Consider the following 57,671-nt stretch of genomic DNA (forward strand, 5'->3'; position numbering starts at 1 on the left):
ATCCGCTGCTGGGCGAGAGAGAGAGGAATTCGTTCGGGGCGTTCCTGCGGCACCAGAGGCGCGGAGACTCCGTGGCCGACGTGGCTTTCCAACGCAGCAGCCAAGGCTGCCACCGTGCCTGCCTCGAACATCGTTCGGACGGGCACCGTCGTGCCCAGCTCGGCACCGAGCCGTGCGGCGACCTGAGTGGCGACGAGCGAATTGCCGCCGAGCGCGAAGAAGTCGTCGTCCACACCGACTCGGTCGAGTCCGAGGACCGCGCCGAACACGTTCGCGACGATCTCTTCGACCGGATCGGACGGTGCTCGGTAGGGCGTTGCCTCGAATTCCGGATCGGGCAGCGCTTTTCGATCGAGCTTGCCACTTCCGCCGAGAGGGAACTCGGCCAATTCCACGACGGTGGTCGGCACCATGTACTCGGCCAGACGTCCACGTAGCGCGGTGCGTACCCGGTCCAGATCGACCGGGCCTTCGGTGGGGACGACGTAGGCAACCAGTTGTTCTCGTCGCACGAGCACCACGGCCTGAGCGATCTCGGGAAGATCCAACAGAGCCGATTCGATTTCGCCGAGTTCGATACGGAGACCACGCAACTTCACCTGGAAGTCGGACCGGCCCACGTACTCCAACTCACCGACGGGCAGCCACCGCACCACGTCGCCGGTTCGGTACATCCGAGCACCGTCGACCGCGAACGGATCGGCAACGAAGCGATCCGCGGTCAGATCGGGTCGGCTCACGTATCCCCTGGCGAGCTGGACACCCGAGAGATAGAGCTCTCCCGACACCCCGACCGGAACCGGCCGCAACGACGAATCCAGAACGCGCACATCGGTGTTCCACACCGGTGAACCGATCGGCACCACGGCTGTGTCCGCGTCGGAGACCGCGTGATAGGTCACGTCGACAGCAGCTTCGGTCGGGCCGTACAGGTTGTGCACCGACACCTGTGGGAGTGCGCGGCGCAGCGACTGTGCAGTAGCAGGCGCAAGCGCCTCCCCCGAGGCGAACACCGTACGCAGCGACGCTCCCGCGTCGGGCCTACGCAGCGCCTCCGGTGTGAACACCGACATCATCGACGGCACGAAGTGCACTACCGAGACATGTTCGCGTGCAATGACATCGAGCAGGTACGACGGATCCCGATGACCCTCGGGAACCGCGACGACCACCGATGCGCCGACCTGGAAGGCCCAGAAGAACTCCCACACCGACACGTCGAACGTAGCCGGTGTCTTCTGCAACACCACGTCCTGCGGACCGAGGGGGTACTCGTGCTGCATCCACGACAACCGGTTGACGATCGCCGCGTGCGGTACGCCGACGCCCTTCGGCCGACCCGTCGACCCCGAGGTGAAGATGACGTATGCGAGGTTCTCTGCCCGCAGCGGTGCCGTCCGCTCCGCGTCGGTGACCGGCGCCGACGAGAATTCCGACACGTCCACGGTATCGATGTCGACCGTCTCCACGCCGGGGAACTCGACGTGATCTCGGGTGCTCGAGAGCACCCGTACCGGCGAGGCCGTGCTCACGATGTACTCGTTGCGCTCCGACGGCTGAGCCGGATCGATGGGTACGTACGCAGCACAGGCCTTGACGATCGCGTACATACCGACGAACAACTCGATACTGCGGCCGACTGCGAGACCGACCGTCGAATCGGTCCCGACACCCACCGACAACAGGTACCGCGCCAGGCGGTTCGCGCGCGCATCGAGCTCGGCGTACGTCAGCCGAACGTCCTCGAACACCAGTGCCTGCGCGTCGGGGGTCTGCTCGACGCGACCATCGAACTGCCCCACCAACGTTGTTCCGCTGGTGATCTCGTGCGCCGGTCCCGAACCGAACGTCAGCACCGACTCCCGCTCGACCGAGTCGAGCAGGTCGATTTCTCCGACGGCTGCAGCGGGCGCTGCGGTGATCGCACGAAGAACACGAACGAACCGCTCTCCGAATCGAGCCATCGTCGATTTGTCGAACAGGTCCGCGGCATAGGTCAGGGCGACGGTCAGGCCCGCGGGCTCGGAGCCGGCCGGTGCCGAATCCCACAGCGTCACCTGCAGATCGAACTTGGCCAGGTCTGCCTCGTAGTCGACCGCTGCGATGGTCAGGCCGGGGAGCTCGACCGAGGTTCGATCCAGGTTCTGGAACGTCAACATGACCTGGAACAGCGGGTGGCGTGCCTGCGAGCGCGCCGGGGCCAACACGTCCACCAGACGCTCGAAGGGCACGTCGGCGTGCGAGAACGCAGCGAGGTCCACCTCCCGGATCTCGCGCAGCAGATCGTCGAACGACGTCCGTGGATCGACTTCGGTGCGCAGCACCAGTGTGTTGACGAACATGCCGACGACGTCGTCGAGGGCCGCGTCTCCACGGCCGGCGACCGGCGTACCGATACTGATGTCGTCGGCGGCCGCGAGCTTGGCCAACAGCACGGCCAGCGCGGCGTGCACGACCATGAATGTCGTTGCGTTGTGGTCTCTTCCGAGCTTCTCCAGCGCGCGGACCAGTTCGGCGTCGATCTCGAACGTGTGCGTGCCGCCGTTGGTCGTGGCGACCGCCGGGCGGGGACGGTCGGTGGGTAGCTCCAACTGGTCGGGTGCGCCGCCGAGTCGGTGCCGCCAGTAGTTCTCCTGCGCCGAGATCAGAGATTCCGGATCGTCCTCGCTGCCGAGGACGGCCCTCTGCCACAGCGTGAAGTCGGCGTACTGCACCTCCAGCGGAGTCCACTGTGGTTGCTGCCCGTTGGTGCGCGCCACGTATGCGGCCACCACGTCTCGGGTCAGCGGGCCCATCGAGAATCCGTCGGCCGCGATGTGGTGCACCACGAACGCGAGCACGTGCTCGGTCTCGGCCGTCTCGAGAAGCACCGCCCGGAAGGGCAGCTGTACCGCCAGATCGAAGGGCCTGAGCGCGAACTCGAGCAGCACGGCGGGAACGTCGGCATCGGTTGCCGTCGCGCGCTCCAATTCCACTGCCACCGAATCGGATTCGAGTACTTGTTGGAAGCCGATGCCGTCGTGATCGGGGTAGACCGTCCGCAGCGACTCGTGCCGGTCCAACACGTCGATCAAGGCCGCCTGCAGGGCGGTGAAATCGAGTTCGCCGCTCAACGCGATGGCGACCGGGATGTTGTTGACAGCCGAGTCCGGCTCGAATCGGTTGAGGAACCACATCCGTTGCTGGGCCAGCGACAGTGGCACACGTTCGGGCCGCTGCTGCGCCACCAACGGAGGTCGCGCGTGCGTCGAGCCTGCGGCATCGACGGCCGCGGCGAGTTCGGCGACGGTCGGTGCGTCGAAGAACGACCGCACATCCACTGCTGTGCCCAGTTCCGCGTTGACTCGCGCGATCACGCGGGTCGCGTTGAGCGAGTTTCCGCCGAGGACGAAGAAGTCGTCGTCCACGCCGATACGGTCCATCCCGAGCACCGTCTCGAAAATTGCCACCATGGCCGTCTCGGTGTCGGTGCCCGGGGCTCGGTATTCGCGTACGAGCGAGGCGAAATCGGGCGCAGGCAAGGCTTTTCGGTCCAGCTTGCCGCTGGCGTTCAGCGGGAATTCGTCCAGCACGACGAACACCGACGGCACCATGTACTCGGGCATGCGCCGGCGCACCGCATCGGCCAGGCCGTCGTGATCGATATCGGGCTCGGTGCTCACGACATAGCCGACGAGCTGCTCGCCCAACTGCGCCTGCGAGTGGTCGGCGTGAACGAGTACTGCAGCCTGGGTCACCTGCGGCTCGGCGAGCAGCGCCTGCTCGATCTCGCCGAGTTCGATACGGAGGCCACGCAGTTTGACCTGGAAGTCGGTGCGGCCGATGTACTCGATCTGGCCGTCGGCGCGTCGGCGCACCAGGTCGCCGGTGCGGTACATCCGGTCCCCCGGCTCACCGAACGGGTCGGCGACGAATCGATCGGACGTCAGGTCCGTGCGTCCGAGGTATCCGCGAGCGAGCTGCACGCCCGCGAGATAGAGCTCTCCCTCGACTCCCCGGGGTGAGCGCCGCAGACCCTCGTCGAGCACGTAGAGGTCGGTGTCGTCGACGGCAGCGCCGATCGGTACCGAGCCGTCCTCCACCTGCTGGGTTCGGTAGTACGTGACGTCGACGGCTGCTTCGGTGGGACCGTACAGGTTGTGCAACTCGGCACCGGAGATCGCGTGGAACGCGTTGACGGTTCGCGCCGGCAGCGCCTCACCGGAGGCGAACACCATGCGAAGCGAATCGGCCTGTGCTGCGGTGGGTTCGGCAACGTAGACCGACAGCATCGACGGTACGAAGTGGGTCACCGTCACGCCGTGTTCAGCGATGACGCGGGCGAGATAGGCGGGGTCGCGGTGCCCGTCGGGCTCGGCGATCACCAGTGTCGCGCCGATCTGCAACGGCCAGAAGAACTCCCAGACCGACACGTCGAACGTGAACGGCGTCTTCTGCAAGACGACGTCGGCCGGGGTCATCGTGTATTCCCGCTGCCGCCAGGAAATATTGGCGACGATCGCGCGGTGGCCCACCGCCACGCCCTTCGGCCGCCCGGTCGAACCGGACGTGAAGATGACGTACGCGAGGTCGTCTTCGCCGAGGGTGCCGAGCCGGTCCGCATCGGTGATGCGCCCTGCAGTCACGCCGGAGACGTCGACGGCATCGACGAGCAGAGTCTGCGTGCCGTCCGGCAACTGCGGCAGGTCCTCCGATGTCGTGAGCACCAGAACCGGTCGCGCGGTATCGAGGACGTAGGCGAGTCGATCCACCGGGTGCTCGGGGTCCAACGGAACGTAGGCACCACCGGCTGCCGAGATGGCGTACATACCCACCAGCAGATCGAACGAGCGGCGGATCGACAGCCCCACCGTCGAATCCGGGCCGACTCCCCGCTGGATCAGAACCCGGGCGAGGCGTTCGACCGACTCTGCGAACTCGGAATAGGACCGACTCTCGCCGCCGAACACGAGCGCGGGTGCGTCCGGTGTGCGCTCGGCCTGATCGGCGAACAGGGTGTAGAGGGTGGTTGCCTCGGGTTCGGCCGGGCTCGACGCCGAGTCGTCGTCACCGAGAACCGTCGCGGCATCGGAGACCACCGACGAGACCACGGCGTCGAGACCACCGTCGGTGGCCTCGATAAGGCCGGGAACGGTGTTGGACAGCACGACCGGGACCAGCGCGTCCGGGCCGAGAACCCCACCCATGGCCGTGTCGAGGGTGGTGATCTCCTCGTCCAACCGGGCGTAGGTCAACTCCGTGCCGAGGTGCGCGAGCGCCACGCGGTCCGGTTCGACCGCAGCGACGCTCCGAACCAAGCGCGGAAGGTCCTCGACCGTCAATGCTGCCTCGCGTCGACGTCCAACCGCCATCTAACTTTTCCTCCTGATCGATCCACGTGCACAACCGGCGAGCTCGGCTTTCGTCACGACGACGCGATCACCGACTCCGCCCGTTGGATCAACGATGCCAGAGCGGTCGACAACCCCTCTGCACCGAGGGCGGGCAAGATGCCCGGAATCAGTGCGGACAGCGTGACCGTCACCAGAGCCTGCGGCTTCATCGCCGCGCCCATCGTCGCCGACATCTGCGTCAATTTGGCGTTCAGGGCCGCAAAATCGACACTCGTCGATTCGTGCTCGAGCGCCACCGCATCGGGCGCGGTCGCCGCTGCGTCGGCAATCAACTGCGGTAGGTCGTCGACCGTCTTCGGCTTGGCGCGCGGCGCGAACTCGGCCTTCTCCTCGTCCGTGAGGATGTCGATGGATCGCAGCACCACCTCGGGATCGGAGACGACCGTCCGCAGAATCTTCGACAGCCGCTCGGCGAACGTCGCTATCGTCGATTCGTCGAAGATCGACGTCGCGTAGGTGAACGTCGCCTCGATGTCCTGCAGCGCTCCGGTCTCGTCGAAGTTCTCGACGGCGGTCAGCTGAAGGTCGAACTTCGCCTGATCGTCGCCTGCCGGCAGCGCCTGCACCTGCAGGCCCGGCAACTCGAACGTGCCCGTCGCATGGTTCTGGAACGTCAACATCGCCTGGAACAGCGGTGTGTAGGCACTCGACCGAGCGCGGCCGAGCGCATCGACCAGCCGCTCGAACGGAACGTCCGCGTGGCCGAACGCCGCGAGGTCCTTGTCCTTCGCCTGACGTACCAGGTCCAGGAACGTGCCGTTCGGATCGATCTGCGTGCGCAGCACCAACGTGTTGACGAACATGCCCACCAGGTCGTCCAGTTGCTCCTCGCCGCGTCCTGCGGTCGGGGTGCCGATGCTGATGTCCGACGAGTTGCTCAACCGGCCCAGCAGAACCGCGAACGCGCTGTGCACCACCATGAACGTCGTCGCCGCATGCTCGCGGGCGATCTTCTCTATGGCCGACGCCACGTCGGAACCGAACGTGAAGCCGTACGACGCGCCTTCCATGGTCGGTCGAGGTGGCCGTGGGCGATCGAGCGGCAGTGCCAGTTGTTCCGGCGCTCCCGCCAGCTCGGCGGTCCAGTAGGCCAGCTGCTTCGCCAGCGGACTGTCCGGGTCGTCCTCGCGGCCGAGTACATCACGCTGCCACAGCGCGAAATCGGCGTACTGCACCGGCAGCGGTGCCCACGACGGCATCTCCCCCGCCACCCGAGCGGTGTAGGCGACCATGACATCGCGGATCAACGGCCCCATCGAGAACCCGTCGGCGGCGATGTGGTGAGCCACCACGGCGAGGACGTGTTCGTCGTCGCCGACCTGCAGCAGCGCAGCCCGGACCGGGACGGTCTTCGTCACGTCGAATCCCGCACCGAGGACGTCTGTCAGGCGGGACACCACGGCGTCCGGTGCCACCTGTTCGGGTTCGAGATCCACCCCGACGTCGGCGACGCCACCGATCTGCTGCACCGGGCCGTCGACCGAATCGGGGTAGGCCGTCCGCAGAATCTCGTGGCGACCGAGCACATCGTCGAACGCGCCGCGGAGCGAGGCAATGTCGAGGGCACCGGTCAACCGCACCGCAACGGGGATGTTGTACGCGGACGAGCCCGGGTCGATGCGGTTGATCGTCCACATCCGTTCCTGGGCGATCGACAGGGGTAGTCGATCGGGACGCTCGCGCACCGTCAGTTCCCGGCGGGCACCGCCGCCGACGAGCGGCGCGATGTGTGCAGCGAGGCCCGCCACCGTGGACGCCGCGAACACCGATCGCACGGGAATCTGCGCGTCGAGAGCCTGGCCGAGGCGCGAGACCAGTTGAGTTGCGATCAACGAGTTTCCGCCGAGGGCGAAGAAGTCGTCGTCCAGCCCCGCGCGGTCCAGCCCGAGCAGTTCGGCAACGGTCGTCGCGACGATCTCCTCGATCGGGGTGACCGGTGCGCGGAACTCGGTGGCCTCGAAGTGCGGCGCGGGCAGCGCCTTTCGGTCCAGCTTTCCGTTGGCATTGAGCGGTAGCGCTTCGAGCACCACGAATGCCGCAGGCACCATGTACGACGGAACGAGATGCGAGAGTTCGGATTCGACGTGCGCGACATCGACGACCTCCCCGGCCCGGCCGACGACGTAGGCCACCAACTGGTCACCCATGGACTCGCCGCTGTGCACCACGACGGCCGAATCTGCCACTGCCGGCTGCGACCGCAGGGCCGCTTCGATCTCACCGAGCTCGATGCGGAATCCGCGAATCTTCACCTGGAAGTCGGCCCGATCGATGTACTCGAGGTGCGCCGGGGCCGGCGTTCCGTCGACGACGGGCACACGCCAGCGCACCAGGTCGCCGGTGCGGTACATCCGAGAACCGTTCGCGTCGAACGGATTGGCGACGAATCGCTCCGACGTCAGGTCCGCGCGCCCGAAGTAGCCGCGCGCCAGCTGCGCGCCGGCCAGGTAGAGCTCGCCGCTGACACCCGCAGGCACCGGATGCAACCGCGAGTCCAACACGAACACCGTCGTGTTCGCCTCGGGAACACCGATCGGCACCGCGGTCGTATCGGCGTCCGTCACCGCGTGCGCGGTCACCGACACCGCTGCCTCGGTCGGCCCGTACAGGTTGTGCAGGTCGGTCGATCCGTTCCGCTTGCGGAACTCCTGTGCGACGGCAGCGGGCAGTGCCTCACCGATCGCCAGCACCCGCCGCAGGCTCGGCGATACCTCGCCCGCGGCGACGGTGCCGAGCATCGACAGCATCGACGGCACCAGGTGCAGTGTCGTCACCGACTGCGTGCGAATCAGTTCCAGCAGGTAGTCGGGGTCACGATGACCGTCGGCCTCGGCCACGACGAGCCGTCCGCCGGAGGTCAGCTGCGACCAGAACTCCCACACCGACAGGTCGAACGTCGCTGCGGTCTTGAGCAGCGCTGCGTCGGTCTCGTCGAGTGCGTACTCCGCACGCAGCCAGTTCAGCTGGTTGACGACGGCACCGTGCGAGACCGCAACGCCCTTCGGACGACCGGTCGATCCGGACGTGAAGATGACGTACGCGGTGTTGGCTGCGGTGAGCACCCCGGTGCGTTCGGACGCGCCAACCGGAGCACCCGAGTAGGCATCGGCGTCGAACCGGGCCAGATCCACGATCGGGGCAGCATCGGTGATCTCGGCACCCACATCGCCGGAGATCAGAATGCACGCAGGAGCGGCTGTCTCGAGAACCAACGCGTTGCGCTCGGCCGGCTGGTCCGGATCGATCGGAACGTACGCCCCGCCTGCCGTCGAGATGGCGTACATGCCGACGAGGAGATCGACCGAGCGTCGAATGGCAAGGCCGACAGGCACTTCCGGCCCGACACCCATGCCGATCAGGTGCCGCGCGAGCTGCGAGACCCGCTCGGCGAACTCTCCGTACGTCACCACGCCGTCGTCGTGGACGAGTGCGACTGCAGCGCGGTCGCGTTCGGCGGCTGCACCGAACAGATCGGGCAGGGTCGTGTGTTCCACGACACCGAAATCGTGAACCGTGTCGTTCCAGTCCTCGACGATCGCAGATCGCTCGCCGTCCAGCAGCACGTCGAGATCGCCGATGGGTGTCGACGGCGACGCCACGACGGCGGCCAGCACGGCCTCGAAGCGGGCCACGAGTGAACGGGCGGTGCTCTCGTCGAACAGATCCGTCGCGTAGGTCAGCAGGGCATCGAAGCCACCTGCCGCGCCGTCGCCCTGCTGGGCATCGGACACGATCAGATGCAGATCGAACTGGGAGTTGCCGGTCTCGGTGTCGAGCGCCGAGATTTCCAACCCGTCGAGCTCGAACTCGCGGCGAGCGAAGTTCTGGAACGAGAAGCCGACCTGGAACAGCGGGTGCCGAGCCGTCGAGCGCGTGGGGTTGACCACGTCGACGAGCCGCTCGAACGGGATGTCCGAGTGGGCGAACGCCTGCAGATCGGTTTCACGCGCGGCGTCGAGGAGATCACCGAAGGTCGCCTCGCCCGGAACATCGAGTCGCAACACCAGGGTGTTGACGAACATGCCGACGAGGTTCTCGATCTCGGCCTCGCCGCGACCTGCGATGGGTGTACCCACGACGATGTCCGAGGACCCCGAGATCCGCGAAAGCAGCACTGCGAAGGCCGCATGCACGGCCATGAAGACGGTCGCGTTGTGCGCGCGGGCCAGTTCTGCGAGACGCGCGTGCGCGTCGACGTCGATTCGGAAATCGATGCGATTGCCGCGGAACGTCTGGCTCGCCGGACGCGGGCGATCGAGAGGTAGCTCGATCTGCTCGGGCAACTCCGACAGCGCGGCAGACCAGTATCGAATCTGTTGCGCTGCAATCGATTCGGCGTCGCCCTCGGAGCCGAGAACGTCGCGTTGCCAGAGCGCGTAGTCGGCGTACTGCACCGGCAGCGGAGCCCATGCGGGATCGGAATGCCGGGTACGGGCGGCATAGGCCGTCATGACGTCGGTCGACAACGGCATCATCGACAGACCGTCGGCGCTGATGTGATGGACCACCATCGCCAGCACGAACTCGGTGTCGGAGACTCGGAACAGCGAGGTCTTCAACGGAACCTCTGCGGTCACGTCGAACGTCGACGCCAGCAGCTCCAGCACCCGAGCGGTCACCGATTCCGCGTCGGTGTCGATCACGTCGAGAGTCGTCGGCACCTGGGACATCGGCACGACCACCTGATGCGGTCCCTCGGGCGAATCCGGGTACACCGATCGCAGTGTCTCGTGCCGCTCGATGACGTCCGAGACCGCGCTCTGCAACGCGCCGACGTTCAGATCGCCGCTCAGGCGCAGAGCGAACGGGATGTTGTACGCCGTCGAGTCCGAGTCGAACCGGTTGAGGAACCACATCCGCTGCTGCGCGAGCGACAGTGGAACTCGATCGGGACGAGGCCCTGGCACCAGCGCCGGCCGCGCGCCCGAGCCCTGCTCGACCCTCGCGGCGAGTGCCGCGACCGTCGGGGCCTCGAACAATGCCCGAACCGGGACCGTCGTGTCGGCGGAGGCACCGAGTCGGGACACCACCTGGGTGGCCACCAAAGAGTTGCCGCCGAGTTCGAAGAAGTCGTCGTCGAGACCGACCCGGTCGAGACCGAGGACGTCGGCGAAAAGCTCGGCGACCATGGACTCGATCGGAGTCGTCGGTTGCCTGAACTCACGGGTTCGTGCGGCCGGTTCGGGCAAGGCTCGCCGGTCCAGCTTTCCGTTGGTGGTCAACGGAATTGCGTCGAGCACCACGAACGCCGACGGGACCATGTACTCGGGGAGCTGCTCGGCCACCGACGCACGGACGGCGTCGACGTCGATCGTGGAACCGGTTGCGGGCACCAGGTAAGCAACAAGGCGCGCGGCACCGGGAGCGTCCTCGCGCACGATCACCGCGGCTTGTCCGACGGCCGGAGCCGACAGAACCGACGATTCGACTTCGCCCAGTTCGATGCGGAAGCCGCGGATCTTGACCTGATCGTCTGCGCGACCGACGAATTCGAGCTCACCGGTGGGCGACCACCGGGCGACGTCGCCGGTGCGATAAAGCACGGAACCGTCGCCTGCGAAGGGATCTGCCACGAATCGTGTCGCCGTCAGGTCCGGCCGACCCAGGTATCCCCGCGCCACCTGACCGCCCGAGACGTACATCTCTCCCGGGACACCCGCCGGCACGAGGCCGAGTCGCGCATCCAACACGTACACGGACAACCCGGAGATCGCCCGACCCACCAGTGACCCCGATGCCTCCGCGGCAGCCTGCGCATCGAGAGCCCGATGCGAGACGTGGACGGTGGTTTCGGTGATGCCGTACATGTTGACCAACTGTGGGGAACGATCGCCGTGCCGATCGAACCAACCGCTCAATCGACGCAGCTCCAACGCTTCTCCGCCGAAGACGACGTAGCGCAGCGCGTACTCGGCAGCACCCGATGCCGTGCGGTCGGCCTGGTCGAACTGGTAGAAAGCAGACGGGGTCTGGTTGAGCACGGTCACGCGTTCGCGAATCAACAACTCGCGCAGCGCTTCCGGCGACCTCGACGTGAAGTAGTCGACCACGACGACGGTGCCACCCGTGGTGAGCGGGCCCCACAGTTCCCACACGGAGAAGTCGAACGCGAACGAGTGGAACAGAGTCCAGACGTCGGCGGGGCCGAAATCGAAGTGCCGCTGGGTGTTCGCCAGCAGGCGGACGACGTTGCGGTGCGGGACGACGACGCCCTTGGGGGTGCCGGTCGAACCCGAGGTGTAGATGACGTACGCAGCTTCTGCGGCCGTCACCGTCGGCAGAACGTCCGTCGCGAACCGGGACTCGTCCGCTGGGGTGTCCATGTCGACCCTGGGCAGTTCCGGCGGTAGCGCGACCTCGACGCCGGTCCAGGTCAGTACCGCGGCGGGACGCGAGTCGGCGAGCACGAACTCGATGCGATCGGCCGGGTACGACGGATCGATCGGTACGTATGCACCTCCGGCCTTGAGCACCGCGAGCAGCGCCACCACGAGATCGGCCGTGCGAGGCAGTACGACTGCGACCGCGGATTCGCGGCCGACACCCTGTGCGACAAGAACTCTCGCCAGTGCCGTCGACTCGGTGTCGATGTCTCCGTACGTGCGCGAGCGACCGTCGAAGACGACGGCGGCAGCGTCCGGGTTCTGCGCGACCCTTGCCGCGAACAGGGAGACGATGGAGTCGGCAGAATCCGCGACCGCCGGTGCGTCCTGGGCGAGGGCGAGAACGTGATCGCGCTCGGCCGTATCCATCACCGGGATGTCCCCGACGGGCTGCTCGGCATCGGTACCGACCGACTCCAGCACGCGGATCAGGCGCTCACCGAAGGCGCGCGCTGTGTCGTCGTCGTAGAGATCACGGGCGAACGTCACGTCGATGGCCGAGCTGCCGTCCGCCTGGTTCTCGGTGAACGTGAACTGGATGTCGAACTTCGCCGTCTCGACGTCGAGATCGACTCCGCGCACGGTCAGACCCGGGAGCTCGAGTTCGGTCTGCTCCATGTTCTGCACGGTCAGCATCACCTGGATCAGCGGATGCCGCGCGGCCGACCTCGGTGGGTCAAGTACCTCGACGAGTCGCTCGAACGGCACCTCCGCGTGCGCGAACGCCGACAGATCGGTGTTGCGCGTACGGGCGAGTAGATCGGTGAAGGCAGCACCGGGATCGATCTCGGTGCGCAGCACGAGGGTGTTGACGAACATACCGATGACGTCGTCGAGTGCCGCCTCACCGCGACCGGCGACCGGAGTACCGATGGCGATGTCGGTTTCGCCCGACAACCGGGAGAGCAACACCGCGAGAGCAGAGTGCAACACCATGAACAGTGAGCTCTGATTGGCGCGGGCTACCGCGCCGAGGCGCGCATGCGTCTGCGCATCGAGCGTCAGCCGAATGTTGCCGCCGCGGTAGGACGACCGATCGGGACGCACTCGGTCGCCGGGGAACGTGCTCTCGTCCGGCAGTCCCGACAGCGTTCGCGTCCAGTGTCGAATCTGGCCGGACACCGGTGAATCGGGATCGCTCTCGGAACCGAGCACGGTCTGCTGCCACAGGGTGTAGTCGGCGTAGCGAACCGCGAGCGGCGCCCAACCCGGTTCGCTGCCTGCACTCCGGGCCGCGTACGCAACCATGAGGTCGCGAGTCATCGGTCCGATCGAGAAACCGTCTGCGGCAATGTGATGTGTGGCCAAGGCCAGCACATGCCGGTTCGAGTCGAGCTCGAGCAGAATGGCGCGGAGTGGGGGTGCGGCCGTGACGTCGAAGCCCTGCACGAAGAACTCGGCCAGGGCGGCGGTGACGTCGTCGGCGGTGACCTTCGTCGGTGCCAGCTCCGGAGCTACCTGCGCTGCGGGGACGATGACCTGAGAGGCCACCCCGTCCACCTCGGGGTAGGCGGTGCGCAGCGATTCGTGCCGTTCGATCACGTCGGCCACGGCAGAGCGCAGCGCGACGACGTCGAGGTCACCGATCAGTTCGATGGCGACGGGCAGATTCTCCGTTGCCGAATCGACATCGAAACGGTTGAGGAACCACATCCGGCGCTGGGCGAGCGACAGCGGAACGAAGTCCGGCAACTCGGTGCGCACCAGAGGAGTCTTTCGTCCCGATCCCGAGAGTTCGTCCAGCTTCGCCGCCAGAGCCGCCACCGTCGACGCCTCGAAGATGGTCCGAACACTGACCGTGGTGTCCGTCGCGGCACCGATGCGCGACGCCACCCTGGTCGCCACGAGCGAGTTACCGCCGAGAGCGAAGAACTCGTCGTCGGCTCCGACGACATCGACGCCGAGCACGTCGCGGAACACCTGCGACACCACGATTTCCGACGTGGTCGTCGGAGCGCGGAAGGCACGCTGCTCGATATCCGGTGCCGGGAGCGCGCGCCGGTCGAGCTTGCCGTTGGCGGTCAGCGGAAGTGCGTCGAGCACGACGGTCGCAGCCGGAACCATGTACCCGGCGAGCGAGCGGGCGGCGAACGCCGTCAGGTCGGCCACGTCGACGGTCGCACCGGAGGCGGGGACCACATAGGCGACCAGTTGATCTCCGGCGACGGCCGTCTGCCGAACCAGCACCACGGCCGACTCCACCGACGGGTGCCGGCGCAGCACGGTCTCGATCTCCCCGAGTTCGATGCGCAAGCCACGCAACTTGACCTGGAAGTCTGTGCGGCCCAAGTACTCCAGGCGCCCGGTGTGAGACGAGGACTCCCGCCAGCGCACCAGATCGCCGGTGCGGTACATGCGAGAACCCGGTTCGCCGAACGGATCCGGCAGGAATCGATCTGCCGTCAGATCCACTCGACCGAGGTAGCCGCGGGCCAGTTGGACTCCGGCGAGATAGAGCTCACCTGCGACTCCGGGAGCAACCGGGGACAGTCGGGAGTCGAGGACGTACGTTCTGGTGTTCCACACCGGAACACCGATGGGAACCAGGTCGACGTCCGCCTCGGACACCTCGTGATAGGTGACGTCGACAGCCGCTTCGGTGGGTCCGTAGAGGTTGTGCAGCGCCACGCCCGGCAGGACGCGTCGGACGCGTTCGCCGACCTCGGCGGGCAGCGCCTCACCGGAGGCGAAGAGAGTCCGCAGCGACGCGGCTGCGGACGACGACTCGGCGGCGACGACGGAGACGAAGACCTCGAGCAACGACGGCACGAAGTGTGCCGTCGTGACCGACTGCGCCTCGATGGTCTCGAGCAGGTACTGCGGGTCTCGGTGCCCGTCCGGCTTCGCGACGACCAGCGTCGCCCCGATCTGCAACGGCCAGAACAGTTCCCACACCGACACGTCGAACGTGACGGGGGTCTTCTGCAACACGACATCGTCGGCGACGAGCTCGTATTCCGACTGCATCCACAGCAGCCGGTTGACGATTGCCTCGTGTGTGACGGCCACGCCCTTCGGCTGCCCGGTCGACCCGGACGTGAAGATGACGTATGCGGTGTTCGTCGGTGCGAGTGCACCGATTCGGTCCGCGTCGGTGATCGGTGCATCGGAGACCCCGGACAGGTCGAGAACGTCGATGTCGATCACGTCGAGCCCGTCGGCATCCACCGAGTCTCGTGACGTGCTCAGTACGCACACCGGTGCCGCGGTGCGCAGAATGTGCGCGATTCGCTCGGCAGGCTGATCCGGGTCGATCGGTACGTAGGCACCGCCCGCCGCGACGATCGCGTGAATTCCGACGAGGAGCTCCACCGAACGACGGGCGGCGATCGCCACGGTGGTCTCGGGGCCGACACCACGATCGACGAGGTACCGGGCAAGACGAGCCACCCGTGCGTCGAACTCGCCGTAGGACACCGACTCGTCACCGAATACCAGTGCGGTTCCGTCGGATTCGACCGACCGCCCGAGGGAGGCCAGCGTCTGCGACCGGTCGACGTCGTGGTCGGTGTCGTTCCAGTCGTCGAGCACGCGCTTGTACTCGACGTCGTCGAGCAGTTCGATGTCGCCCACGACGGTCGAGAGGTTGTCGGCGACGGATTCGAGGACCTTGATCAGACGCTCACCCAGGGTGACCACAGTGGACTCGTCGAACAGGTCGGTGGCGTAGGTGACATCGAACGTCATACCCTGCGCCGCACCACTGGGTCCGAACGATTCGACGAACGTGAACTGCAGGTCGAACAGTGCAACCAGGGTCTCGAAGTCGACGCCCGAGACCGACAGTCCCGGTAGTTCGAGATCCTTCTGCCCCAGGTTCTGGAACGCGAGCACCACCTGCACGAGGGGATGACGTGCCGTGGAACGTACCGGGTTGAGGATCTCCACCAGACGCTCGAACGGAACGTCCACGTGTGCCAGCGCCGACAGGTCGGTCTCGCGAGCATCGGCGAGTACCTGGTCGAACCTGCGCGCGGTGTCGATCTCCGTTCGGAGCACGAGGGTGTTGACGAACATGCCGATCAGGTCGTCGAGCGCCGCCTCACCGCGGCCCGCGACCGGTGTGCCGATCGCGATGTCGGTCTCGCCGGACAGCCGCGACAGCAGTACCGCGAGGCTGGTGTGCACCAGCATGAACAGCGACGCGTTCTCACGTCGGGACGCCTCGATCAGAGCGCGATGCAGTTCTCCGTCGATCGAGAAACGCACCAGCGCACCGCTGTTCGATGCCACCGCCGGCCTGGGACGGTCGGAGGGCACATCGAGCTGATCCGGCAGACCGGCCAACGTCGTCGTCCAGTAATCGATCTGCTGCGAGACCACGGACGTGGGGTCGTCCTCGGAGCCCAGCACCTCGCGCTGCCACAGGCTGTAGTCGGCGTAGTCGACCGGAAGCGGAGTCCAGTACGGCTCCTGGTTCATCGACCGCGCCGCATAGGCATTCATGACGTCGCGAGTGAGCGGGCCGAGCGAGAAACCATCGGCGGCGATGTGGTGCACCACGAACACCAGCAGGTGCTCGGTGGGGCTCACCTCGAACAACCGAGTACGGAACGGGAGGTCCTTCGACAGGTCGAATCCTGTCGTCGCCAGCACGCGCATGGCATCGGCCACCTGATGCGCGGAAATTTCGATCGGCGTCAATTCCGGTGTGGCCGTCTGCGCGTCGACGATCACCTGATGAGCCGTGCCGTCGGTCTCCGGGAACACCGTCCGTAGAGACTCGTGCCTGGCGACGACGTCCGCGACCGCGATCTGCATGGCCCGGCGATCGAGCAGACCGGACAACCGGACGGCGATCGGGATGTTGTTGGCCGCCGATTCGACGTCGAACTTGTTGAGGAACCACATCCGCTGTTGCGCCAGCGACAGCGGAATGTGCTGCGGACGCTGCTGCGGTACCAGCGGCGGCCTGCTGCCGGTGGCGACCAGGGTGCCCAGTCTGGCTGCGAGGTCGGCCACCGAGGACGCGTCGAACAGCTCGCGAACGGCGATCCGGGTGTCCAGCGCGACGCCGAGTCGGGACACGAGTTGCGTTGCGATGAGCGAGTTTCCGCCCAGCTCGAAGAAGTCGTCGTCGAGACCCACGCGCTCGACGCCCAGCACCTGGGCGTACACCTCGGCGACGGTGCGTTCGATGTCGTTGGTCGGTTCGCGGTACTCGGTGACCTCGAATGCGGGGTCGGGCAACGCCTTTCGGTCGAGCTTTCCGCTGGCACCGAGCGGGAACTCGGGCAGCACGATCAGTGTCGACGGCACCATGTACTCCGCCAGACGGCCGCGTAGCGCCGACAGAACGGCTCCGGTGTCGACCGACACCCCCGAAGGAACCACGTATCCGACGAGTTGGTCGCGGCGGACCACGACTACGGCTTGAGAGACCGACCGCTGGGCGAGCAGCGCCGTTTCGATCTCACCCAGTTCGATGCGCAGGCCGCGCAACTTGACCTGGAAGTCGGAACGTCCGACGTATTCGAGCTCGCCGTCGCGATTCCAGCGCACGACGTCGCCGGTGCGGTACAGCCGCGCGCCGCCATCGGCGAACGGGTGAGCGACGAACCTGTCCGCGGTCAGGTCGGGGCGTCCCACATAGCCGCGCGCGAGCTGGGTGCCGGCGAGATAGAGCTCACCTGCAACACCGACCGGGGTGGGATGCAGTCGCGAATCCAGTACGTAGACAGCGGTGTTCCACACCGGAGCACCGATCGGCATGACGTCGGAGTCCGAATCCGTGACCGCGTGGTACGTCACGTCCACGGCAGCCTCGGTCGGTCCGTACAGGTTGTGCAGTTCCACCGACGCGACCGCACGCCGCAGTGCGCGAGCGGTGGTGGGCGGTAGCGCCTCGCCGGAGGCGAACATCAGTCGGAGCGAGGCTCCCGCGCTGCGACGCCGCTCGACTTCGGGCACGAACACCGACATCATCGACGGCACGAAGTGCACCACCGAGACACGTTCGCGTGCAATGACATCGAGCAAGTAGATGGGATCTCGGTGACCGTCGGGAACGGCGATCACCACCGAGGCACCGACCTGGAGCGCCCAGAAGAACTCCCACACCGACACGTCGAACGTGGACGGCGTCTTCTGCAGCACCACGTCGCGCGGAGTCAGGGCGTATTCGCCCTGCATCCACAGCAGTCGGTTGACGATCGCGTCGTGCGACACCCCGACACCCTTGGGACGGCCCGTCGAACCCGATGTGAAGATGACATACGCGAGATTCCGCGAACGCAGTGGGGCGCGTCGGTCGTTGTCGCGCAACGGTTCCGACGACAGGTTAGAAGTATCGAGCGTGTCGATGTCGATTGTGTCGACGTCGGGGAATTCGACGTGATCGCGCACGGTGGACAACACCCGGATCGGTGCCGCGGTGGCCACGATGTAGTCGTTGCGATCCGCCGGTTGGGTCGGGTCGATCGGCACGTATCCGGCCCCGGCCTTGACGATCGCGTACATGCCGACGAACAGGTCGAGGCTGCGGGCGATCGCGAGGCCGACCAACGTGTCGGGCCCGACGCCCAGCGAGACCAGATGGCGCGCAAGACGGTTGGCGCGTGCATCGAACTCGGCGTACGTCAGCCGCTCACCCTCGAAGACCAGCGCAGTTGCGTCCGGGGTCAGGGCGACCTGTCGGTCGAACAGGTCCACCAGAGTGATGTCGGCGGGGACCTCGTGTTCGGTGTCGTTCCATTCCGCCACCACGCGGTCGTGCTCGCCGTCGTCGAGCAGATCGATGTCGCCGACGGCCACCGACGAATCGGCCACCACGGCCGTGAGCATCCGTACGAACCGGTCGGCGAACCCGCGAACGGTCTCGGCATCGAAAAGGTCTGTCGCGTAGGTCAGTTCGGCGGCCATGCCCTGTCCGCGGCCGTCCAGTCCGATCGACTCGGTCACGGTGAGCTGCAGGTCGAACTTGGCGATTTCGGCATCGAGGGCGACACTGTCCACCGACAGGCCCGGCAGGTCGACGTGTGTTCGGGTGAGGTTCTCGAACGAGAGCATGACCTGGAACAGCGGGTGTCGAGCCTGCGACCGCGACGGGTTGAGGACCTCGACCAGACGCTCGAACGGTAGATCGGCGTGGCCGAAGGCTCCGAGCGCGACTTCGCGCGCGCGGCCGATCTGTTCGGAGAACGTGCGTCCGGAGTCGATGTCGGTGCGCAGAACGAGCGTGTTGACGAACATGCCGACCACGTCGTCGAGCGCTGCGTCACCGCGGCCGGCGACCGGAGTACCGATGGCGATGTCCTCGGTGCCCGACAGTCGGGCCAGCAGCACGGCCAGTGCGGCGTGGACGACCATGAACAGCGATGCGTTGTGGGTATGTGCCAGAGCGGACAGGCCCTGGTGCACATCGGCAGGCACGTCGAATCCGATGGAGGAGCCCTGGTAGGACTGGCGACTGGGGCGCGGCCGGTCGGTCGGCAGATCGAGCTGGTCGGGTAGGCCGGCGAGGATGTCGGCCCAGTAGTTCACCTGACCGGAGATCAACGACTGCGGATCGTCCTCGGAGCCCAGAACCGAACGCTGCCACAGGCTGTAGTCGGCATACTGCACTTCCAACGGCATCCAGGCCGGGTTCTCCCACGCGGTGCGCGAGGCGTAGGCGATCATGATGTCTCGGGCCAGCGGTCCCATCGACCACCCGTCGGCCGAGATGTGGTGCACCACCATGGCGATCACGTGTTCGCGTGGGCCGATCTCGAACAGTCGGGCCTGGATCGGAACGTTGACGGTCACGTCGAACGTCGTCGACGCGAGCGCAAAGACCTGTCGCTGAATGTCGGCGGCCGAGGTCGGAATCGGCATCAGGTTCGGCACCGTCTGAGCGGCGTCGAGAATGGACTGCTGCGGTCCGTGCGCGGTGTCGGGATAGACGGTGCGCAGCGACTCGTGCCGGTCGATCACATCCATGATGGCGACCTGCAGTGCCGCGACATCCAGGTCGCCGGTCAGCTTCAGCGCGAACGGAATGTTGTATGCGGCGGAGTCGACGTCGAACCGGTTGAGGAACCACATGCGTTGCTGCGCAAGCGACAACGGGATGCGCTCCGGCCGGACCGTCGCGACCAGTGCAGTCCGGCCGCCCTCCCCCGCCGCCTGTTCGACGCGCACCGCGAGCAGTGCAACCGTCGACGCCTCGAACAGCATGCGCACCGGCACGGTGGCGTCGAGTGCCACTCCGAGCCGCGAGACCACCTGGGTGGCGATCAGCGAGTTACCGCCGAGCTCGAAGAAGTCGTCGTCCAGTCCTACCCGCTCGACGCCGAGAACCTCGGCGAAGACGTCGGCGACGATCTCTTCGATCGGTGTCGTCGGTGCGCGGAAATCTCGCACCTCGAACACCGGCGCAGGCAGTGCGCGCCGGTCCAGCTTTCCGTTGACCGTCAACGGAATCGTCTCCAGCGCAACGAATGCCGACGGAACCATGTACTCCGGCAACAGTTCGGCGATACCGGTTCGCAGATCCTCGAGGTCGAGGGTCGGCCGACCGTTCGCCACCGCCGAGACCACGTAGGCGACCAACCGGGCCGCCCCGGGCGAATCCTCACGGACGACGACGGCGGCCTGGGTGACGGCGGGGTGCGCGGTGACCGCGGCCTCGACCTCGCCCAACTCGATTCGGAAGCCGCGCACCTTGACCTGATCGTCGGAGCGGCCAAGATATTCGAGCTCGCCCGACGCGTTCCACTGCGCCAAATCGCCGGTGCGGTACAGCAACGACCCGGCATCAGAGCCGGAGGCGAACGGATCGGCCACGAACCGCACCGCGGTGAGCGGCGCGCGTCCCAGGTATCCGCGCGCCAATTGTCCACCGGCAACGTACATCTCGCCGGGCACCCCGACCGGGACCGGATGCAGCCGGGTATCGAGAACGTAGACGCGCAGCCCTGCGATCGGCTTGCCGACCACCGATGCGGTCGTTGCGACGGACGCGGAGCCCAGCGCCTGATACGACACGTGCACCGTGGTCTCGGTGATGCCGTACATGTTGATCAGCTGCGGTGCACGATCGCCGTGCCGCTCGAACCAGCCGCTCAATCGACGCTGTTCGAGGGCCTCGCCGCCGAAGATCACGTAGCGCAGAGACAGCTCGCCGCCGGTCGAGGCCGCCGTGCGATCGGCCTCGGACAGTTGGTAGAACGCCGACGGAGTCTGGTTGAGCACCGTCACTCGTTCGTCCACGAGCAGCTGATGGAACGCTTCGGGTGAGCGCGAGGTGAAGTAGTCGACGACCACCAGAGTGCCGCCGTACAGCAACGGACCCCACAGTTCCCACACCGAGAAGTCGAACGCGTAGGAATGGAACATCGTCCACACGTCGTCGGCTCCGAAGCCGTAGACCGCATCGGTGTTCGCGAGCAGCCGAACCACGTTGCGGTGCGGCACCAGAACACCCTTGGGGCGACCGGTCGACCCCGAGGTGTAGATGACGTAGGCGACGTTGGTGGGGCGAAGCGGGCGAATGCGATCGGTGTCGGTCACCGGTGCGTCCGAGATCGACGACAGATCGACCGTGTCGATGTCGACGAACGTTGCGCCGATGCGAGATTCGACGTCCGCGGGCAGTTCGATCGGGTCCGTTCCCGAGAAGAGAATCGATGTCGGACGCGCATCGTCGAGCATGTACTCGACGCGGTCCAGCGGGTAGCTCGGATCGACGGGGAGGTAACCGCCACCGGCCTTCACCACCGCGACCAGCGCGACGACGAGTTCCGCCGACCTCGGTAGGGCGACCGCGACGAGGCTCTCGGGGCCGACGCCGTGCGAGATCAGTACGCGGGCAAGGCGATTGGTCCGAGCATCGAACTCGGCGTACGTCAGCGACGTGTCGCCGAAGCGCACGGCCACTCCGTCCGGCTGTGCCGAGGCCGCAGCGTCGAGCAGGTCGATCAACGTCACGTCGCGAGAGACGTCCGGCCCGGACACGTTCCAGGTGGACACGACGGACTCGTATTCGGCGGCGTCCACGATGTCGACGTCGCCGACCGGAACCGACGCGTCGGTGGTGACTGCGTCCAGAATTCCGAGGAAGCGCCGCGCGAAACTGTCGACCAGATCTGCGTCGAACAGATCGGTCGCGTACTCGAACACCGCATCGATACCCGCGGCAGTTCCGTCGACCTGGTGCTCGGTGAGCCAGAGCTGGAGGTCGAATTTCGCTATCGGGACGTCGAATTCGGCGGCCACGGCGCGGAGCCCGCCGACGGTGAGTTCACGAGACATGGCCGATTCCAGGGAGAGCGCCACCTGGAACAACGGGTGCCGTGATGTCGAGCGGACCGGATTGAGAACCTCGACCAGGCGCTCGAATGGAACGTCGGCATGCGCGAACGCCGACAGGTCCGTGTCGCGGACGCGAGCGAGCAGCTGCCCGAACGACAGTGCCGGATCGACATCGGTACGAAGTACCAACGTGTTGACGAACATTCCGACGAGGTCGTCGAGTGCAGGCTCACCGCGACCGGCCACCGGCGCGCCGATGGCGATGTCGGTGGTGCCGCTCAGTCGAGCCAGCAACAGCGCGTACGCCGACTGCATCACCATGAACAGCGACGAGTTGTTCGCGCGGGCGAGATCGGCCAGAGCACTGTGCAACCGGGCCGGAATCTCGATGCGCAGCTTGCTGCCTGCGTTGGACGACACGGCGGGGCGGGGCCTACTCGACGGCAGCGCCAGCTGATCGGGTAGATCCTCGAGTGTGGCACTCCAATAGGCGATTTCGCGTGCAGCGAGCGAATGCGGATCGGTTTCGGGACCGAGTACCGCACGCTGCCAGAGCGCGTAGTCGGCGTACTGGACCTCGAGCGGCGTCCACTCGGGAGCGCGGCCCTGTATCCGGCTCGAGTAGGCCAGCAGGACGTCGCGCGCCAACGGTCCGAAGGAGGCTCCGTCGGCAGCGATGTGGTGCAGGACCATCGCCAGTTCGTACTCGGTGGGCGACATCTCGAACAGCGCGATTCGGAACGGCGTGTCGATCGTGACGTCGAAGCCCTTGGCCACCAACTCGTGCAGTCGGCCACCGAGCTCGTGCCGTTCGATGCGGATCGGGGTGATCGTGGCCGGTGTCCTGGCCGCGTTGAGCACGACCTGCTCGGGCGATCCGTCCACTTCCGGGTACACCGTGCGCAGCGTCTCGTGCCGTTCCACGACGTCCGCGAATGCGGCCGACAGGGCACTCACGTCGAGTGGACCGCTCAGATGGACCGAGAACGGCAGGTTGTACACCGCAGTGGCCGGATCGAACCGGTTGAGGAACCACATGCGTTGCTGTGCGGGCGAGAGTGGGATGCGCTCGGGGCGTTCCCGGGATTCGAGGATCGGGGTGTCGGATCCGCGGCCGGCAGCCGACTCGGCCCGGGCAGCCAGTGCGCCGACGGTGGGGGCCTCGAACAGCTCGCGCACTCCCAGGCGTACTCCGAGTGCGCCGCCGACTCGTGTCACCAATTGTGTGGCGATCAGCGAGTTGCCGCCGAGCTCGAAGAAGTCCTCGTCCAGACCGACCTTGGACGCGCCGAGCAGGTCCTCGTAGATTCCGGCGACGACGTATTCTGCGCGACTCTGCGGTGCTCGGTACTTCTTGGCGCTGGTGAACACCGGCTCCGGCAACGCTTTTCGATCGAGCTTTCCGCTGGTGTTGAGCGGCAGCGCATCGAGCACGACCACTGCTGCGGGAACCATGTAGGACGGCAGCGCATGCCCGGCGAATTCGATGGCCTCGGCGGAGTCGATGGACTTCCCCGGCCCGGCGACGACGTAGGCGACGAGTTGGTCGCCGGTGACCGTCTGCACGACCAATGTCACTGCCTGCGAGATGGATTCGTGTGCGAGCAGGACGGTTTCGATCTCGCCCAGCTCGATGCGCTGGCCACGGAACTTCACCTGGAAGTCGGTGCGTCCGATGTAGTCCAGCACTCCGTCGCTGCGCCACCGAACGAGGTCGCCGGTGCGATACATCCGCTCTCCGGCGTCGCCGAAGGGGTTGGCCACGAACCGATCCGAGCTCAGGTCGGGGCGACCCACGTAGCCCCGCGCCAGCTGAACGCCCGCGAGGTAGAGCTCGCCCGCTTCTCCCACCGGAGTGGGTCGCAGCCGGCTGTCCAGTACGAAGGCGCGGGTGTTCCACTCGGGCACACCGATCGGGACGGTTCGCGTGTCCTGTGGGCTGCTCTCGTGGTACGTCACCGAGACCGCCGCCTCGGTGGGACCGTAGAGGTTGTGCAGTCCCGCGGCGCAGACGGATCGGAATGCTGCCGCCGTCTCGACCGGAAGCGCCTCGCCGATCACGAAGACATGACGCAGCGAAGCACAGGTGTTGGCCGGCGCGTTGGCGACGAACACGGTCAGCATCGAGGGCACGAAGTCGGTGACCGTGACGCGATGCTCGGCGATCCTGTTCGCCACATAGACCGAGTCGCGGTGCCCGTCGGGGGTGGCGAGCACCATCGTCGCGCCCACTCGCAGCGGCAGGAAGAAACCCCACAGCGAGACGTCGAACGTCGTCGCCGTCTTCTGCAGATAGACATCGGTGGTATCCATCGGATACTCCGCCAGCATCCACTCCATCTGATTGTGGATGGCGGCGTGCTCCACGGCGACGCCCTTCGGGCGGCCGGTGGAGCCGGAGGTGTAGATGACGTACGCGGTGTTCGAAACACGAAGCGGCGCAATCCGTTCCGCGTCGCCGACCGGAGCGGACGACCGGGCGGACAGGTCGACCAGATCGACGGCGACCGTCTCGGTGCCCTCGGGCAGCGACACGTCGTCACGCGACGAGATCAGTACGCACCGAGGCTGCGCGGAATCGAGGATGTAGGCCGTGCGTTCGGCAGGATGATCCGGGTCGATCGGTACCCACGCTCCGCCTGCCGCCACGATGGCGTACATGCCGACCACGAGATCGAACGAGCGTCGAATGGACAATCCGACGAGAGTCTCCGGGCCGACGCCCATGTCGATCAGATGGCGAGCGAGGCCGTTCACCCGCGCCGACAGTTCTCCGTAAGTCAGGACGTCGCCCTCGTACACCAGAGCCGTGGCGTCGGGACGAGCGGCCGCGGCAGCCTCGAAGGCGGTGAGCAGAGTGCTGGGCGTCGTCTCGTGTTCGGTGTGGTTCCACTCGGAGACGACCAGTGCGCGCTCGGATCCGTCGGTCAGAGCCAGGTCCCAGACGAGGTCCGTCGGGGCTGCTGCCACGAAACGGCCGAGGAAGTCGACGAACCGCTCGTGATTGCGGCCGGACTGATCGGGGCCGTACAGGTTGGGGTTGGACTCGAAGTCGATGTGGGTCGTGGCCCCGGCGACGCTCGTGTAGAGGTTCAGTCCGAAGTCCTCGATGAGGCCGGTGGAGAGGATGTTGATCCCGCCGACCATCGATCCCAGGCGCACCTCGCCGAAGAACAGCATGATGTTGACCCAGGGACCGAAGAACGCAGCTTGACCGCTTGCGCCGCCGGCGTCGCGGCGAATGTCCTCGTGCCGGTACCGCTGGTGGCGCAGTGCACCGGAGACCTCGGCGTTGACGCGCGCCAGCATCGTTTCGACGGTGGTGTCGCCCGAGACGTCGAACCGCAGCGGCACCACGTTGGACACCATGCCGCCGGAGCGGCGCAGAACCGCGGTGGTTCGCGCGGTCACCGGCAGTGACAGCACGACGTCCTCGCGGCCGGTCATCTGAGCCAGATACGCCGCGAACGCGGCGATGACGATGGTCGCCATCGTCGTGTCGGTTTCGGCGCGCAGGGCATCGAGACTGCTCATCGTGTCCGCAGACAGAGCGGTGCTGTCGATCTGACTCTTCGGGGCCGGCGGAGCGGTGTGCCCGGCGAGGGTGGTGACTCCGTCGATTCCGTCGATCCGCGACGCCCAGTACTCGCGATCGGCCTGGAAGCGGCTCGAATCGCGGTAGGACATCTCGATGTCGTAGACCTTGGTCAGATCCGAGGCCAGGTTCTTCGTCGGTTCGGTGCCCTCGACCTCGGACGTGTACAACTCCGCAGCGCGGTTCATGAAGGTCACGGCACCGAAGCCGTCGAGAACGACGTGGTGCACGCGCTCGTACCAGAACCAGACATCGTCCTCGATACGCAGGACGGTGGCGGCGATCAGTCGATCGCGAAGAATGTCGATCGGAGCGCTGTAATCGGCGTGCATCCACTCGAGGGCGGCCGCGCGGGGGTCGTTCTCGCCGCGCAGATCCACCAGTCCGAGCGAGTCGTCCAGGGTGGGGTCGACGATCTGTCGTGGCTCCGCGTCGATCTCGGTGATACGGACGAAACCGGACTGCAGTTCGAGGGCTGCGCGCGACGATGCGCGCCGCAACAGTTCGACGTCGAGATCACCGCGCAGTTCGACGTACTGCGCGATGTTGGCGGGTACCGAGGGGTCCACGTGCTGCGCGAACCACATCCCCAATTGGGCCGGTGACAGTGGGAACGAGGGATGCTGCCGACTGTCGACTCCCGTGTCGTCGTCTCCAGCACCTTCCACACCTAGCGGGTCCAATCGATTCCTCTCTTTCCCACAATCACACGCGCCCCCACCGGCCGCCGAAGCGGCGGACAACGATGGGCACCGAACACATCGAGCAAGCTGACTACGTCGATCTCTATTTTCTCACCATGAACAACTCGGAAGTTACCTTTCAGTACTTATCCGTCGAGATGGGCCGGACCGTTACATGCCCAGCACGCGTCGAGAGCACCCGCCCCGTACGTGCAGAACCGGTGGCTGGATTCGGCACCCGGCCAATCTACAGGCCCGCACGCGCGGAGTTCGTCGGTTGTCACGCCGTCATGTCGAAAGCGGCAATCACCTTGGTAGGTACCAAACGAACGATCAATTCGCCCGGAACTCCGTTGCGTCTGCCGAACTCCTCCCCTCTGTCGCGGCCCATGTACCGCGCTCCGATCTCGGTGGCCGTGCGCACCAGTTCTCGGGGATCCTCGTCGATCGAGGCAACGCCCTGCACCTGCACGAACCCGTACGGCGGCTCTTCGAGATCGACGGTCAACACGATCCGAGGGTCCCTGCGGATCGCTCGCCCCTTGGCGGTATCGGCTCCGGTGTTGAACACGATGGAATCGTCCTCGACGACGAACCAGATCGGGGCGACCAGGGGCCGTCCGTCCGAAGCGAGGTAGCCGACCTTTCCGGTGCGGGTACCTGCCGACAGAAACTCTCGCACGCGTGGATCGGTGAAAGACGTCATCGACGTCACGCTACTCGGCCGGACCGACAGGTTCACGTCACCGACGAACTCGGCCAGGACGTGCCGCCCGATCGACGATGCTAAGCCGGACCGACGTGGGTGAGCAGACCGGCGCAGATCGTGGCCCGCACCTCCGTGTCGGCCAGATCGTGCGCCGAGCGATGCACCGGGTGCTCTTCGAGAACGACGATGTCCGCGACGTCCCCGACGCGGAGCGCACCGCGGCCGCCGCTCGCCGCCTGTAGTGCCGCGTCGAGAGGAACCGATTCCTCGGCATGCCACGGCGGCCGGTCGTCGTCGGTTCGGAATACGGCCGCCGCAACGCCTGCCAGTGGCTCCGGTGGACTCACCGGAGCGTCGGAGCCGAAGAGCAGCGTGGCACCGCTTCGATGGAGCGACCCGTAGCCGTAGGCCACCGAGCGCCGACCTGCCCACAGATCCTCGGCGATGTCGCGGTCGGCCATCGCGTGCTGCGGCTGCACCGACGCCGCAACGCCCAGCGACGCGAAGCGTGCGATGTCTTCGGGGACGAGCTGCTGCGCGTGTTCGATACGACCTCCGCAACCGGCCCGCGCGAACGCATCGAGCGCAACGCCGTTCGCCCGGTCACCGATCGCATGCACGGCCGAGGTGATGCCGCCGCGAGCCGCGCGAGAGACGAGCTCGTACAGTCCGTCGTGGGTCTCGAGCAACAGTCCGTAGGCGTTGTCACCGTCGACGCCCGGGTAGCGATCGTGACAGCAGGCCGTTCTGGTGTTCAGCGAGCCGTCGAGCATGACCTTCAGCGGTCCGCGCCGAATCATGTCCGAGACGGCCGAGACGTCGCCGGTACGCTCCCCACGATCGAGCGCTTCGTCGAGCCACTGCGGCCACACCGTGGTGTCGACGCGCACTGCGGGAGATCCGGCCGACAGGCGTCGATCCCAGACCGTCCGGTTGTCCGCGAACTCGAAATCGACGACGCCGGTCACCCCGCGGACCGCCAGCGCCGCGGTGGCGTCGAGCACCGCGCGGTCCAACTCGGCCGGGTCCTCCAGTGCCTCCAGCGCCATGACGGCCTCGAGACCGTCGACGTCACGAAGCACTCCGGTGGGATGGTCGATACCGAGATCGCGCAGCAGCGCCGGACTCAGCCACAGCGTGTGCAGGTCCATGCTCGTCAACGCCACACGCACACCGGGCAGCGCGTCCTCGAGCAGATCCTTGTGTGGCTCGTCGGACCACTGCGCGTCCCGAAAACCGTTGGCGCGCACTACGGAGTCGCCTGCTGTGCGCGCATAAGGAAACACCAGTGCCACGGCATCGGCCGCCGACGAGGCCGGCCCGACGTCGATACGCCGCCGCGCCGCTGCCCATTGCGTCAGATGAACATGACTGTCCACGAAACCCGGCAGGGCCACTCCCCCCGCCCCGTCGACGACCTCGACGCCGCGGGTGCGATCGCGACCGGCCGGGGTGATGGACCCGATGGTCGAGCCGACGAGTTCGATGTCGAAGAGCACGCCGGAATCATCCAGTGCGACATTGGCGATAATCACTCCTGGGACTCTAGAGCGTCGCCCCCGACGCAGGCGCGCATGCCATCCTCTAGCAATGAAGACAGAGCCTGTGGCGATGCAGACAGATCGGATCGACCCCGTCGGATATCACGCGACCGTCACGGTGCGGTGGTCGGACATGGACGCATTCGCGCACATCAATCACGCCCGGATGGTCACTCTGCTCGAAGAGGCGCGCATCGAATGGCTGCTCAGCGAGGGCGAGGCCAACGAAAGCCTGATCAAGAGTGCGTTGATCGCGAACGTCACCATCGCGTACAAGAAGCCGCTTCGGCACTCGGACGGTCCGCTCGACGTCACACTCTGGTTCGAGAAGGTACGTGCGGTCGATTTCACCATCGGCTACGAGGTACGGGCAGCGGGCGCGGCCCCGGATTCGCCGCCTGCGGTGGTGGCGACCACTCGCATGGCGATGGTCGACGTCGGGGCGGAGACTCTGCGCCGGATAGCGCCCGAGGAGAAGGCCTACCTCGCGCGCTGGACTCGCTGATACTCCGCCGCGCGATCTGCGAACCACCGCACCGCCTCCGGATCGTCGACGGCACTGGTGTCGAGAGCAGTTGTCTCGGCAGCACCTTGGAACATTTTCTTGAGCGGCACTTCGAGCTTCTTACCGGTCCGCGTGTGCGGGATCGCGGGCGCTGCGACGATGTCGTCGGGAACGTGCCGCGGGGATGCCTGTGTCCTGATGACGGCAACGATGCGCTCGCGTAGCTCCGCGGTGAGCCCATCCGGGACCACCACGAACAGCGGCATCCAGTATCCCCCGTCGGGCTGTTCCATGCCGAGCACCAGGGCCTCGGTGACCTCGTCGAGAGATTCGACGGCCTGATAGATGTCTGCGCTTCCCATTCGAATTCCGTTGCGGTTCAGCGTCGCATCGGAACGACCGTGCACGACGACGCTGCCGCGTTCGGTCACGGTGATCCAGTCGCCGTGCCGCCAGATGCCCGGATAGGTATCGAAATACGCGTCCCGATAACGGGTTCCGTCGAGATCGTTCCAGAACCGCACCGGCATGGACGGCATCGGTTCGGTGACGACCAGTTCGCCCACTGCGCCGTGCACCGAGTTGCCTGCCTCGTCGTAGGCATCGAGCGCAACGCCCAGGAACGGAACCGACAACTCGCCCGCCCAGACCGGCACGGTCCGCACTCCCCCGGCGAACGCCGACACCACATCGGTACCACCGGAGATCGAGAACACCGGTACGTGGGCTCCGACCTTCTCCGACAACCAGATCGACGACGTCGCGGGCATCGCAGACCCGGTGATCCCGATGGCGCGCAGGCTCGAGAGATCGTGATCGGCACCGGGGTGTGCGTCCGCCTTGATGCACGCGAGGACGTACCCGGGGCTGGTGCCGAGGTACGTCACGCCCTGCGCGGCCGCAAAGCTCCACAGCGCGTCCGTTCTCGGGAACGCGGGATTTCCGTCGGTGCACACGATCGTGGCCCCGACGAGCAGGCCGGCCACCTGGAAATTCCACATCATCCAGCTCGGGCTCGTGTACCAGAAGAACACATCGTCGGGTCCTAGATCCGATTGCAGTGCAACGGATTTGAGATGCTCGAGCAGCACGCCACCATGGCCGTGCACGATCCCCTTGGGCCGTCCCGTGGTCCCCGACGAGAACACGACCCACAACGGGTGATCGAACGGCACTGCGACCGGAGCGAGCTCGCGCGGTGTCGCGGTCGCGTCCGCCCAATTCAGCCTAATCCCCGCGGTTCCCACAGTCCCCGCGCTTCCCACAGCCCCGGCAGCGTCGCCGATCGTGACCACCGTGCGTACCGTCGGCAATCCCTCTGCGAGAGTGTTCACGTCCGCACCTTTGTCGCGGAAGGCCCCTCCGTAGACGTACCCGGACGCGGTGATCAACGCCGCGGGATCGAGCTGCCCCAGTCTGTCGAGCGCTGCCGCCGCCGAGTAGTCCTGCCCACACGCAGCCCATACCGCGCCGAGACTTGCTGTCGCCAGGAAAGCGATGATCGCCTCGGGCACGTTCGGCAGGTACCCGACGACGCGGTCGCCTCGCCGGACGCCCGCGTCGGACAGGGTGCCCGCCAACGCACCGGCCTGGGCGATCATCTCGGACCACGTGACGGTCCGCGTCGAACCGTCCTCGGAGGCATGAACGATGGCGGCTCGATCTCCTCGAGCGTGCCGGACGACCTGATCGACGTAATTCAGCTCGGCACCCGGGAACCACTGCGCCCCCGGCATACCGTGGCCCTCGAGCACCGACTCCGGTTCGGTGGTGGAGCGAATGTCGAAGTAGTCCCACACCGCTGTCCAGAACGATTCGATGTTGTCGATCGACCACCGCCACAACGCTGCGTAGTCGGGCAGCGTCACCTCGTGGCGCTCCTCGACGAACCGGGTGAACTCGGTGACCCGAGCGTGCTCGACATCGGTATCGGTGGGCGTCCACAGCGCACTGGTCATGGACGTCAGTATGTCAGCCCAACGGCTGGGTTCAGATCAATCCGAGCGAGCGTTCACGCATCTCGACCTTGCGCACCTTGCCGGTGACGGTCATCGGGAACTCGTCGACGACGTGCACGTAGCGCGGAATCTTGTAATGCGCGAGGCGACCGTTGCAGAACTGCCGCACCGCGTCCGAATCCAGTGGTGCGGCACCGTCTCTGAGCTGTATCCACGCCATCAACTCCTCGCCGTACTTCTCGTCGGGAACACCGATGACCTGAGCGTCGAGGATGTCGGGGTGGGTGTAGAGAAATTCCTCGACCTCGCGGGGATAGATGTTCTCGCCGCCGCGAATCACCATGTCCTTGATGCGCCCGGTGATCGCGACGTAGCCGTCACCGTCCATGACTCCGATGTCGCCGGTGTGCATCCACCCGTCGCTATCGATGGCCTCCGCGGTCTTGTCGGGCTGCTCCCAGTAACCGATCATCACCGAGTAGCCACGGGTGCACAGTTCACCCGCCTCGCCTGGCGGCAGTGTCTCACCGAGAACGGGGTCGACGATCTTCACTTCGAGATGCGGACCCACACGACCGACAGTGGACACTCGCTGCTCGATCGAGTCGTCGCTGCGAGTCTGCAGCGATACCGGCGACGTCTCGGTCATGCCGTAGCAGATGGACACCTCTGCCATTCCCATGCGTTCGATGACCTGCTTCATCACCTCGGTGGGACAGGGTGATCCGGCCATGATTCCGGTACGGAGGCTGCTCAGATCGAATGCGCCGATGTTCTCCAGTGCCAACTCGGCGATGAACATGGTCGGTACGCCGTAGAGCGAGGTGCACTTCTCATCGGCCACGGCCGTCAAGGTCGCCACCGGGTCGAACGCCGGACCGGGGATGACCATCGTTGCTCCGTGCGACGTGCACGCGAGATTGCCCATCACCATGCCGAAGCAATGGTAGAACGGCACCGGAATGCAGACCCTGTCGTTCTCGGTGTAATGGCAGAGCTCGCCGACGAAGAAGCCGTTGTTCAGTATGTTGCGGTGACTGAGCGTCGCACCTTTCGGGAAACCCGTTGTACCCGAGGTGTATTGGATGTTGATCGCGTCGTCCGGGCGGAGTGTGCTCGACACGTCGGCGACCATCCGCGGAGTCTTCGCCAACGCTCGGTGCCCTCGATCGGTCATCGCTTCCCACTGAATGCTTCCGATGAAGAGGACCTCGCGCAGAGTTGTCACTTCCGGTCGCACGTCGTCGATCATGGCCGTGTAGTCGGACCCTTTGAACTCGGTGGCCGACAACAGCACCGAGACACCCGCCTGTCTCAGCACGAACTGCAGCTCGTGCGAGCGGTACGCCGGATTGATGTTGACCAGAATTGCCCCGATCTCCGCCGTCGCATATTGCGCCAGCGTCCATTCGGGGCAGTTCGGTGCCCAGATCCCTACTCGATCGCCTACTTGTACTCCGGCCACGAGAAGCCCCGCCGCCAACAACTCGACGTCCGCCGCGAACTCCGAGTAGGTCCACCGCCTGCCCGACGCGACATCGACGAGGGCATCGCGTTCGGCGTGCCGCTCGACGGTGCGATGCAGGTTTCGGCCGATCGTGTCGTCGAGTATCGCTGTGTCCGAATCGCCGCGGGCGTAACTGTCCATGAGCCTCACGGTAGTGACGCCGGTCACGGCCGGCCACCCCCGAATGGGGGTCCTACTCCAGTGTGATGACGTCCGCAGCCTCGAGCACCTCGGCGCGCGACGTGTCCTTGAGCGCGACGCCGGACCGTCCGAGCTTCCTGGCTCCGGCCAGCAGACCTGCCACGATGCGGGCCGACTGCGCGTACCCCTGCCCCTCGGGCGGGTGGATGTTGGAGATGCAGTTGCGATCGGCGTCGGTACGGCCGGGCTTGGGGAGATGCGTCAAGTAGATGCCGAGACTGTCCGCGACGGACAGGCCGGGTCGCTCCCCGATGAGAACCAGTACCGTCCGCACGCCCATCGACGCCGCGATGTGATCACCGAGCGCCACTCGGGCCTCGGTCGCAATGACCGGTGCCGCAATCGAATACCGCTCGGCAAGTTCGGTTTTCAGCGCTTCCACCATGGCGACGCCGTGATCCGCCAGGGCCCGGGGAGACAATCCGTCGCTCAGCACGATGCCTATCTCGTCCTCCGAATGTGCAATCGCCGACAAATCCTTCGGCTGACGACCCAGGTCCGGACGACGCAGATACTCGGCCCGGCTCGTCGCCAACGACGTCACCACCGACGGTGTACCGAGCCCCACCTGCTCCACCCGACGCACGAACTCGTCGACCTCGAGTGGCATGTGCACCGCATCTCGGGCCGCGGCGTGCGCCGAGCGAAACTCGAGCACCCGCGTCGTCGGCAACGAATCGCCGATACGCCCCAGACCGATCCGAGCTTGGGTACTCGCCCGCAACTCACCCCAGAACTCTGCCTCGGGTCGTTCCGCAGGCTCCACTCCCAAATCCGGTCGTTCCGCAGGCTCCACTCCTGCCTCGGGTCGTTCCGCAGGCGTGCTCATCGCGCACTCATCAAGGCCCGCAGCGGCGATCCCGCGGCATCGACGTCGAGGACTCGGCCGTCGGCGTCCGCCATCCCCAGCCGCGAGAGCCAGGACTCGAATTCCGGTGCGGGCCGCAGACCGAGGACCTGTCGCACATAGAGCACATCGTGGAAGCTCAGGGACTGGTAGCCGAGCATGACGTCATCGGCTCCCGGCACTGCAATGACGAATGCGACGCCGGCCGCACCCAGCAGCGTGAGCAGCGTGTCCATGTCGTCCTGATCGGCCTCGGCGTGATTGGTGTAGCAGACGTCCACTCCCATCGGTAGTCCGAGGAGCTTGCCGCAGAAGTGGTCTTCGAGGCCTGCCCTGATGATCTGCTTGCCGTCGTACAGGTACTCGGGCCCGATGAATCCGACCACGGTGTTGATCAGCAGCGGCTCGAGATCACGGGCCACCGCGTACGCACGCGTCTCGAGGGTCTGCTGATCGACGGGCCGGTCGCCTGTACCGATGTGCGCGCCTGCCGACAGCGCCGAACCCTGGCCCGTCTCGAGATACATGACGTTGTTCCCGACGGTTCCGCGGTGCAGCGATCTACCCGCCTCGTTGGCCTCACGGAGCAACGAAATATTCACGCCGAAGCTCGAATTGGCGCCCTCGGTGCCTGCGATGGACTGAAACACCAGATCGACCGGTACGCCTTTGTCGATCAATTCCATCGTCGTCGTCACGTGCGAGAGCACGCACGACTGCGTCGGGATCTCGAAACGCTGCCGAATCTCGTCGAGCAAATGCAGCAGATCGGCGGTGGCCTGAGGTGAGTCGGTCGCGGGATTGATCCCGATGACCGCGTCACCCGACCCGAGGAGCAGCCCGTCGAGTGTGGCCGCGGCGATGCCACGCGGATCGTCCGTCGGGTGGTTGGGTTGCAGACGCGTGGTGAGTGTCCCCGGTAGGCCGATCGTCGTCCGGAACGCCGACGTCACCTGCGCGGCCCGAGACACCGCGATCAGATCCTGGTTCCGCATGATCTTGCTGACCGCCGCGACCATCTCGGGTGTCAATCCGGCCGCGACCGATCGTAGTGTCGCGGCCGCATCGGGCCCCGCGGTCACCTGCAGCAACCAATCCCGAAGACCTCCCACGGTGAGGTGTGAGACGGCCCCGAACGCGATGCGGTCGTGAGAATCGATGATGAGCCTGGTGACCTCGTCGGTTTCGTACGGAACGAGCAGATCGTGCAGGAAGACATCGAGAGAGACCTCGGACAACGCCCACTGCGCGGCAGCCCGTTCGGCATCGGATTCGGCCGCGCAGCCGGCCAATTCGTCACCCGATCGCAGCGGTGTCGCTTTGGCCATCAGGTCGACCAGACCGTCGAACGTGTAAGTGGTCCCGGATACCTGCTGGGTGTAGATCGTCATTCCAGTTCGGCCTCGGCCTCGGCCAGTGCGGCGAACTCCTCGTCGGGCGAGTTGGCGACCAGATGATGTCTGCTGTAGATGCCGAAGTAGGCCATGAACGCGACGAACACTGCCAGACACCACAGTGCCGCAGTGGAATCGACGACGAAGGTGGCGACGACGGCGAGTGCCGCGATGATCAACGCGAATCCGGTGGTCACAACGCCCCCGGGGGTTCGGTACGGCCGTTCCATGTTCGGCTCGTTGCGGCGAAGCACGATGTGGCTGACCATCATCAGAACGTAGCTCAGTGCCGCACCGAACACGGCCATGTTCAGCAACATTCCGCCCTGACCGGTCAGCGAGAGCAGGAATCCGATGACGCCGGGCACGATCAGCGCGAGCGTAGGGGCTTTGCGAGAGTTGGTGATGGACAGCGTCTTCGGCAGGTAGCCGGCACGGGACAGCGCGAAGAGCTGACGCGAGTACGCGTACATGATCGAGAAGAAGGACGCGACCAGTCCGGCCAGGCCGATGTAGTTGACGATCTTGCTCGCAGTTCCGTCACCGAGCGCCTCCACCAACGGGTTTCCCGATTCCTTGACGGCGTCGGCCCCGCCCGCTCCGGTCACCAGGAACAGCACGACGGCACCGGTGACGAGCAGTACGCCCATGGCGGCGATGATGCCGCGCGGGACGTTCTTGGTCGGATCCTTGGCCTCCTCGGCGGCCAGCGGCACGCCCTCGATGGCGAGGAAGAACCAGATGGCGAACGGCACAGCCGCCCAGATGCCGAGGTAGCCGAACGGCAGGAATCCCGAGGCTCCGGCTGCGTCGGTCGGCGCGATGTCGGTCAGGTTGCTCGCATCGAATTGTCCGAGGGCAGCGATGGCGAACACGATGAGTCCGACCAAGGCGATCGCGGTGATGACGAACATGATCTTGAGGGCTTCGCCTGCGCCGGAGAGGTGAATTCCGATGAACACGGCATAGACCACCAGGTACACCCACCACCCGTCGGTGATCCCGAACAGTCCGAGCGATTCCACGTACGCGCCGATGAACGTGGCGATGGCGGCGGGAGCGATGGCGTACTCGATGAGAATGGCTGTGCCGGTGGCGAACCCGCCCCACGGTCCGAGAGCACGGCGGGCGAAGGTGTAGCCGCCGCCCGCCGCGGGCAGTGCCGAGGACATCTCGGCCATTCCGAGGACCATGGCCAGGTACATGCCCGCGATGATGATCGCCGCGATGAGCAGACCACCGAAGCCGCCTTCGGCGAGACCGAGGTTCCAGCCCGAGTAGTCACCGGAGATGACGTAGCTGACACCGAGGCCCGCGAGAAGTACCCACCCGGCGGTCCCCTTCTTCAAGGTTCTCTTGGCCAGGTAGTCACCGCCCTCGACGTGCGACTGTGTGCCCTCGTAGGAGCCGGATTTCGGGTGAGGCGACTGTGGATCTTTCACGGACATTGCAAGCCTCTCGTACCAGGTCCCTCGCGAGGGGACGCCCATTCGGGTGTGTGGGGCGCGCGAACCGGTTCACGATAGGTCCGTGATGTAAGCGGAGTGTCATCGGTGAATGACGGGCGAATTACGGCTGATGTGCAACCGCATTCACGTCACCGATATCTCCCTCGTCCGGTTCTGCGACTGTCAGTACTGCGTCCACCACAGCTCTGTTGGTTTCCAGCTCACGCTCCAGCCGCCGGAGCGTGTGCGCGATGCGTGACTCTGCGAAGTCACCGACGAGATCGACACTCGCCACCACGTAGATCTGTTTGGGACCGACGAACTCGATGCGAACGAACCGGACCGACGCCACCTCGGGGAGTAGCTCGATGCGCTGCACTACCGCGTTCCATAATGCTCGCGATCCTGGTTCGCCGGTGAGGAATCGGCGGTTTCGATCGATCAGCACGAACGCCACGATCCCGAGTAGAACGCCCACCAGAATCGAGCCGATGGCGTCGAACGCCGCCGAACCGGTGAGCTGGTGCAAACCGATTCCCGCACCGGCGATCACGATGCCGATCAGAGCCGCGCTGTCCTCCGCGAACACTGCCCGCAGCGTCGGATCCGACGTCTCCAACGCGTAATCGAGAAAGTCCTTGTCGTATTGCGCTGCCTCGCCGCGTATTTGCCGTACCGACTGGAGGAAGGACACGCCCTCGAGCAGAAACGCGATGGCGAGCACGACGTAGGCGACGAGGTAGTTCTCACTGCTCGACTCACCGGCAAGCAACGAGGTGATGCCGTGCCACACCGAGACCGCCGCACCGGCGACGAACAAGCCGATGGCCGCGAGCGTCGACCAGAAGTACGTCTCCCGGCCGTACCCGAGCGGGCGCCGATCGTCGGGGCCGCGCGCCCCGCGGCGATTGGCGACGAGCAGGAAGATCTCGTTACCGGTATCGGCCCAGGAGTGAGCGGCCTCGGCGACCATCGACGCGGACCCGGTGAACACCGCCGCGAACGTCTTGGCGATGGCCACACCGAGGTTGGCGACGAACGCGATCACCACGGTGCGCAGGCTGTCGCCGCCGTCGGCCGCGTCGGTTTTCGATGAGCTCTTCATCGTTCGCACTGTATGCGCTGCGCGCAGTGGTGCGGATATGTGCCGCCTGGGGCACACGGGAGTGTAGCCCGCGGAACGACCCGGAAGCGGAGCCGCACCACTGCCGTAGGCACTCAGCCCTGGAGCATTCCCGGCACAGGACAGGCGTCGACGGCCTCGGCGACCACGAGTGGGTCGTCGGGTACCGGCGGTCGTCGGCCCTCTTCCCAGTCGACTCCGACGAGAGGTGGATGCGCGGCGAGAAGTTCGTTCTCCTCCGGGGTGTAGGCGCGCCCACGGCTCAGGAACCGCACGCCTTCGGGCGATTCGAGCGAGAATCCGCCGCCGCGGCCCGGCACCACGTCGAGTACGAGTTGGGTGTGTTTCCACGCTTGGAACTGCGAACCCGAGATCCACACCGGTACGCCGTCGACACCCTCGGGGAGGTCCTGGGCGATCTCGCCCACTCCGAGCCTGAGGTCGATGTACCCGAGCAGAACGTCGCGATCGCCGACGATGAATTCGCCTGCGGGATAACACATCGGCGACGAGCCGTCACAGCATCCGCCGGACTGATGCATCATCAGTTCGCCGTGGATACCGCCGAGGCGACGGAGAAGATCCATCGCCTCGGCGGTTGTCTTCAGCCGCGCGGGCGGCCGAGCGTTCTCCATCAGAAGAAGCCCTGCGCCTTCTGGGCGTAGCTCACGAGCAGGTTCTTGGTCTGCTGGTAGTGATCGAGCATCATCTTGTGGTTTTCGCGACCGATACCCGACTGCTTGTAGCCGCCGAACGCGGCGTGCGCGGGGTACTGGTGGTAGGTGTTGGTCCACACTCGGCCGGCCTTGATGTCGCGGCCCGCCCGGTAGGCAACGCCGCCGTCGCGGGACCAGACGCCTGCGCCCAGTCCGTAGAGGGTGTCGTTGGCGATGTCGATGGCGTCGTCGTAGTCCTTGAACGACGTCACCGACACGACCGGTCCGAAGATCTCTTCCTGGAAGATGCGCATGTCGTTCTTGCCCGTGAAGATCGTCGGCTGCACGTAGTAACCACCGTTGAGGTCGCCGCCGAGCTGTGCGCGTTCGCCGCCGGTGACGACCTGTGCGCCCTCGCCCTTGCCGATCTCGATGTACGAGAGGATCTTCTCGAGCTGATCGTTGGACGCCTGGGCACCGATCATGGTCTCGGTGTCGAGCGGATCACCCTGCCGCACAGCCTTCGTGCGGATCGCGGCCAGTGCGAGGAACTCGTCGAAGATGTCAGCCTGGATCAACGAACGCGACGGGCAGGTGCACACCTCGCCCTGGTTCAGGGCGAACATCGTGAAGCCTTCGAGGGCCTTGTCCTGGTAGTCGTCGTTGGCCTGGAGCACGTCGGAGAAAAAGACGTTGGGGCTCTTGCCACCGAGTTCGAGCGTGACCGGGATCAGGTTCTGCGACGCGTACTGCATGATCAGGCGGCCGGTGGTGGTCTCGCCGGTGAAGGCGATCTTGGCGATGCGCGGGCTCGACGCCAGCGGCTTTCCTGCCTCCACACCGAATCCGTTGACGATGTTGATCACGCCCGGGGGCAGGAGGTCGCCGATGATCGAGATCAGGTGCAGGATCGAGGCGGGAGTCTGCTCGGCGGGCTTGAGCACCACGGCGTTACCGGCAGCGAGCGCGGGCGCGAGCTTCCAGACGGCCATGAGAATGGGGAAGTTCCACGGAATGATCTGTCCGACGACGCCCAGCGGCTCGTGGAAGTGGTAAGCGACGGTGTCGCTGTCGATCTCGGACAGTGAGCCTTCCTGCGCACGGATGCAGCCGGCGAAGTACCGGAAGTGATCCACCGCGAGGGGGATGTCGGCGTTGAGGGTCTCGCGGATCGGCTTGCCGTTGTCCCAGGACTCGGCCAGAGCGATCGACTCGAGGTTCTCGGCGATGCGGTCGGCGATCTTGTTGAGGATCACGGCGCGTTCGGCCGCGGACGTCTTGCCCCAGGCGGGAGCGGCGGCGTGCGCGGCATCGAGGGCGAGTTCGATGTCCTCGGACGTGGAACGGGCGACCTCGCAGAAGTTCTCACCGGTGACCGGAGTCGGGTTCTCGAAGTACTGGCCCTTGACCGGTGGCACCCATTCGCCGCCGATCCAGTTGTCGTAGCGCGACTGGAACGACATGACGGAATCGGCGGTACCTGGACGGGCATAGACGGACATTGAAAATCCTCCTGATCGACACGTGCTGCACTGCTGATGCGGTGTGTGATTCAGGACACTAGGGGGTGCAACGTTGCAACTACGTTGCCGTCACTCCGACGGCACCGCCGCGACGGGTGCGTCAGACTCCGAGATCGCGGTCGAGCAGGTCGATACGTGCGCTGACCTGGCCGTAGAGTGCGGAATCGCGGCTCAGCGTGGCGCGATAGGCCTCCCATGCGATCACGTCGGATCGACCGTGAATGGAGGAGGTCCACTGGGCGAGCAACACCGGATCCCCCAGCCGCAACAGTGCAGCCTGCATACGAGACCGCAATTCTTCGCGAATCTCCTCGATGCCGGGTGCGGACGAGCCGGGCAACACCGGTCCGGTGTAGATCCGCAGAGCCGCCTCGACGTCGCCGCGGTCCAGGGCTCGTCGGATGTCGCCGACATCGGAGGACAATTCGCCGACCAATCGGTACGGCCGGGACGCGAGGCCGGCGGTGCCGAAAGACTTACGCAGCCGCGACATCTCTGCGCGGATGGTCACCGAGTCGAGTTCCTGCTCGTCGAGCAGGACGGCGAGATGGTCCGAACTGAGCCCCTCCGGATGATCGCCGAGCAACAGGAGGATCTCGGCATGCCGCTGCGACAGAGGTGTTCGGCCCGAGCCGCGCACCACTCCGGGCCGGCCGGATCCGAGAACTTCGAGACGAGGAGCCGTGTCGCCCAACGATTTCGGCGAGTTCAACAGGTGCAGGCGTAACTCGGACTCGGCGGCTGCGACGGTGGCCCGCACCAGCGAGAGCACCTCGGGTACGGCCACCCGCGGCCCGCCGGTGATGTCGATGGCTCCCAGGATGTGGCCGCTGGTGGGGTGATGCACCGGCGCTGCCGAGCAACTCCATTCGTGGACCGATCGCGAGAAGTGCTCGGACGCGAAGATCTGCACGCTGTGATCGACGGCGAGTGCCGTTCCCGGAGCGTTGGTCCCCTTGCTCTCCTCGCTCCAATCGACGCCCTCGGCGAAATCCATCGTCAGCGCACGGTCCTTGGCCGAGGAATCGCCCTCGACCCACAGCAGGCGGCCCTCCGCGTCGGAGATCGCAACGAGCAGACCGGTGTCGGAGGCGTCCTCGACGAGCAGTTTGCGGATCACCGGGCGGATGAGTGCCATCGGATGCCCGTTGCGATAGCGGTCGAGGTCCGGTCCGCTCAGTGCCGGTGCCTGACTACCGCCGTCCGGGTCGACACCCTTGGTTCGACTTCGCATCCACGAGTCGAGTACGACGGACCGCACCGCCGAGCCGTGAGTACGAATGTCGTCGACGAAAGATTGATGGGCACTGGACATTTGGCGCGCCAGCACAGTGACATCCTCACCGGGACGCACTGCGACCCAGGGGTTGCCGCCACTGTCCGATCGGCTTGCCATTCGACGCTTCCTCCGTGACCTGTCCACATCGTTGTAACCCAGCTCACAGGCAAGGATACAGCCGCTGTCGACGGGTGCGACCGGGGCCGGTCCCGTCGACGACGACCGGCTACTTCTTCTTGACGGCGGAAGTGATTATGTCGTTGCTGGTGTCGCCACTCGACTTCGCTCGCTTGTCGGCGCGCTTGTCCTTGAGTGATTTGCCGGATTTCTTGGTCATCGTGTTGCGGGGCGATTTGTCCGACATGGCAGAAACCCATCTGTTGGGGAACCTGAACGGTCCCCAGACCACGAACGCTACGCCTTACGCGCCGCGATCGTGCCGATCGATCAGCGCCGCGGCCCGTTCGGCGAACATGACGGCCGTTGCGTGGGGCCCTCTACTGGGCACTACCGGGAACGCCGAGGTGTCGACGACGTACACGCCGTCGATCCCACGCACCCGACAATGGTCGTCCAGAACCGACCCCGGATCAGATTCGGGCCCCATTCGAGCGCTTCCGGACAGGTGCAGCGACGTACCGAGTGGCGCGAGCGGATCTGCGATGGCGGGAACGTCCACGACCGACGCCATGGCCGGGGATCGGAGCAGGTCGACGGCGAGTTCGACCCCGTCTCGCATCGCCCGACGGTCCCGTTCCGATTCGAGGTAGTGGTAGTTCACCGTGGGAGGTGTGAACGCGTCCGCCGTGCGCAACGCGATGCGTCCTCGCGCGGTCGACCGCATCAGACCGACGCCGAACGAGTGCGGCCCCACGTCCAGACCGGGTATCAATTCGTCGAACCGCCTCGTGTACGGCCGGATTTCCACGTCGCCCGCGTGCAGCACCGCCTCGAGCGGAGACGACAACCGATCGTCCGGGGAATGTTCGGGGGAATGTTTCGGAACGAGGGGAACGGCGACCTCGGGGTGGTCGGAGAATCCGCGACCCACGCCCGGACTGTCGACCACCATCGAGATACCCAGCGGAACAAGGTTTTCGGGATCACCGATGCCCGATCGCATCAGCAGCGCGGGCGTGTGCACGGACCCGGCCGACACGATCACGGTATCGGCTCGGACGATTCTGCGCACTCCGCCGACGACTGTCTCCACTCCGATCACCTTGCTGCCGTTGAACTTCAACGACACGACTGTCGTATCGCCCTGGATACGAAGGTTGGTCCGGTCGGCATTCGGCAGGAGGTAGGCCCTGGCCGCGCTCACCCGTGTCCCGCCCAGAACGTTCGAGGGAACAGCACCGACACCGCCCGCCCCCGCATCGGGAGCATTCAGGTCCTCGCGGTAGTCGATCCCGGCGTCCGTCGCCGAGTCCACGAACGCGGCGGTCAGCCGATGCCAGGCCCGCGCGGGCGGTCGAGTGATCGGCATCGGCCCGTCCGTTCCGTGCCAGCGACGCGCGATGCCGGTACCGCCGGCGGCATCGAGGTCGTGATCGCTTTCGGAACGACGAAAGAACGGCAGCACCTGATCGAACGACCAGTTCGACTGTGGCCACGCATCGAAATCGGCGGGGATCGCCCGAACGAAGTAGCCACCGTTGACGGCGCCCGATCCGCCGAGCACTCGACCTCGGGTCACCGTGCGCGTGACGTCGCGGGTGAGTTCGGCGGTGTAGCGGCTCACCCACCGGCTGTCCGGACCGATGGGGAGCGTCGTCGAGTCGCCCAGGCTGAGCGGAATGTCGCCGACCCCCGCAGATGCCGGCCCGGCTTCGAGCAGCAAAACTGAGCGGTCGGGATTCTCGCTCAGTCGCGCCGCGACGACACAGCCGCACGACCCGCCTCCGACGACGATGACGTCGGCGTCGAGTGCACTTCCCTCGTCGTCGGCCCGGCCTTCCAGGCGCACGGGTCAGCCGTCCAGACGGGGCTTCAACGCCTCGATGGAACGAGCCGACAGCGCGCCGCTCCACAGCCCGGTTCCGTACGCGATGTCGTCGGCGCGTTTGAAGAAGATGTATCGAACCGGATCGAGCCCGCCCAGTTCACGATGCTTGTACCAATCCGAACACGCTTCTGCCACAGCCATACCGAGCGCGATCTTCCGAATACGGCTGGACAACAACACCGCGAGCAACGTGATCGGCCAATAATGTCGACACAGCGCCGAGGCAAGTTGCCACAACCCCGCCACGAAACCCTCGGCAGCGAGAACGGCCGCGATGCGGGTGGGCTGATCGAGACCGACGAACATCTTGCGCAGCCGGACGACCGTGACCCCGAAACTGGCCAGAGCGCCGAGCAATCCGATACGCGTCAGACTGGCGGCGAGCAGACACGTCACCAACGTCCACGGCGACATCGCGATCGGTGGCACCATGCCCGGATGACGCGCGGACAACGGCGTGGCACCGGTGCCGTAGAACAGTTTGCGGGCGAACCATTCGACGAAGGCGACGCGGTGCTCGTGCGCCACGTGGGCGACGGGCTCGTAGCGCAGTCGCCAGCCCGCCTCCTGCAGACGCCAGCACAGATCGACGTCCTCGGCCACGTGCATCGACTCGTCGAACCCGTGGCATTCCACCGCGGCAGACCGGCGAAGCAACATGGCGGCACTGGGTACGTAGGACACCGCGCTCCCTGCGCGCACCGCCGCTTCCTTGCGTCCGAGGTCGAGCGAGGAGCGGGCGTGCTCGTAGCGGGCCAGTGCGCTGCCCTCGGGCTCCAGCGCGACGATTCGGGGTGCCACCAGGCCCACCGCCGGATCCGAGAAGTGCCCGAGCATCACCTCGAGCCAGCCCTTGCGCGGCACCACGTCCGAGTCCAGAAAAGCAACGAAATCCGTTGTAGCGCAACGTAGTCCAGTATTACGTGCGGCCGCCGGCCCGCGTGAGGTCTCGTGCCGCAGCACCGTCACGCTGCCCACGCTCCACGACACGGCAGGAACCGCCACCGGGACGTCGGATCCGTCGTCGACGATGATCACGTGCATGCCGTGCATCGCCGTGATCAGCCGCGCGAGCCCGGCCTCGTTGTTCTTCAGCGGCACCACGACGGTGACATCACTGGGCGACGGGATGGACATGGGCCGCGGGTTGCCCACCCCCGAGTCGAGCAATTTGCGCGCCACGAGGGCGGACTGCGAATCGGTCACCTCGATGAAACCGTCACCGATCATTGCCGCGGCCGTCGGTGCCAACGTGAGCATCCGCATCGGTGAACCACCGATCAGAACGCGTCCCTCGGAGAATGTGCGTACGCGTGGATCCACTCGCACCCCGAAGCCGTCAGGCAACCGACCTTCACCCATCAGGGCATCGTAAGCGGACAAACGGTCGGTGTGTCGGCCACCCGGTAAATCGGTCGGAACATACCTGCTCCCCGTTTCTGTTCGAGGCCTCGAACAGGCTTTCCGCCGGTTCTGCACCGCGATCGCTCACACGATGACGCCGTGCGGGGACGGACTCCATCTCTGCACCGCACCCAGCACGCGTTCCCGCAGTTGGTCGAAAATGAGCCGTCCCTCCTCGGCGGTGGCCCCGAGGGGATCGCCGAGCACACCGTTGGCCGTGACGGGCGCCAGGCCGCCGGCGCGCAGCTCGGGCAGTAGAGCCGCGATCTCGGTGGTGTTTCCCGGTGCCGCTTTCGTCATGTCGACCACGTCGGCCGAAAGATGCAGCAGCAGCGATGTTTCGGTGCGTCCGGCATGCGCATCCGCTCCCGGCACCGAGCACGGGAACCATACGACGTCGCGCCCCTCGTAACGCAACAGCGTCACCGCCGAGCGCAGGGTGGGACCGTTGCCGCCGTGGCCGTTGACGAAGACGATCCTCTCTGCCCACCGGCACGCGGAGCGCCCGTATTCCACCAACAGCGCCTCGAGCGCGGCGGACCCGATGGACACGGTGCCGCCGAAGCCCTCGTGCTCGCCGCTGGAACCGTACGCCACCGCGGGTGCCACGAGAGCGTTCGGAACCGTTCGCGCGACGGCGTCGGCGATGCGGGTATCGGTATCGAGAGGTAGGTGCGGCCCGTGTTGCTCGAGCGAGCCGACCGGAACCACGAGAAGCTTCGGTCCGACGATGTCCGGCCAGTACTGGGTACCGAGCGTGTCAGTGGCCATGAGTGCAGATGCTATCGGACGGAACCGAGCCGTCACGCGGACGAAACACACGGCCGATAATCTTCGATTCGTGCCACCCCGCCGTCGGTCGATATTGCTCTCGCAATTGTCCATATCGGCACCGGGTGGCCCGCAGCCGACAATTCTGGACGAGCTCCGACGCGTCATCCTGGCCGGTGACGCTCCTCCGAATACACCCATTCCGATAGACGAGGTCGCGGAATTGTTCGGCGTGAGCCGCATTCCGGTACGTGAATCCCTGAAGACTCTGATCGGCGAGGGATTGGTCGACCATCGACCAAATCTCGGCTACCGGGTGGCGCAGCTGACAGCGGCAGAACTGCGCGAAATGTACATCGTGCGTGAGGTTCTCGAAACTGCTGCACTCCCGATCGCGGTAGAACAGGCCACCGATGCCGATCGCGCGCACCTGATCGAGATCAACCGGCAGCTCGAGGCCTCGTTGACCGAGGACGACTCACGCGAGTACCACCGCCTCTCTCGCGAATTCCACCTGTCGCTGACCCGGCCGTCGCGGATGCACCGACTCCTGCACATGCTCGAATCCGCCTGGAACATCACCGAACCCGTGCAACCGATGGTGCATGTCGCCGGATCCGATCGGGTGTCACTGCACGACGACCACGCCGACATGATCGCCGCCTTCCTCGATCGCGACTCCGACGCACTGTTGCGCGCTGCCCAGCACCATCACACGCGTCTCAATTCGGTCATTTCGACATTGTCGAACGATCACGGATTGTTTGCCGATCCACCCACGGAAACGCCGGGCTGAAGATATATCGCTCACGTCACGAGGGCGCAATACTTCGCCGCTAGCTTTTCCCCATTCACTCGTTCCATTCATTGCCCGGCCGTCAGGAGCATCGATGACAGATACAGCGCACGGTCCCGCCCAAACGGGAGATCTCGTGGAAGCCGCGGGCCACCCCGTCGGTGGAGGCCTGATCAAGGACAGTTACGACCCACGGCTGACCAACGAAGACCTCGCTCCGCTGAAGAAGCAGACCTGGACGTCCTACAACCTGTTCGCTTTCTGGATGTCCGACGTGCACTCGGTGGGTGGCTACGTCACGGCCGGCAGCCTCTTCGCACTCGGGTTGGCGAGCTGGCAGGTGCTGATCGCGCTGCTCGTCGGCATCACCATCGTGTACTTCTTCTGCAACCTCGTCGCCAAGCCGAGCCAGGTCTCCGGGGTGCCCTACCCGGTCATCTGCCGCAGCGTGTTCGGCGTCCTCGGTGCCAACATCCCCGCCATCATTCGCGGTCTGATCGCCGTGGCCTGGTACGGCATCCAGACGTTCCTGGCATCGGCAGCCCTCGACATCGTGTTGATCAAGCTGTTCCCGTCACTGGCCCCGTACGCCGTCACCGCCGACTACGGCTTCGCCGGTCTCTCCCTGCTCGGTTGGGCCAGCTTCCTGTTCCTCTGGGTCGTTCAAGCAGCGGTCTTCTGGCGCGGCATGGAATCGATCCGCAAGTTCATCGACTTCTGCGGGCCCGCCGTCTACGTCGTGATGTTCATGCTGTGTGGCTACCTGATCTGGAAAGCAGGCTGGGGCGCAATCGATCTCAACCTACAAGAGGTCGAGCACACGGGCCTGAGCTCGATTCCGGTGATGCTCGGTGCTATCGCCCTCGTGGTCTCGTACTTCTCCGGCCCCATGCTCAACTTCGGCGACTTCTCCCGCTACGGCAAGTCCTACTCCGCGGTGAAGAAGGGCAACTTCCTCGGTCTCCCGGTCAACTTCCTGGTCTTCTCCATCCTGGTGGTCGTCACGGCGTCGTTGACGCTTCCGGTGTTCGGTGAGCTGATCACCGACCCGGTCGAGACCGTCGCTCGAATAGACAGCACGTTCGCCATCGTTCTCGGTGCACTGACGTTCACGATCGCCACCATCGGCATCAACATCGTCGCGAACTTCATCTCCCCTGCGTTCGACTTCTCCAACGTCAGCCCGCAGCGCATCAGCTGGCGCGCAGGCGGAATGATCGCCGCCATCGGCTCGGTGCTGATCACCCCGTGGAACCTGTACAACAACCCCGACGTCATCCACCTGACCCTCGAAACTCTGGGCGCATTCATCGGACCACTGTTCGGCATTCTGATCGCCGACTACTACCTCGTCCGCAAGCAGAAGGTCGTCGTCGACGAGCTGTTCTCGATGTCGACGACGGGTCTGTACTGGTACTCCAAGGGATACAACCCGGCTGCGGTGTACTCCACCATCGTCGGCGCGCTGGTGGCCATGTTCACCGTGCTGTTCAACGGAGCCATCGACGGCATGCAGATCGCCGGAATGTCGACGGCGTCCAAGTACAGCTGGTTCATCGGATGCGGCATCGGATTCGCGATGTACTTCTACCTCGCAACGCGGACCAAGCTGGCCGTCACCAACTTCGACACTCCAGTGAAAGCATAGGATCTCGCACGTGCTCATCAAGGTCATCAATCCGAACACCACGAGTTCGATGACCGCAACGATCGGTGACTGTGCCCGGGCCGTAGTCGGCCCGGGCACGGTCGTCGATGCGGTCAGCCCATCCATGGGGCCGGTGTCGATCGAAAGCCACGTCGACGAAGCACTCAGTGTCCCAGGCATTCTCGCCGAGATCGCCCGCGGCGAGGCCACCGGGGTCGACGGCTACGTCATCGCCTGTTTCGGCGACCCCGGCATCGACGCGGCCCGCGAGCTCGCATCGGGGCCCGTCATCGGGATCGCGGAAGCGGCCATGCATGCCGCGAGTTTCCTCGGCCGCGGTTTCAGCGTCGTCACCACGCTCGCACGCACGATCGGACGGGCACAGGATTTGGCCGACCATTACGGCTTCGGACGGCAGTGCTTCGGCATCCATGCGTGCGACCTGCCCGTCCTCGATCTCGAAACCGACCCCGACGCTCGCAAGATCGTCACCGAGGCCTGCCGCATCGCGGTAGAGACGGACGGTAGCGATGCCGTGGTCCTCGGCTGCGCGGGTATGGCCGATCTCTGCCGACACATCTCGTCCGAAATCGGAGTGCCCGTCGTCGACGGGGTCGCAGCGGGAACGTTGTTCGTGCAATCCCTCGTCACCCTGGGACTCGGGACCGGTAAGCGTGGGGAGTTCGCGACTCCGCCGCCCAAGCTGTACACCGGCATGCTCGACGGATTCAGCAGGTCTTGATCCAGTGCCGCCAGTCAGCGGCACACATCAGCTCCTGGGTTCTGCATCCCGGACTCCGATCGGCGTCGGATATTCCGAACCGGGGAGCTGATTCGCTCGGGTGAAGTCATGCGGTGCAACGACGTCGGTCGGTTCGAGGGTGTGCACCGACGAGTGTCCAAGACCGAGGACCGCCGAATCCAAGCCACCGCGCAGGATGTCGAGCACGTTCTCCACCCCGGCCTGACCGTTCGCGGCGAGACCCCACAGATACGCCCGCCCGATCAACACCGCCCGCGCGCCGAGGGCGAGTGCTTTCGCGACGTCGCTGCCCCGCCGGATCCCGCCGTCGAGGGTGACCTCCACCTGATTTCCCACCGCGTCGGCAATCGCCGGCAGCATCCGAATCGACGCCGGCGAACCGTCGAGATTGTTGCCCCCGTGATTGGACACCGAGATCGCGGTGACACCTGCGTCGACGGCCCGGAGCGCGTCGTCGACCCGGGACACACCTTTGAGCATGAACGGACCGTCCCACTGCGCGCGTAGCCACGCGATGTCCTCCCAGGACGGCAGCGGGGTGGACATCCACTCCCGGTACGCGGCGAAGAACGTCGGCGCCGATTTTCCGGGCGCAGCAAGGTTCGGTGCCGTCAAATCCGGAAATGTCCCCGACCGCGCCCACCGCGCCAACCACCGCGGCCGCGCCAACACTTCCGGTGCCAGCCGCAGCATCGCCCCCACATCGAGGCGTTCCGGTATCACCGGACTCCCCCAATCGCGGCCCTCCGAGAACGACCAATCCATCGTCACGATCAACCCGACCGCACCCGCAGCGCGGGCACGATCGAGCATGTGCGCCAACAACTCCCGCGAACCCACCCAATGCACCTGAAAGAACGTCTGCGGATTCGCCGCCACGACGTCCTCGATCGGCTTGCTCGCGAACAACGACAACCCCATCGACACACCCCGCGATGCTGCCGCCCTCGCCACAGCCACCTCACCGTCGGGGTGCACAGCCTGCACACCCGTCGGGGAGATCATCACCGGAAACGACAGCGGTTGACCCATCAGCGTCGTCGACAGATCACGTATGTCCGACAGCCCCGCCACGTGCGGGGCGAACCCGAGTTCACCGAACGCGGCCGTGTTGTCGGCCAGCGTGATTCCGCGCTCCGAGCCCGCCCACAATGCCTTGTAGACGGACTCGGGCAGACGCTTCTGTGCTCGCCGTTGCGCCTCGGCAACGGATTCGAACCACGATCGATTCACCACCGGGCGTTACTCAGCGCCGAGCTTTCGGTCGAATCCCAGCGGCATCACGACGTCCGACGGGGTCAGATCGTGGATGGACGAATGCCCGAGCCCCAACACCGCGGAATCGACTCCGCCGCGCAGAATGTCGAGCACGTTCTCCACCCCGGCCTGACCGCCGGCCGACAGACCCCACAGGTACGCCCGACCGATCAGCACCGCCCGAGCACCCAACGCCAAGGCCTTCACCACATCACTACCCCGCCGAATACCGCCGTCGAGGGTGATCTCGACCTGATCACCGACCGCCTCCGCGATCGCCGGCAACGCCCGAATCGGAGCCGGCGTGCCGTCGAGATTGTTGCCACCGTGATTGGACACCGAGATCGCCGTACACCCGGCGTCGACGGCCCGCTTCGCATCATCGACCCGCATCACACCCTTGAGCATGAACGGCCCACCCCACTGCTCCCGCAACCACGCCACGTCCTCCCACGTCGGGAGTGGTGTCCCCATCCATTCCCCATACGCACCGAAGAATGTCGGAGCCGGACCACCGGTCGGTGGGGTCAGGTTCGGGGTCGTCAGATCCGGGATCTTCCCGGTCTTCGCGAACTCCCACAACCACTTCGGACGCATGATGCCCTCCGGAGCGAATTGCACCATCGCCTTGAGATCCATCTTCTCCGGAATCGACGGGCTACCCCAGTCGCGGCCGTTCGAGAACGACCAGTCCAGCGTCATGATCAACCCGACCGCACCGGCTGCGCGGGCCCGCTCCATCCGCTGCAACAACACCTCGCGCGAACCCACCCAGTACATCTGGAAGAACGTCTGCGGATTCGCCGCCGCGACCTCCTCCACGGACTTGCTCGCGAACGAGGACAATCCGATCGGAATACCCCGCGCCGCAGCAGCTCTCGCCACCGCAACCTCACCGTCGGGGTGCACGGCCTGCACACCCGTCGGGGAAATCATCACCGGAAACGACAGCGGCTGCCCCATCACCGTCGTCGACAAGTCCCGCTTGTCCGACAACCCCGCCACATGCGGGGCGAACCCGAGCTCACCGAACGCCGACATGTTGTCGTCGATGGTGATACCGCGTTCGGAGCCGGCTACCAGCGCGGCATACACCGACTTCGGTAGACGCTTCTTCGCCCGCCGCTGCGCCTCGGCAACGGTCTCGAACCACGCACTCTTCGCCATAGCTTTGTGTTCCTATTCCATTCCTGCGAGCGGATTTTCGTCGCAGATCTTCGCCGGTGGACGCATCATCAACGTCAACGGCACCGACTTACGGGGAGTCTTTCGCTGACCGGTGCGCGAATGATCGACACTCGACTTCGGGATCTCCCCCGCAGCCGCCAACGCCATCTCACCGTTACCGATCACGCACTCTGGATCCGGGCCATCCATCGGCAGACCCGTGAAGAACTTCGCCGCCATGCACCCACCCCGACACGCATCGAAATGGGCACACTTGGTGCACGCACCCGAGGTCTGCGGTGAGCGCAACTCCTGGAACAACTCCGAGGTCTGCCAGACCGATTGGAAACCGCCCATACCGTCCTTGGCGTCACGGACGATATTGCCGGCGAGGAAGTTCTCGTGAATGGCGAACGGGCACGCATACACGTCGCCGATCGGGTCGATCAAACACACCACCCGCCCCGCACCACACAGGTTCAACCCCGGCAGAGCGTCACCGAACGCCGAGAGGTGGAAGAACGAATCGCCCGTCAGCACACCCTCACCGTTCGCAACGAGCCAGTTGTACAGCTCGCGCTGCTGACCCGCCGTGGGATGCAGATCGTCCCAGACATCCGCACCGCGACCCGACGGCCGCAACCGCGTGATACGCAGTGTCGCAGCGTATTTGTCGGCCAGAGCCTTGAAGTCGTCGAGCTGGCTCACGTTGTGCCGGGTGACGACGACGGAGATCTTCGCATCCCGGAACCCGGCCTCCTTCAGATTCTCCAACGCCCGGCACGCCATGTCGAACGACCCCGGACCACGCACCGCGTCGTTGACCTCCGCCGTCGCCCCGTCGATGGAAATCTGCACATCGACGTAATCCGACGCCGCGAGACGCGCGGCGACTTGTCTGTCGATCTTGACTCCGTTGGTGGAGAACTTCACCCCCACCTGATGCGCCGTCGCATAGTCGACGAGTTCCCAGAAGTCCGACCGGACCGTCGGCTCACCGCCACCGATGTTGACGTAGAACACCTGCATCTTCTGCAACTCGTCGATGATCGACTTGCACTGCTCGGTACTTAGTTCGCGAGGGTCACGACGACCCGACGACGACAGACAATGCACACACGACAGATTGCAGGCGTAGGTCAACTCCCACGTCAAACAAATCGGAGCATCGAGACCGAGCTCGAACTGATCGACCAATTTCCCTACCGGAGCTGGTCTTTCGAGGGTGGAAGTCATAGGGGCCGTCCTCTTCTACGAATGGTCAGGTTCTACGGGCGAGTGATCATGTTCGAGTCCGCCAACGTCTCGAGCGCTCTCACGTAGGGAGCCGATGCCGAATCGCTGATTCCTGCGGCCGCGATCGCCGACCGCATATCCCGGTGGTCGGGAAGGGACTCGATGATCGCCACGATCGTGCGGTTCTTCAGAAACGACAGCTTGCGGGTCCCGAAGTGGTAGAGCAGCGCCCCGAACGACTCCGGGCGCAACGCCACCTGCGGATGCAACACCCACCGCACGTCCAGATCGAGCGCGTCCTGCACAGCAGTGGTCATGATCAGTACACGCCGCACATACCGTCGATCGAGACTTCCTCCACCAACGACTCCTCCACCAGATCGGACTCGACAACCGACGTACCGACCACAGCGTTCTCACTCTTCTTCGACATCTGATTCCTCCTACGAAATCTGTTCGGCCACAATCCGATCGACTGTGTTCAGGATCACCACGCTAACGGCCATCGAGGTTTCCGACGGGTCATGGCGCAGGAACTGGTCGGCCGTCGCGATCAACCGTCCAGTCGGGTAGGTACCGGCCCGTCCGGCGTGCGGGGTGAGCGGCGTCCGAGCGGACCGACCAGCGGTCGATCCGAGTTCTGCCGCGGTTCGCTGTGGAAAGCTGACCTGAACAGAGGGTCACAGCAGAAACGACAGAAGAAGACTTACATGACCGAGATCGATGCATTGGCACCCGGACCCGACGGGGTCTGGGCTCATGAGAACGTCGTCGTCCGGCACACTCCCGGGCTCCGATTCGACGCCATCCGTGCAGGATCGACAGTGCAGGTCAACCACTGCCTCGCTGCGGGCCAGATCGGTGAGGGCCTCGTGCCGCTCATCACCGAACAGGCGCGCCATATCGGGCTGTCTCAACGCGAGTTCGAGCACGTGCTGGTCGGCATCGTGCGCACCACTGTCGCCGATCCGGTCGAGGCATGGACGACGTACTACCGAAACTCGTTGGATGACCTCCTCTCCGGTCGAGCAGAGTTCGCTCCTGTGCACGAGCGTGCCGCCGCGTCGGTCCGCGGTTCGGTACTCGATCTGGGTTCGTGCTTCGGCTTCTTCCCATTGCGGCTGGCTATGCAGGGTTGTTCGGTCACCGCGACCGACCAGTCAGCGGGAACCATGAATTTGCTCGCGACTGTCGCTCCGCACCTCGGCGCGAGACTCGACACGGCAGTGTTCGATGCAGCCCGAATCCCGTTCGACGACAACAGTGTCGATACTGTGACAGCTCTGCACCTGCTCGAACACGTCGATGCCGAGACGGGCTCTGCCATCGTCGCGGAGGCACTCCGGGTGGCGCGCTTCCGCGTCGTCATCGCGGTACCGTTCGAGACCGAGACCACCGTCTGCCACGGACACATCCGCACGTTCGACGAGACGGCGCTGGCCGAGCTGGGATTATCGACGGGGAAGCCCTTCGAGACCTCGACCTTCCACGGCGGTTGGCTCGTGATCGACAAGACGACGGCACCACAACTCGTCTGAACAGTCTCGATACCGCAGGCATGGGATCCGCGGGACTACTAGAACGGTGGTGCTGCGTCGGCTTCCTCGTCGCTCGGTTCTGTGTCGGCTTGTCGGGTAGGTCGGGGTAGGCGATGATGCCGGATCGTCTGGGTTGGGTGGGGATGTGTAGCCGGCGGTTTTGACGCTGTGGTGGTATTCGCAGAGGCATTGGAAGTTGTTGACGGTGGTCCAGCCGCCGAGTGGATTGGCGTGGTCGAACGGGATCACGTGGTCGATTTGGCAGCGTGCCGCGGGTCGGTGGCAGCCGGGGAAGCGGCAGTGGCGGTCATACGTACCGGCCCGGTCTCGATGCCGTACGTGAATCGAAGGTCCACGCGGGATAGTGCCCTGTTGCCTGTGGGAGTGAGTCGCATGGGGGAACGACGACCATTCCGTTCGCGGCTGCCAATGCTCTCATCGAATGTGACTGCGTGACCTCGGCATCCGCGCCGTCGATGAATCCCAACAGAACCCGAGGTGTGCTCGACGCCGAGGTCACGTCGCCGCGGACCCGCACAGTTTTCACCGTTCGCTCTGCCGCCGGATCCTGCAGAGCGGATGCCACGACCGGCCGGACGAACAGTTCGTACGAGATCAGCGCACTCACCGGATTTCCGGGCAGGCAGATGATCGGTATTCCATCGAATCGTCCGCAGCCCTGCGGTTTTCCCGGCCTGACCGCAACCGAGGCGAAGGTGACGTCGTGATCCGCCAGCGCAAGCCGGACCACCTCCTCGGTTCCTGCGCTGATTCCACCGGTCGTGATGATGACGTCGGCTACCGCAGCGCAGCGGGCAAGGGCCGCTCTGCACGCCTCCACATCGTCGGATACCGCCGATTCGAGGTGCACATCGGCACCACACCGCAGCAGATCGGCTGCGATCATCGGAGAGTTGGCGTCGAAACACTCGCCGAGCGTCGGAGTTTCTTCAGCACAGCGGATTTCGGATCCGGTGGACAACACAGCCACGGTCAATGTCGAACCGATCCTGACATGCGTTCGTCCGAGTGCCGCAAGCAGTCCGACCTGAGCGGGAGTCAGCACCGTACCGGCCCTGATGGCCACGTCACCGGCATCGAAATCCGAAGCACGACGGCGGATGTTGCTCTTGGAACCACTCGAACAGATGGTCACCGTATCGGAACCGAACGACGTGACGAATCCGCTGGTCTGTTCGACAGGCACCACCAGATCGGCCCCTCGCGGAAGTACTGCTCCGGTCATGATCTGTACACATTCACCCGGCGCCACGCTCAGCTCGGTACTCGACCGCCCGGCGACGCTCCGCGCCGAGACGGTCAGTGTGGCCGGCAGTCGTGGGGAACCGATCACATCGGTACGGCGCACAGCGAACCCGTCGACTGCAGAATTGTCGAACGCCGGCAGAACGCGCTCGGCAACGACATCCTCGGCGAGAACTGCGCCGACCGCAGATCCGATGGGTACCGCCCGAACTTGGGCTGCCAAGCCGAGATCTGCTATCGCACAACGGTGTTCGTCGACCGAACAGGTAGCCGAGTTTACGGTCCGCCTCATCCGCCGATGTAGGACATCTCGATCCGCTCGCCGGCCGGGGTGTCCCCCGATCCCGCTCGCAGTTCGGAGTATCGATCGTCACGGCTGTTCCAGAGCGCCGACAACCGCGCCACGAGAGCATCCTGCGATGCCCCCGAACGCAGCAGTGCGCGCAGATCGGTTCCCGCTGAAGCGAACAGGCACGTGTACACCTGCCCGTCCGCCGACAGCCTGGCCCGAGTACAGCTGCCGCAGAACGGTTTCGACACCGAGCCGATCACCCCGATTTCTCCGCTCCCGTCGCGATACCGATAGCGCGTCGCGACCTCGCCGTCGTACATCGACTCGATCCGCTCGAGCGGATGGGCTGCCCCGATGATGTCGACAATGGAGTCGACGTCCGTCACCTGCGCCATTTCCCACCGGTTCGTCGCCCCGACATCCATGTACTCGATGAACCGCACGACGATACCGGTCCCTCGGAACCGTTCGGCCAGGTCGAGAATCGAATCACCGTTCACGCCCCGTCGCACCACCACGTTCACCTTGACGGGTGACATCCCGGCGCACACTGCCGCGTCGATACCGTCGAGCACGGTCCGGACGGGTACGCGCGTGTCGCTCATCCGCGCGAACGTCGTCGGGTCGATCGAATCCAAGCTGACGGTAACGCGTTTCAGACCGGCCGCGTACAACGATGCGGCCTGGGCTGCGAGCAACGACCCGTTCGTGGTCATCGCAAGATCGACGCCGTCGATGGCGCTCAATCGTTCGACCAGCGTGGCGATTCCGGCCCGCAGCAACGGTTCACCACCCGTCAGACGGATCTTTTGGATGCCGATCGTCGCGGCGGCCTGCGCCACTCTGACGATCTCATCGAAGGACAGCAGCCTGCCGGTGTCGAGGAATCGGTGATCGGGACCGAACTCGGCTCGAGGCATGCAGTAGACACAGCGGAAGTTGCATCGGTCGGTGACCGAGATACGGAGATCTCGAAGTGCCCGCCCCCGAGCGTCCACCGTCCCCGAACCGAGGTCGGTCGGATGGTTGCGCACTGCTCGAACGGGATCACCCACGGAGTAGTCCTTTCACTCGGTCGAACACCAGAATCGCGGACGGCAGGGCCTCACACTTGACCGCGCGCGCCCGGTAGTTGACGTGCAGCGACCAGCGCACGACCCTGCCTCACGACTTTCCGGCAAAGTTACGAACAGTGAATCAACCGGAAACATTGCGGGTTAATCTCGAAGAAAGCTCCTGCATCGCCGTGAGCGTCTACGACAAGGGGTGCCCATGCTGTCTCGATCCGGATTCTCCATTCCGACTCGAACGACCAGCCGCGGCGACTGGTCCGACATGTTGAACGAACACTTCGTCGCCCTGGACGTAGCCGACGTGGCGGACAGTCGATTCACGGGAGCCGTCCGATCGATGTCTCTGGCGCACCTGCAGGTGTCGACTGTCCGATCGACGACTCAACGCATCGCGCGAACCGACTCGCTCATCGAGAAGGACCGAATCGAATACGTTCAGATCGGGATGATCCGTCGAGGCCGCGCGATCGTGGTGCAGGACGGACGCGAATGCGTGCTCTCCCGCGGCGACTTCGCCATCTACGACACGTCTCGTCCCTTCGACTGGATCATCGACGGTCACCCCGACGACGATCAGTGGGAGCTCGAAGTCTTCACCTGGCCCCGTCACATGCTGCGACTCGACGAGCGTGAATCCAGCGACCTGACGGCCATGGCGTTCGACGGCTCGGCCGGTTTCAGCGGCCTCCTCAGCCGATTTCTGCACGACCTGGGGTCGACCCGGTCGACGCTGGGTACGGCGGGCGCACAGGCCATCGCGGACGAGGTCGGAGATCTGGTCAGCGTCATCGCGAGGAACACCACCACCAGCCCGGCGCTGGACTCCCCCGGCACCGCCCTGGTTCGGACGGCGCAACGCTATATCGAGGAACACCTCGCAGACCCAGATCTGTCGCCCAGCACGGTCGCGTCGGCCATGCTCGTCTCCACCCGCCAACTGCACCGTCTGTTCGCGGCAAGTGGCACTACGGTGGCGCGCAGCATTCGGGTCAAACGGCTCGAGCGCTGCCGACGCGAGATCATCGCCAGCGTCGCGGTGGACCGCTCGCTCGGCCAGATCAGTCGGCGATGGGGTTTCGCGGACTCCGCAGTGTTCAGCCGCGCCTTTCGCGAGCAGTACGGGATGAGCCCGCGTCAGTACCGCGCGGCCGCGTGCGCGCAGTCCGACGACCCGCGAGCGGTCACTCGCCCGATGTGGCCGAGCGACCGTGAGCAGCCCGAGGTCGGCACTGCTCACGGTCCTCGTCGGTGAAACTGAGCTCCTACGGGTCTCTCGTCAGTGGAGCGAGTCACTCGAGTGGCCGGGCACGATCGCTGCCGAACCGTCGACCAGCGGGGCGATGTGATTCACCGCTGTCGCGGCCTCGGCGAACCCGACTGCGATCAACTTGACCTTGTCTTCGTGTCCGGCGACGTCGCCCGCCGCGAAGACTCGCCTTCGGCTGGTGCGCATCGTCCGTCCGACGGCGATATC

The 57,671-nt window shown here is 65.5% G+C and carries 32 protein-coding genes, 1 tRNA gene and 1 pseudogene (2 of these 34 cut by a window edge); 7 read left to right on the plus strand and 27 right to left on the minus strand.

Annotated features, from left to right (window positions below):
* A protein-coding gene (locus CH278_RS12185; protein ID WP_094621983.1) for a non-ribosomal peptide synthetase crosses the window boundary here: on the minus strand, positions 1-5,351 show its start. Its footprint begins 16,405 nt before the window's first position; only the first 5,351 of its 21,756 coding nucleotides appear in the window; the start codon lies at positions 5,349-5,351; its stop codon lies off the left edge, out of view.
* A 53-nt stretch (positions 5,352-5,404) separates the two neighbouring features.
* A complete protein-coding gene (locus tag CH278_RS27465) occupies positions 5,405-16,309 on the minus strand; it encodes a non-ribosomal peptide synthetase (protein WP_179279579.1) in 10,905 nt (3,634 codons plus the stop codon).
* On the opposite strand from CH278_RS27465, the gene CH278_RS27470 reads away from it, so the two are divergent.
* Positions 16,262-16,368, plus strand: a tRNA-OTHER gene (locus CH278_RS27470). The two genes, CH278_RS27465 and CH278_RS27470, sit on opposite strands and share 48 nt — an antisense overlap.
* A gap of 391 nt (positions 16,369-16,759) precedes the next feature.
* Here the strand turns inward: CH278_RS27470 and CH278_RS28220 are convergent.
* From CH278_RS28220 to CH278_RS12200, 3 genes and pseudogenes are all read right to left on the minus strand, one after another.
* A pseudogene (locus CH278_RS28220) lies at positions 16,760-26,272 on the minus strand (amino acid adenylation domain-containing protein); the annotation flags it as partial.
* A gap of 295 nt (positions 26,273-26,567) precedes the next feature.
* Positions 26,568-26,993 (minus strand): PPOX class F420-dependent oxidoreductase, encoded by a 426-nt coding sequence (locus CH278_RS12195; RefSeq protein ID WP_027496298.1) that lies wholly within the window; start codon positions 26,991-26,993, stop codon positions 26,568-26,570.
* An 80-nt stretch (positions 26,994-27,073) separates the two neighbouring features.
* A complete protein-coding gene (locus CH278_RS12200; RefSeq protein ID WP_094621985.1) occupies positions 27,074-28,531 on the minus strand; it encodes an amidohydrolase in 1,458 nt (485 codons plus the stop codon).
* 76 nt (positions 28,532-28,607) lie between these two features.
* Between CH278_RS12200 and CH278_RS12205 the strand changes: the two genes are divergently transcribed.
* On the plus strand, positions 28,608-29,042 hold the full coding sequence (locus CH278_RS12205; protein WP_032365696.1) for an acyl-CoA thioesterase: 435 nt from the start codon (positions 28,608-28,610) through the stop codon (positions 29,040-29,042).
* On the opposite strand, the gene CH278_RS12210 is transcribed toward CH278_RS12205, so the two are convergent.
* From CH278_RS12210 to mftE, 13 genes are all read right to left on the minus strand, one after another.
* The gene (locus CH278_RS12210; RefSeq protein WP_094621986.1) at positions 29,018-31,000 is read right to left on the minus strand and encodes an acetoacetate--CoA ligase; all 1,983 of its coding nucleotides are present in this window, start codon (positions 30,998-31,000) and stop codon (positions 29,018-29,020) included. The genes CH278_RS12205 and CH278_RS12210 overlap by 25 nt on opposite strands.
* Before the next feature lie 31 nt (positions 31,001-31,031).
* Entirely contained in the window at positions 31,032-32,648 is a 1,617-nt protein-coding gene (locus tag CH278_RS12215; protein ID WP_179274361.1) for an AMP-binding protein, read from the minus strand.
* Between the two features lie 52 nt (positions 32,649-32,700).
* Positions 32,701-33,474: an ethanolamine ammonia-lyase subunit EutC gene (gene eutC / locus CH278_RS12220; RefSeq protein ID WP_032393359.1), complete on the minus strand. Its 774-nt coding sequence runs from the start codon at positions 33,472-33,474 to the stop codon at positions 32,701-32,703.
* Positions 33,475-33,533: 59 nt separating this feature from the next.
* On the minus strand, positions 33,534-34,946 hold the full coding sequence (locus CH278_RS12225) for an ethanolamine ammonia-lyase subunit EutB (RefSeq protein WP_032373902.1): 1,413 nt from the start codon (positions 34,944-34,946) through the stop codon (positions 33,534-33,536).
* The gene (eat, locus tag CH278_RS12230) at positions 34,943-36,397 is read right to left on the minus strand and encodes an ethanolamine permease (protein ID WP_057474226.1); all 1,455 of its coding nucleotides are present in this window, start codon (positions 36,395-36,397) and stop codon (positions 34,943-34,945) included. The genes CH278_RS12225 and eat overlap by 4 nt, the downstream gene beginning before the upstream one ends.
* Before the next feature lie 121 nt (positions 36,398-36,518).
* The gene (locus CH278_RS12235) at positions 36,519-37,502 is read right to left on the minus strand and encodes a cation diffusion facilitator family transporter (protein ID WP_094621988.1); all 984 of its coding nucleotides are present in this window, start codon (positions 37,500-37,502) and stop codon (positions 36,519-36,521) included.
* A gap of 113 nt (positions 37,503-37,615) precedes the next feature.
* On the minus strand, positions 37,616-38,155 hold the full coding sequence (locus CH278_RS12240) for a DUF779 domain-containing protein (RefSeq protein ID WP_027496285.1): 540 nt from the start codon (positions 38,153-38,155) through the stop codon (positions 37,616-37,618).
* Entirely contained in the window at positions 38,155-39,678 is a 1,524-nt protein-coding gene (gene exaC / locus CH278_RS12245; protein ID WP_027496284.1) for an acetaldehyde dehydrogenase ExaC, read from the minus strand. The genes CH278_RS12240 and exaC overlap by 1 nt, the downstream gene beginning before the upstream one ends.
* Before the next feature lie 121 nt (positions 39,679-39,799).
* A complete protein-coding gene (locus CH278_RS12250) occupies positions 39,800-41,095 on the minus strand; it encodes a transcriptional regulator (RefSeq protein ID WP_027496283.1) in 1,296 nt (431 codons plus the stop codon).
* Between the two features lie 109 nt (positions 41,096-41,204).
* Positions 41,205-41,342: a hypothetical protein gene (locus CH278_RS27525; RefSeq protein ID WP_167326762.1), complete on the minus strand. Its 138-nt coding sequence runs from the start codon at positions 41,340-41,342 to the stop codon at positions 41,205-41,207.
* 57 nt (positions 41,343-41,399) lie between these two features.
* The gene (gene mftG, locus CH278_RS12260) at positions 41,400-42,947 is read right to left on the minus strand and encodes a mycofactocin dehydrogenase MftG (protein ID WP_256991779.1); all 1,548 of its coding nucleotides are present in this window, start codon (positions 42,945-42,947) and stop codon (positions 41,400-41,402) included.
* Between the two features lie 3 nt (positions 42,948-42,950).
* The gene (gene mftF / locus CH278_RS12265) at positions 42,951-44,348 is read right to left on the minus strand and encodes a mycofactocin biosynthesis glycosyltransferase MftF (protein ID WP_027496281.1); all 1,398 of its coding nucleotides are present in this window, start codon (positions 44,346-44,348) and stop codon (positions 42,951-42,953) included.
* Between the two features lie 126 nt (positions 44,349-44,474).
* A complete protein-coding gene (gene mftE, locus CH278_RS12270) occupies positions 44,475-45,161 on the minus strand; it encodes a mycofactocin biosynthesis peptidyl-dipeptidase MftE (protein WP_094621989.1) in 687 nt (228 codons plus the stop codon).
* A gap of 70 nt (positions 45,162-45,231) precedes the next feature.
* On the opposite strand from mftE, the gene CH278_RS12275 reads away from it, so the two are divergent.
* From CH278_RS12275 to CH278_RS12285, 3 genes are all read left to right on the plus strand, one after another.
* On the plus strand, positions 45,232-45,957 hold the full coding sequence (locus CH278_RS12275; RefSeq protein ID WP_032388223.1) for a GntR family transcriptional regulator: 726 nt from the start codon (positions 45,232-45,234) through the stop codon (positions 45,955-45,957).
* A gap of 94 nt (positions 45,958-46,051) precedes the next feature.
* Positions 46,052-47,605, plus strand: a complete 1,554-nt coding sequence (locus tag CH278_RS12280) for an NCS1 family nucleobase:cation symporter-1 (protein WP_094621990.1) — start codon at positions 46,052-46,054, stop codon at positions 47,603-47,605.
* Between the two features lie 10 nt (positions 47,606-47,615).
* Entirely contained in the window at positions 47,616-48,347 is a 732-nt protein-coding gene (locus tag CH278_RS12285) for an aspartate/glutamate racemase family protein (protein ID WP_094621991.1), read from the plus strand.
* 27 nt (positions 48,348-48,374) lie between these two features.
* On the opposite strand, the gene mftD (CH278_RS12290) is transcribed toward CH278_RS12285, so the two are convergent.
* From mftD (CH278_RS12290) to mftA, 5 genes are read right to left on the minus strand one after another with little or no spacing between them, the layout of a single operon-like run.
* Positions 48,375-49,601: a pre-mycofactocin synthase MftD gene (mftD, locus tag CH278_RS12290; RefSeq protein WP_373557325.1), complete on the minus strand. Its 1,227-nt coding sequence runs from the start codon at positions 49,599-49,601 to the stop codon at positions 48,375-48,377.
* Between the two features lie 9 nt (positions 49,602-49,610).
* On the minus strand, positions 49,611-50,792 hold the full coding sequence (gene mftD, locus CH278_RS12295) for a pre-mycofactocin synthase MftD (RefSeq protein WP_094621993.1): 1,182 nt from the start codon (positions 50,790-50,792) through the stop codon (positions 49,611-49,613).
* A gap of 12 nt (positions 50,793-50,804) precedes the next feature.
* On the minus strand, positions 50,805-52,028 hold the full coding sequence (gene mftC / locus CH278_RS12300; RefSeq protein ID WP_094621994.1) for a mycofactocin radical SAM maturase: 1,224 nt from the start codon (positions 52,026-52,028) through the stop codon (positions 50,805-50,807).
* A 32-nt stretch (positions 52,029-52,060) separates the two neighbouring features.
* Positions 52,061-52,345, minus strand: a complete 285-nt coding sequence (gene mftB / locus CH278_RS12305) for a mycofactocin biosynthesis chaperone MftB (RefSeq protein WP_032368354.1) — start codon at positions 52,343-52,345, stop codon at positions 52,061-52,063.
* Positions 52,346-52,347: 2 nt separating this feature from the next.
* Positions 52,348-52,461 carry a mycofactocin precursor MftA gene (gene mftA, locus CH278_RS12310; RefSeq protein ID WP_069973092.1) on the minus strand — a complete coding sequence of 38 codons (114 nt, stop codon included), beginning with the start codon at positions 52,459-52,461 and terminating at the stop codon, positions 52,348-52,350.
* Between the two features lie 277 nt (positions 52,462-52,738).
* On the opposite strand from mftA, the gene mftM reads away from it, so the two are divergent.
* Positions 52,739-53,566: a mycofactocin oligosaccharide methyltransferase MftM gene (mftM, locus tag CH278_RS12315; RefSeq protein WP_094622019.1), complete on the plus strand. Its 828-nt coding sequence runs from the start codon at positions 52,739-52,741 to the stop codon at positions 53,564-53,566.
* On the opposite strand, the gene CH278_RS28225 is transcribed toward mftM, so the two are convergent.
* Genes CH278_RS28225 through moaA form a run of 3 tightly spaced genes read right to left on the minus strand, consistent with a single transcriptional unit; the run spans position 53,480 to position 56,179 of the window.
* Positions 53,480-53,929, minus strand: a complete 450-nt coding sequence (locus CH278_RS28225) for an HNH endonuclease signature motif containing protein (protein WP_143536245.1) — start codon at positions 53,927-53,929, stop codon at positions 53,480-53,482. The two genes, mftM and CH278_RS28225, sit on opposite strands and share 87 nt — an antisense overlap.
* Positions 53,874-55,124 (minus strand): molybdopterin molybdotransferase MoeA, encoded by a 1,251-nt coding sequence (locus CH278_RS12320; RefSeq protein WP_094621995.1) that lies wholly within the window; start codon positions 55,122-55,124, stop codon positions 53,874-53,876. The genes CH278_RS28225 and CH278_RS12320 overlap by 56 nt, the downstream gene beginning before the upstream one ends.
* The gene (moaA, locus tag CH278_RS12325; RefSeq protein ID WP_094621996.1) at positions 55,121-56,179 is read right to left on the minus strand and encodes a GTP 3',8-cyclase MoaA; all 1,059 of its coding nucleotides are present in this window, start codon (positions 56,177-56,179) and stop codon (positions 55,121-55,123) included. The genes CH278_RS12320 and moaA overlap by 4 nt, the downstream gene beginning before the upstream one ends.
* 217 nt (positions 56,180-56,396) lie before the next feature.
* Between moaA and CH278_RS12330 the strand changes: the two genes are divergently transcribed.
* The gene (locus CH278_RS12330; RefSeq protein ID WP_094621997.1) at positions 56,397-57,449 is read left to right on the plus strand and encodes a helix-turn-helix domain-containing protein; all 1,053 of its coding nucleotides are present in this window, start codon (positions 56,397-56,399) and stop codon (positions 57,447-57,449) included.
* 24 nt (positions 57,450-57,473) lie between these two features.
* On the opposite strand, the gene CH278_RS12335 is transcribed toward CH278_RS12330, so the two are convergent.
* Positions 57,474-57,671: the 3' end of an NAD(P)/FAD-dependent oxidoreductase gene (locus tag CH278_RS12335; protein ID WP_094621998.1), read on the minus strand. 792 nt of this gene lie beyond the right edge of the window; the window shows 198 of its 990 coding nt (coding positions 793-990); the start codon falls outside the window, past its right edge; it ends in the stop codon at positions 57,474-57,476.

Origin of the sequence: Rhodococcus sp. 05-2254-5 (genome assembly GCF_002258575.1) — a bacterium.
In the GTDB taxonomy this organism is placed as follows: Bacteria; Actinomycetota; Actinomycetes; order Mycobacteriales; family Mycobacteriaceae; genus Rhodococcoides; species Rhodococcoides fascians.

Bases quoted from the DNA above. Each gene is read 5' to 3' on its own strand.
- CH278_RS12240 (WP_027496285.1), bottom strand. From the start codon at position 38,155: ATGGAGAACGCTCGGCCGCCCGCGCGGCTGAAGACAACCGCCGAGGCG.
- mftE (WP_094621989.1), bottom strand. From the start codon at position 45,161: ATGGCCACTGACACGCTCGGTACCCAGTACTGGCCGGACATCGTCGGA.
- mftC (WP_094621994.1), bottom strand. From the start codon at position 52,028: ATGACTTCCACCCTCGAAAGACCAGCTCCGGTAGGGAAATTGGTCGAT.
- mftD (WP_094621993.1), bottom strand. From the start codon at position 50,792: ATGGCGAAGAGTGCGTGGTTCGAGACCGTTGCCGAGGCGCAGCGGCGG.
- exaC (WP_027496284.1), bottom strand. From the start codon at position 39,678: ATGTCCGTCTATGCCCGTCCAGGTACCGCCGATTCCGTCATGTCGTTC.
- CH278_RS12320 (WP_094621995.1), bottom strand. From the start codon at position 55,124: ATGAGGCGGACCGTAAACTCGGCTACCTGTTCGGTCGACGAACACCGT.
- CH278_RS12195 (WP_027496298.1), bottom strand. From the start codon at position 26,993: ATGACGTCTTTCACCGATCCACGCGTGCGAGAGTTTCTGTCGGCAGGT.
- CH278_RS27525 (WP_167326762.1), bottom strand. From the start codon at position 41,342: ATGTCGGACAAATCGCCCCGCAACACGATGACCAAGAAATCCGGCAAA.
- CH278_RS12215 (WP_179274361.1), bottom strand. From the start codon at position 32,648: ATGGACAGTTACGCCCGCGGCGATTCGGACACAGCGATACTCGACGAC.
- eat (WP_057474226.1), bottom strand. From the start codon at position 36,397: ATGTCCGTGAAAGATCCACAGTCGCCTCACCCGAAATCCGGCTCCTAC.
- CH278_RS12205 (WP_032365696.1), top strand. From the start codon at position 28,608: ATGCAGACAGATCGGATCGACCCCGTCGGATATCACGCGACCGTCACG.
- CH278_RS12280 (WP_094621990.1), top strand. From the start codon at position 46,052: ATGACAGATACAGCGCACGGTCCCGCCCAAACGGGAGATCTCGTGGAA.
- mftM (WP_094622019.1), top strand. From the start codon at position 52,739: ATGACCGAGATCGATGCATTGGCACCCGGACCCGACGGGGTCTGGGCT.
- CH278_RS12330 (WP_094621997.1), top strand. From the start codon at position 56,397: ATGCTGTCTCGATCCGGATTCTCCATTCCGACTCGAACGACCAGCCGC.
- mftA (WP_069973092.1), bottom strand. From the start codon at position 52,461: ATGTCGAAGAAGAGTGAGAACGCTGTGGTCGGTACGTCGGTTGTCGAG.
- mftB (WP_032368354.1), bottom strand. From the start codon at position 52,345: ATGACCACTGCTGTGCAGGACGCGCTCGATCTGGACGTGCGGTGGGTG.
- CH278_RS12235 (WP_094621988.1), bottom strand. From the start codon at position 37,502: ATGAAGAGCTCATCGAAAACCGACGCGGCCGACGGCGGCGACAGCCTG.
- mftF (WP_027496281.1), bottom strand. From the start codon at position 44,348: ATGGGTGAAGGTCGGTTGCCTGACGGCTTCGGGGTGCGAGTGGATCCA.
- CH278_RS12225 (WP_032373902.1), bottom strand. From the start codon at position 34,946: ATGACGATCTACACCCAGCAGGTATCCGGGACCACTTACACGTTCGAC.
- CH278_RS12250 (WP_027496283.1), bottom strand. From the start codon at position 41,095: ATGGCAAGCCGATCGGACAGTGGCGGCAACCCCTGGGTCGCAGTGCGT.
- CH278_RS12210 (WP_094621986.1), bottom strand. From the start codon at position 31,000: ATGACCAGTGCGCTGTGGACGCCCACCGATACCGATGTCGAGCACGCT.